This window comes from Candidatus Hydrogenedentota bacterium, from assembly GCA_012730045.1.
In the GTDB taxonomy this organism is placed as follows: Bacteria; Hydrogenedentota; Hydrogenedentia; order Hydrogenedentales; family CAITNO01; genus JAAYBR01.
This window is the reverse complement of the sequence record JAAYBR010000002.1, coordinates 57,672-112,089: the sequence shown is the minus strand read 5'-3', so window position 1 is coordinate 112,089 and position 54,418 is coordinate 57,672. Positions and strand designations below refer to the sequence as shown.

Here is a 54,418-nt window from a genome sequence, read left to right as displayed (position 1 = left end):
TTGAATCGGTTTCGGGAATCCCTTGGTGGCGATGGGGCGGGCGGCGGCGTGGATGGGACGGGGCTGCGTTCGGGCTTCGCCTTCTTTGTGCCCTTTGTGCCTTCGTGGTGAAAACTCCGGAAAGATTTTTACCACGAAGGCACAAAGGACACAAAGAAGAAAGGCGCATTGCAGACGGGGTACCTGCCGGGGCTGGCGGCGTTTGACGGGGCGGACCCGTCCACGGCCACCTGGCGCTTCGCGCTGGAGGACCACCTGGGCAGCCCGCGGGCGTATCTGGCGCAGTCGAAGGCGGCCGTGGCGCGGCAGGACTTTTCCCCCTACGGCGAGCTGATGCGCTCCGTCGGCCTGCCCCTGACCATCGGCTACACCGGCCATATGTGGGACCGCGCCCTCGGCCAGTACTTCGCCCCCTTCCGCTATTACAACCCCGCCACCGCCCGATGGAACATGCGCGACCCCCTCGGATTCGTGGACGGACCCAATGTCTACGCCTATGTCGTGGGGAATCCGGTGATGAATATTGATCCTACTGGCGGATCTCTGGGCAATTTCATGTGGTGCATGCTCGGTTTAGATCCAGACGAATTGGGTGAATATGATTGGCGCAAAGTCCCTTGGGAACCTCTTGCTCCGTTTGCGCCATGGATTACAGCGAACCATTTGGTGAAGAACAGCGATTGGGTGACAAGACAGGCAAAGCGAGTCCGACCGCTGGCGAGAAAGATATCCAAGAAGATCGCATTCAAGGCAATTAGAAAAGGTGTAATAACCTTTGTGCCTGTTATCGGACAGACTATAACAGTGGCTTGGTTGGCATACGATGCATATAAGTGCAGAAAGCATATATAGAAAAATGAATAACTGCAATTCAAAGCCTCAGTTTACGTTGTTTAGGCTTCTCCTGTCTATGGTACTAATCTTCTATTCAGGAAAAGCAACCATATGGGCATATATGCTTCTCTTTCATCCAGTGTTGGAACCGGCCAGAGGTGGTGTTAGTGGTTACTCTCTGATAGATACATGCTTCTATTCTGTTTCTATGGTGTTCATTGCGGCATGGGTTCGTGATTTTATCCGAAGATACAAGAACGGGAAGGCCAAGATAGAGGACGCTGTCTATGTCTCATTTGCTTTCGCCATGTTCATGAGTGCTTTGGCAAAGTTCAATCTGATACACCCAGTACTAGTTCTGATCTTCTCGCCTATGATTATTGTGGTATTATCGGGGACGATCGCGATTGAAGCAAATCACGCAAAGAGAATTAGTTAAGAAAAGAAGATAGCGCAGATGACCGTTCGGATTCTAGGAAGGCGGGCCGTGGTAGGTATTCCAACACTGGGTTGGGCCATTGCAGGCGCCTTTGTGGTAAGTGACGTAATTCATTGCAAATCAAGCATAAATAGATAGACAGGAGAGAATATGGCATCTTTTCAACTCACACTTCTCAAAGCACTAACGGCAATGACATATTTCGGCTTTTTTGCAAACATCGCTCCCCGTATCGCCATATTGCCTCGAATAGAGATGTATGATGACGATCCTTTTGCCAGCGTCAGCCCGAGCCTTGGGTATATTCTTGAAACAGCGTCTATGTTTGTTTTCTGCTTGTATGTGTACTATGAGGGTAAAAGAGAGGTTCGACGTGTAGCCATCTATTCTATTTCATTTGCGTTGCTAGAGGTGGTAGGGGATTTTATGCGGGCTCCCCTTCTGGTGATGGTCTATTCGCATCTTATTCTGTGCCTTCTCTTTACGCTGCTTGTATTGCAAACATGGGCGCGCCTTCGGAAAATGACAGATGACGATTATGCCATGCAAGAATCCAGTTCTGATTCGTGATTCGGGTTGATGCGGAATCCTGCATGTCGCGCCCACAGCCTCCGCCACCGCCAAGCGCCCGACCACGCAGCAGACGGAAACCAGCCACGCTGGAGCGTGGCGGTCCCAGGGGGCAGGCATGCGCTTCCTCTCTCCGCGAAGACGCGCCTTGACGGTTGGCTGGGACTCTGTTTGATTCTTCTCAGTGTCCGCCGTGCCTCCGTGGTAAAGCTCCTTGACGGCCTGCCGGGGCTCTGGTAGACTGGTCGGCGGAACGGGAAAGTTGAATCGGTTTCGGGAATCCCCTGGTGGGGATGGGGAGGGCTGATGCCTGCCTTGCCTTTTCTTTGCGCCTTTGCGTTAAAACCTCTTTAACGCCAAGACGCAAGGCCGCCAAGGCGCGGGAAGAGGGCGCAGCAAGCGGCGCCCCTACGGGCGTTTGCGTTGGAGATTCTGCACGACCGGGGCGCAAGGCCGCCAAGGCGCAAGAAGATGGCCGATCGGCGTTCCCAGGCTGGGCCGTCGTCCTCCTGCCTCTCTTTGCGTCCTCCGCGTCTCTGCGTTGATCTTCTCTTCCCGCTTGGAGCGTTCAGCCCCGTGCGGGCGCGTGGGGCGCAGTCTGGGGCATTTCATCCCGAAGCCTGTCTAACGTGTTAAGGAGGCGTCTTATGCCGGAAGATTCCAGAGGCGGCCGTCTGGAGGGCGCGCTCGCGGAGGAGCGCACGGATCTGGCCGAGGAGCGGACGGTGCTCGCCGTGGAGCGCACCCTGCTGGCCTATGTGCGCACGGCTCTGGCAGGGGTGGCGGTCGGCGGGTCGGGCATGACCTTTCTGGAGGGCTCGGCCGCGTTTTACGGCGGGGCGGCCTTTGTGGGGGTTTCGGCGTTGCTGCTGGCGGTTGGCGTCGTGCGCGCGGTGGTGGTGATGCGGCGGATGCGGCGGAGCCGCCGGGCTGCGGGGGACGATTCGGGGGAGTGAGGGCCGCTACAGGTAGAGGATGGCGGCGCAGGCGGCCCCCCAGAGCGCCACGGTGACCACCATCGGCCAGTCGCTGAGCAGGATGTTCGCCGGGTCCCCCCCGCTTTCCTTTTCCTGGACGAGCCACAGGTAGCGCGCGAGGCCGTAGACCACGAAGGGGAGCGTCAGGTACATCTTGTCGGTGCCGATGCGGTCCACCACCTCGGGGGAGCAGGTGTAGATGGTGTAGGTGATGAGCGCGCCCGCGGCCACGAACATGAGCAGGTGGTCAATGTAGTCCACGGTGTAGTGCGCGAGCACCGCCCGGTGGTTCTCCGCCTCGCCCTGGAGCAGGGAGATTTCCCGCCGCCGCTTGCCGAGCACCAGGAAGAGCGCGAGGAAGAAGGTGCAGACCACCAGCCAGTTCGAGAAGGCCACGCGAATCGCCACCGCGCCCGCCGTTGCCCGGATGACAAACCCCATGGAAACCACCAGCACGTCCACCAGGAAGACATGCTTCAGCAGGAAGGTGTAGGAGAGGGAAAGGAGGATGTAGCCCCCCAGCGACAGCAGGAAGGGCGTCCCCGTGGGAAACCCCGCCGCGAAGGCGCCGGCCAGCAGCACCGCCGCCAGCAGCGCCGCCGCCGCCGGGGACACGCGCCCCGAGGCCAGGGGCCGGGATTTCTTGTCCGGGTGCCGCCGGTCCTGGTCCAAATCGTGGAGGTCGTTGACGAGGTAGGTGGCGCTGGAGGCGAGGCAGAAGGCGGCGAAGGCCGCCAGGGCCAGGAGGTCCGCCCGCGCGTTGTCCATCTCCTGCGCGAAGACCAGGGGCAGCAGCACGAGGAGGTTCTTCGGCCACTGGTACACCCGGAGCAGGCGCGGGATGAGCAGCATGCGGTCGGTCACCGGTTCCCCCCTAGAGATTGGTCTTCTTGAAGATGAATTCCGGCAGGTGCCGGATCACCAGCAGGATGAGCCGCCAGTATTCCGGGACATAGGCGGTGCCGCGCCCCCTGAGAATGGCCCGGACGCAGAGCCGCCCGGCCTTCTCCGCCGAAGTCAGCAGGGGGCCCGGCACCTTCATGCCGAAGGTCATGCGCGTGTCCACAAAGCCCGGCTTGAGGGTGGTCACCCGCACGCCCGACGCGTGCAGCCGGTGGCGCAGCCCCTCCAGATAGGTGGTCAGCGCCGCCTTGGCCGCGCCGTAGTGGTAGTTGCTCTTGCGCCCCCGGTCGCCCGCCACGGAGGACACCGCCGCCAGAAAGCCCCACCGCCGCGCCTCCATTTCCCCGGCGAAACGCTCCAGGACCGACATGGCGCCCGTGTGGTTGACATCCAGACACTTCTTCGCCAGGGCGAAGTCGCGCTGGGCCGCCGCCTGGTCCGGCAGGAACCCGAAGCACACCACCACGCCGTCCGGCAGGGCGCCGAAGGCGGCGGTGCAGGCGTCCACCAGGCCCGTATGGGACTCAATATCCTCCGCGTCAAAGGGCAGGACGTGGCAGGGCCGCTGGTGGCGGATGCGCAGGTCGCCCGCGATCACCTCCAGCTCCCCCGTGTTCCGCCCGGCGAGGGCGAGGGCGTAGCCCTTCCGCGCGAACTCGTCGGCCATGGCCCGCGCGATTTCCGACGCCGCCCCGAAAATCACCACCGAGGGCATGGACGGGTGCTGTTCAGTCATGGGCCGCCTCCCCGTTGCCGGCCAGCGCGAGCCGCCGGGAAAGGTTCGAGGACATCAGACCGTCCGGGTCCGCCCGGCGGCACACGGCGCGGAACGCGTCCAGGCGGGGATACATGGCCGCGATGGCGCCGGGCGTGGCCACGGCGTCCTTGGCCAGATAGAGCCGCCCGCCCGCGTCCAGCAGCACGGCGTCCAGTTCCCGCAGAAAGTCCTCCAGCCCGGGGGCGTTCGGAATGTCCAGGGTGATCGTGTGGCCGGGCATGGGGTGCGACAGGAGCCCGCGGCCCTCCCCGCCGAAGCGCTTGAGCACCGCGAGGAACGACGCGCGCTTCGCGCGGCTGCACAGCTCCAGCAGGCGGCGGAGGCCGTCGCCGCGCTCCAGCGGGAACGTGGCCTGGTACTGCACAAAGCCCCTGCGCCCGTACATGCGGTTCCAGTGCAGGATGCGGTCCAGGGGGAAGAAGTACTTCTCGTAGTCCACCAGGTGCCCCTTCATCGGCTTGTGCAGGGCGTAGACGAGGTCGTTGAAGGCCCGGATGCTGTAGGGGTTCAGCAGGAACTGCGGGAAGTCCACCGGGACCGAGAGCGCCGGCCGCCGGGGGATGTCGAAGGGCTTGAGCGCGCGCGCCGGGGGGAGCATGGCCGCAGGCGCGGGGTTGCCGCGCATGAGCACCGAGCGCCCCAGGCTGTCCTCGCCGGAGAGGCAGTCCACCCACGCCACGCTGTACTGGTAGTCCTTGTCGGACTCGCTGAAGGCGTCGAGGGCCTCCTGGAGGTTCGCGCACCGGACATAGTCCACGGAGACCCAGGCCGAGGCGATGCGGCGCAGCCGCAGGCGCGCCGACAGGATGAAGCCCGTGAGGCCGACACCGCCGACGGTGGCCCAAAAAAGCTCCGGGTCGCGCTCCGGCGAGCATTCCACCACGCCCAGCGCCGGGGTCCACAGGGTGAGCGACGCCACATGGTCGCCGAAGGAGCCGTCGAGGTGGTGGTTCTTGCCGTGGACGTCGTTGGCGATCGCGCCGCCGACGGTGACGAAGCGCGTGCCCGGGAGCACGGCGGGCATCCATCCGCGCGGCACGAACACCTCCAGAATCTCCGAGAGGGAGACCCCCGCCTCGCAGTCCAGCACGCCCGTTTCTTCGTCAAAGGCCGTCATGCGGTTCAGGCGCGTCATGTCCACCACCGCGCCGTCGGCGTTCACCGACGTGTCGCCGTAGCTGCGGCCGAGGCCGCGCGCGATCCGCCCGCCGAGGCCGGCGTCCGCCAGCAGGCCGGCGAGTTCCGGCTGCGTGACGGGGCGGAACACCCGGCACATCGCCGGGCGGTACCGCCCCCAGCCCGCGAGGGCCGCCGTTTTTTCCGCACAGTCCGCCATGGGGATCCTTTCCCAAACGCGTTCCCGGAAGAGTATAGAGTGTTCCCTGCGCGCCGCACAACCGCGCGCCGTGATTGCCGAATCGCCGGATACGTAGACGCGGCATCCTGCCGCGTTCTTGGGGTTTTCGTTGGCCCAAAGAACGCGCCAAGATGGCGCGTCTACATTGCGGGCGTTCTCGCCGACTTACTTCATTAGCAGCGAAGCGCGGCAATCTCGTTTCCGCCACGGATTCGGTTCTCGCGATGTCCAATCCGGCGATCAGGATGATTGCCTTTCCTGTTTCAATCGGCTACAATCCCCCCATGTCCGTGACGATTGTGATACCCGTGTACAACGAGGCGCAGTCCCTTCCCCCGCTGGTGGAGGGGATCGAGCGCCACGCCGCCGACGTGCCCCACCGCATCCTGTTCGTGGACGACGGCAGCACCGACGGGTCGTGGGCGTGCATGCTCACCCTGCGGGAGAGCCGCCAGAACCTGGACGCCATCCGCCTGCGGCGCAACTTCGGGAAGACCGTGGCGCTTCGGGTGGGCTTCGACCGCGCGCGCGGCGACCGGGTCATCACGATGGACGGCGACCTCCAGGACGACCCGGCGGAAATCCCGCGCATGCTGGCGAAGCTGGAGGAGGGCTACGACCTCGTGAGCGGATGGAAGCAGCAGCGGCACGACCCCTGGCACAAGACGATCCCCTCCCGCGTGTACAACGGCTGGGTGTGCCGCCTTTTCGGCATGGGCCTCCACGACGTCAACTCGGGGTTCAAGGCCATGCGCATGGAGGTGGCGCGCGCCGTGCCGCTCTTCGGCGACATGCACCGCCTGATCCCCGTGTTCGCCCACGCCCTCGGCTACCGCGTCACGGAGATTCCCGTCACCCACCACGCGCGGCGTTTCGGGCGGTCCAAGTACGGGCTCGAGCGCTTCGCCAAGGGCGCCTTCGACCTGGTCGCCGCCCGCCTGATGATCTTCTACAGCGACTCCCCCGTGCGCTACTACGCGCGCGTCGCGGCCGTCTTCGTGCTGGCCGTGGTGACGGCCGCCGTCGTTGGGGGGGCCGTCCTCGCCGCGCTCGGCGCGCCGTGGACAGCCTGGGCGGTCTACGCCGCCCTGTGCGCCGTCGTGTCCGGCCTGGCGGCGGGCATGGTCACGCTGCTGGGCATGGGGCTCTTCGGGGAGTGGGTGCTCCACCGCGCGCCCAAGCAGGACACCCGGGTCTACATCGCCGAGGCCCACACGGACTAGGGCCGGGGCGGGCCTCTCCGACAAGTCATACCCGTCGGACGGGTCAGACCGGTCGGACACGTCTTCCGGAGCGCCTTTCCCTCACCCGAAGTCGTCGAAGGCGATCATGTCATCCTCCACGCCGAGGCTGTGGAGCATGTTCGTGCAGGCGGAGAGCATCATGGGCGGGCCGCAGAGGTAGTACTCGATGTCCTCCGGGGCGGGGTGCTTGCTGAGGTACTCGTCGTGGAGCACCTGGTGGATGAATCCCGTGAGGCCGGTCCAGTTGTCCTCGGCCTGCGGCTCGGACAGCGCCGTGTGCCAGGTGAAGTTGGGGTTCTCCGCGGCGATGGCGTTGAAGTCGTCCTCGTAGAACATCTCGCGCAGGCTGCGCGCGCCGTACCAGAAGGTGGCCTTGCGGCCGGTCTTGATCCTGCGGAACTGGTCGAAGATGTGGGAGCGCATGGGGGCCATGCCGGCGCCGCCGCCGATGAAGCACATCTCGCGCTGCGTCTCCTGGGCGAAGAACTCGCCGAAGGGCCCGGAGATCGTCACCTCGTCCCCCGGCTTGAGGGAGAAGATGAAGGAGGACATGAGGCCCGGCGGGATGCCCTGGGTGCGCGGGGGCGGCGTGGCGATGCGCACGTTGAGCATGATGATGCCGAACTCCTCGGGGTAGTTGGCCATGGAGTAGGCGCGCGTGACGGGCTCGTCGGCGACGGAGCGCAGGTCCCACAGCTTGAAGGCGTCCCACGCGTCGCGGTATTCGGGCTCCACGTCGAAGTCCTTGAACTCGACGGTCCCGGCGGGCCGCTCGATCTGGATGTAGCCGCCGGCGCGGAAGGGGACGGACTCGCCCGCGGGCAGCTCGAGCACCAGCTCCTTGATGAAGGTGGCGACGTTGTGGTTGGAGCGGACCTTGCAGCGCCATTTTCGGACGTCGAAGATTTCCGGCGGAATCTCGATCTTGAGGTCGTTCTTGACCTTCACCTGGCAGGAGAGGCGGACGCCCTCGCGGGCCTCCTTGCGGTTGATGTGGCCGGTCTCCGTGGGCAGGAGCGACCCGCCGCCCTCGTGCACCTTCACCTTGCACACGCCGCAGGAGCCCTTGCCGCCGCAGGCGGAGGGCACGAAGATCTTGTTCGCCGCGAGCGTGGCCAGCAGGGTGCCGCCCGCCGGGGTCACGAGCGCCTTCGACTCGTCGTCGTTGATCAGGATTCTGACGTCGCCGGAGGCCACCAGCTTGGCCTTTGCCACCAGCAGGACCGCCACCAGCGCGAGGATGACCACGCAGAAGGCGATGACGCCGCTAACCACCGTTACCGTTGCCGCACCCATTTCAACTCCTTGCTCCCGGCGGGCCGACCCGCCGTTGATTGGTGACGCGTCACAGCTGAATGCCGCCGAAGGACATGAACCCGACGGCCATCAGGCCGGCCAGCACGAAGGCGATGCCGAGGCCGCGCAGGGGCTTCGGCACGTTGCTGTAGCGCATGCGCTCGCGGATGCCCGCCATCAGCGCGATGGCCAGGGCCCATCCGGCACCGGAGCCGACGCCGTAGACCACGCTCTCGGGGAAGGTGTAGCTGCGCTCGACCATGAAGAGCGAGCCGCCCAGGATCGCGCAGTTCACCGCGATCAGCGGCAGGAAGATGCCCAGGGTCACGTACAGTTTCGGGACGTAGCGCTCCAGGGTCATCTCGACGATCTGGGTCATCGTGGCGATCGTGCCGATGAAGGTCAGGAAGTAGAGGAACGAGATGTCAATGCTTTCCAGCGACGGGTGGATCCAGGCCATCGCCCCGGGCGCCATGAACCACGTGTAGATCGCGTTGTTCAGGGGCACCGTGATCACCTGCACGAAGGTCACGGCGATGCCCAGCCCGATGGCGGTCTCCACCTTCTTCGAGCAGGCGAGGAAGGAGCACATGCCCAGGAAGAAGGCCAGCGCCATGTTCTCGATGAAAACGGACTTCACTAGCAGCCCAAGGTAATGCTCCATCTCACTCGGCCTCCTGCTGGTCGGGCTTGACGCTCCGCACGATGAAGATGATCCCCGCGATGAGGAAGAAGGCGCTGGGCGCCAGCAGCATCAGCCCGTTGGGCGTGTACCACCCGCCGTCGCTGGCCAGCGGCAGGATGACCTGGCCGAAGAGCCGCCCGGAACCCGTCAGCTCCCGAATGAAACCCACCAGCATCAGGATCGCGCTGTAGCCCAGCCCGTTGCCGATCCCGTCCACGAAGCTCAGCCAGGGCGGGTTCTGCATGGCGTAGCCCTCGGCCCGGCCCATCACGATGCAGTTCGTGATGATCAGGCCAATGTAGACCGAGAGCTGCTTGCTGATGTCAAAGAGGAAGGCCCGCAGAACCTGGTCCACGATGATCACCATGGTGGCGATGATCGAGAGCTGCACCAGGATGCGGATGCTCGGCGGCGTGCTGTTGCGCACCAGGCTCACGCCCAGCGAGCTGAAGGCGGTCACCAGCGTGACCGACACGCTCATCACCAGGGCGGTGGAGAGCTGCGTGGTCACCGCCAGGGCCGAGCAGATGCCCAGCACCTGGAGGGTGATCGGGTTGTTGTTCACCACCGGGTCGAGGAGCGCCTCGCGCTCTTTCTTTCCCATGATCATGAAGTGGTTCTCCCAGGGCGGCCCGTGTCAGGCGCCCTGCTTGTGCGCCTCGCGGAAGTTGTTGAGGAAGGGTCCGAACCCCTGGTCGGCCATCCAGTATCCCAGCATGTTGGTCACGCCGCGGCCCGTGATGGTCGCTCCGCTGAGCCCGTCCACCTCGTGCGGGGCCTGCTCCGGCGGGCCCGCGGGGCCCTTGCGGACCTTCAGGGCGACCTTGCCCTGTTCGTCGTAGACCTTCCGTCCGGGCCAGAGCTTCTTCCAGCGGGGGTTGCCCACCTCGCCGCCGAGGCCCGGCGTCTCCGCCTGCTCGTAGTAGGTCAGGCCCTTGACCGTGTTCAGGTCGGCGTCCAGCGCGAGGAAGCCCTTCATGGTGGACCACAGGCCCTTGCCGTAGATCGGCAGGATGAGCATGCTCATCTTGCCGCCGTCCGTCACCTCGTAGACCTTTGCCCGCTTCGGCACGGCGACGATGCCCGCATTGTTCGCCGGTGCGGGCACCATCGGCTCGTCGTCCTCCTCAAAGGTGGCGGGGTCCACGCCCTCGGCGTCCAGCCCCGTCTCCAAATCCACCACGTGGGCGCGGATGTTCTGGAAGAGGGCGTCGGCCTCGGCGGGGGTCTTTTTCTCGCCCGGCTGCACCAGCCACGCCGCCTGGAGCACGCTCATCTTCCTGTCCAGGACCTTGTTCACCTCCTGCCGCGCGGCGAGGCTCACGTTGGCGATGGACAGCAGGATGGAGCAGACGAAGCAGACGGCCGCGGCGAATCCGAAGATGTATTTCATGCTATATTGCACTGCGCAGGGCCCTCCGCTTGATGTTGCGCGCCGCCACGAAGTGGTCTATCAGCGGCGCGACCATGTTCATGAAGAGAATGGCAAGCATCATGCCCTCCGGGTACGCGGGGTTCACCACGCGGATCAGCACCACCAGCACCCCGGTCAGGAACCCGTAGATGTACTTGCCCGTCTCGGAGTGCGCCGCCGTCACCGGCTCCGTCACCATGAAGACCAGCCCGAAGGCGTAGCCGCCGAGGACGAAGTGCCACCAGAAGGGGAGGTTCATCATCTCGTTGGTCTGCGAGCCCATCAGGTTGAGTCCGAGCGCGGTCACCACGGTCCCGAGGACCATGGAGGCCATGATGCGCAGGGAGCCGACCTGGAAGAGGACAAGCCCGGCCGCGCCGATGAGGCAGGCCAGCGCCGACGTCTCGCCCATGGACCCGGGGATCCAGCCGATGAAGCAGTCCCACCAGGTGGCCGGGTGGCCGTTGACCACCATGCCCGCCACGGCGTCCACATGGGCGCTTGCGCCCTCCAGCGGCAGCGTCTCCTTGATCCGCGCCAGCGCCGTCGCCCCGCTGAAGCCGTCCACCGCCGGGTTCACGGCGATCCACACCTTGTCGCCGGAGCTTTCGGCGGGGTAGGCGAAGTAGAGGAAGGCGCGCGTGACCAGCGCCGGGTTGAAGATGTTCATGCCCGTGCCGCCGAAGGCCTCCTTGGCCACGAGCACGCCGAAGGCCGTCGCGAGGGCCACCTGCCACAGCGGGATGGTCGGCGGCAGGATCAGCGGGATCAGGAACCCCGTGACGAAGAATCCCTCGTTCACCTCGTGCTTGCGGATGGACGCCACGGCCACCTCGATGTTGCCCCCCACGAAGAACGCCACGATGAGCACCGGGAAGAACCACAGCGCCCCGTGGAGCATGCACGCCAGCGGGTTCGACGGGTCGTACCCCACGCCCAGCGCGTTCAGCGCCGCGCCGCGCCAGCCCTCCTGGGACTGGCCGGCGGCGTGGAGCAGCGCGTTCGCCTGGTAGCCCGTGTTCCACAGGGCGAACAGGATCACCGGGACCAGGCAGATGACCACGGAGAACATGACGCGCTTGAGGTCCGCCGAGTCGCGGACGTGCGACGCGCCCGCCGTCACCCGCCCCGGGGTGAAGAGGAACGTGTCCGTCGCCTCATAGAGCGCGTGGAGCTTCTCCAGTTTGCCGCCCTTCTCGAAGAGGGGCCTGGGCATGTCCATCAGGGTGCGCAGGAATTTCATGGGCGTTCGCTCAGCCTTCCTTTTGTATGACTTCCAGAACCTCGCGCAGCACGGGGCCGAAATCCTCCTTGCCCGGCGACACGAAGGTGCACAGGGCCAGGTCCTCCTCGTCCAGTTCCAGGCAGCCCAGGGCCTCCGCCTTCTCCACGTCCCCCACCCACAGCGACCGCAGGAGGAAGGTGGGCAGGATGTCCAGCGGCATCACCCGCTCGTACAGCCCGATGGGCACCATCGCCCGCCGGTCGCCGTTTGTGCTGGTGGTCATGGGGAACAGCGCCCCCGGCCGCAGATTGGACAGGAACATGCGCAGGGCCGAGAACTTGTCCGCCCCCGGCGCCAGCCAGCCCATGAACTCCCGCGTGCGCCCCTCCGCCAGCACTGTCACCTGGTTGTGGAAACGGCCCAGCAGCCCGTCGGCCGCCCCGAGGACCTGGCGGCCCGACAGCGCGGACCCCGAGATCACCCGGTTCTCGCCGTCCGCCAGCTCGCCCGCCGTCAGTTCGGCCAGCGACGCGCCGAGGCGCGTTCGGATGAGGCGGGGCTTCTTCACCTGCGGCCCCGCGAGGGAGACCACGCGCGCCGTGTCCAGGCGGCCCGTCCGCGCGAGCGTCCCCATGGACAGCAGGTCCTGCAGGCCCACGGTCCACACGGTGCGGGTCTTGCCCGCAGGGTCCAGCAGGCCGATGTGCGTGCCCGCCAGCCCGCTCGGGTGCGGACCGGAGAACTCCTCCACGCGCACCCGGGCATCCGCGCCCTTCGGCGCGGTCCGCGACCCCGCCTTTTTGCAGAAGAAGACCGGGCCCTCCGTCAGCTTCCCCACCAGCGCCAGCCCGGCGTCCAAGTCCTCCTGCCGCCCCTCCGCCGCCTTGTCCAGGTCGGGGGCCAGGGGGTTCGAGTCCATCGCCGTCACAAAAATCGAGCGGGGCGTGTCGGAGAGGGAGGGGGTCTTGCTGAAGGGTCGCGTGCGCAGCGCGGGCCACAGGCCCGACTCGCGCAGCAGCTCCACGGCCTGCGCGCGGTCGAGGGCCTCCGGCTTCGCGCCCGTGAAGGCCGCGAAGGGATGGAATTCGCCGGCGTCCGGATTGCCGGACAGCTCGCCGTCGGAAAGGGTGATGGTCACCGAGATCAGCGCGCGGCGGTCTCCCCGGTTCACCCCGGCCACCACGCCCGCCCCCGGCGCCGTGTGCAGCACCCCCGGGTTGCGCTTGTCCTCAAACAGCGGCTGGCCGCGCTTCACCGCGTCGCCCGCCTGCACGAAGAAAGTCGTGCGCAGGCCCGGATAGTCCGCGGCGGCCACGCCCACGGTGCGGACGCGCTTCTCCTCCAGGACACCCTGGTCAGGCACTCCGGCCAGCGGAATGTCCAAGCCCTTCTTGATCACATGTGTTCCCATAACGCCTTTCCGCCCGCGGCGCGCGTTGAAACCGGCCGCCGCGTTCTCACCTGCATTCAGGGGAGATTATACTGAGCAAATGTTCTCGACTTCACGCTTTCCGCCACACCCGACCGGCCACTGTCCGGCGGCAACGCACCCGCACCCGTTCCATCGTCCGGACCGGTCGTGCTTTTAGCATAATCCGCTGATCGGACGCATTTCAAGTAATGCCCAAGCCTTTACCGTACGGTCGGTAAAACGGCGGATTGCTGGCTGAACGACACGTTGTTCTCTGGGAAAATGCCCGAAACACTTCGTTGCGACGGTATGCCGGACTCAGCCGCCGGTGATCAGGTTGGCCGAGATGCGGCCGGACTCGTAGATCGTGGGCAGGCCGCTGCCGGGGTGGGTGCCGCCGCCGACGAGGTAGCAGTGGTCCAGCTCCTCGAACTTGTTGTGCGGGCGGAAGTAGATCATCTGGCCCCAGTTGTGGGCGAGGTTGAAGGTCGCGCCCTCGTAAACGTTGTACTGGGATTCCCAGTCCGCCGGGGTGATGCAGATTTCCGCCTGGATATGGCCGCGCAGGCCGGGCAGCCCGCCGCGCTTTTCCAGCGCGTCCAGCACCGTCTCGCGGAAGGGGGCGCGCTCTTTGGACCAGTCAATCCCGGAGCGGTTGTTGGGCACCGGCACGAGCACGTAGAGGGCGGAGCATCCGGGCGGGGCCAGCGCCGGGTCGTTGATGTCGGCGTTGCGCACGTAGAACGAGATGTCGGGGCTGAGCGTCTTTCCGTGGAAGACGGACTCGACGTTTTTCCGGTACTCGTCGGCGAAGACGATGGTGTGGTGGGGGAGGTCGTAGCGCGTGTCCACGCCGAGGTACAGCATGAAGGTCGAGCAGGAGAGCTTCTTCTTCGCCAGGTTTGCCGCCGTGTACTTCCGCAGGACGCCCGGCTCGAAGAGGCGCGTGGCCGCGTAGCCGAAGTCGGCGTTGAGCACCACGTCGTCCGCCTCGATTTTTTCGCCGTTCTCCAGGAGCACCCCGCGCGCCGCGCCGCCGGACACGAGGACCTGTTTCACGGGGGTGTTCAGGTGGATCTCCGCGCCGTTCCCGCGCGCGACCTCCGCCATCTTCTCCGAGATCATGCTCAGGCCGCCCATGACGTGGTAGACGCCCAGCCCGTGCTCGATGTAGGGGATCATGGCGTAGAGCCCGGGGCACTCCCAGGGTGACATGCCGAGGTATTTCGACTGGAAGGTGAACACGAGGGCGAGCTGCTCGTCGCCGAAGTAGCCGTACATCACGTCGAAGAGGCTCTTTCCCGCGGCGATGTGCGGCGCCGCCCGCAGCAGGTCCGGGTGGAGGAGCGTCGAGAGCTTGTGGTAGGGCTTCTGGAGGCAGGGGAAGAGCTTTTCGAAGCGCTCCTTCTCCCGCTTGTGGAAGACGTCGTAGGCGTCCTCGCGGCCGGGGAAGCAGCGCCGGATCTCCGCCTTCATCTTCTCCCGGTCGCCGCTTGGCTCGATGTGCTTGTCTTTGAACTGGAGGCGGTACATGGGGTCGAGGGGCCGCATGTCCAGCACGCTGTCGCTGGGCGTGCCCGCGGCCTCGAAGACCTCGTCGAGCACCTGCTTGAGCATGAGGAAGGTGGGGCCCGTGTCGAAGGTGTAGGGGCCGGCCTGGAGCGTCGCGTTGCGGCCGCCCACCCGGTCCCTCGCCTCGAACACCGTGACGCGCACCCCGCGCCGCGCCAGGATCATGGCGGCCGTCAGCCCGCCGGGCCCCGCCCCCACGACCACCACGTGTTTTTGCGCCGTTGCCATGCTCTTTTCTCCTCGTTCGCGCCGCCGCGTGCCGTATTCTACCCCAAACCTCCCCGGCCGCCTAACCTCTGTGTGGCAGAAGGTGGCCCGTTCTTGGTCCCCCCTTGAGGGGGGTGGCCGCGTCTTCGCGGCCGGGGGATGTTCTTGTCTTCGCCCGTCGGCCCGGAATCCGGAACATCCCCCGGTTCGCTCCCGCGAACCACCCCCCTCAAGGGGGGACCAAGACGACGCACGAACATCAAGCCCGCACTCATCGCCAGGCAAAGCCTTCGAGAGGATGTGTCGAAAGGTCCATAAGGGTGGTGACCAACATCTTCCACTTCCGCCTAGCCCCCCGCGAGCAGGCGGAAGGCCCGCCGCATGGTTTCCACGCCCCACCGGACGGGCGGGTAGCGCAGCGCCGGGTCGGGGAACACCCCGCGCCGCATGACCGTCCGGTGATGCGTGAAACAGTCGAACCCGGTTTTCCCGTGGTAGGCGCCCATGCCGCTCTCGCCCACGCCGCCGAAGGGCATGTCGCGCCCCACGATGTGCGACAGCGTGTCGTTCACGCAGACCCCACCGGACACCGTCTCCCGCAGCACGCGCTCCCGCACGGCCGCGTCATTGGTGAAGAGGTAGAGGGCCAGCGGCTTGGGCATTCCCCGCAGGCGCGCCAGCGCCGCGTCCAGCGTTTCAAACCCCAGCACGGGCAGCACGGGGCCGAAAATCTCCTCCCGCATCACCGGCGCGTCCGGCGCGGGGTCGGCGAGGATAGTCGGCTCGATATAGAGCGTCTCCGCGTCGTGGCGGCCGCCGTGGACGATGCGCCCCTGGCCGAGATAGGCCGTGAGACGGTCGAAATGGCGGCGGTTCACGATGCGCCCATAGTCGGGGCTGGCGGCGGGGTCGTCACCGAAGAAGCGCCGGAGCGTGCGGCCCAGGGCGTCCAGCAGGGCGTCCTTGATCCGCTCGTCCGCCAGCACGAAATCCGGCGCGACGCAGGTCTGCCCGGCGTTCAGGGTCTTTCCCCAGAGGATGCGGCGCGCGGCCAGTTCGGGGTCGGCGTCGGCGCACACGATGCAGGGGCTCTTGCCGCCCAGCTCCAGCGTGACGGGGGTCAGGTGGCGCGCCGCCGCCGCCATCACGGCCCGGCCCGCCTCGCCGCCGCCGGTGAAGAACACATGGTCGAAGCGCTCGCGGAGCAGGGCCTCCGCCGTCTCGCGGCCCCCCTCGGCCGCGGACAGATACTCCGGCGGGAAATGCGCGCGGACCAGTTCCGCAACCGCCGCCGAGGTGCGCGGCGCGAGCTCGGAAGGTTTCAGCACGGCGCAGTTGCCCGCCGCCAGCGCGCCCACGAGGGGCGAGAACAGCAACTGGAAGGGGTAGTTCCACGGCCCCAGCACCAGCGCCACGCCCAGGGGTTCCGGGCGCACCTCGGCCCGGGCGGGCCACGCTATCCAGGGCGCCCGCGCCCGGCGCGGCCGCGCCCAGCGGCGCAGATGCCGGAGGGCGTGGGCGATGTCCGCCTGCACGAAGGCGATTTCGGAGACATACGCCTCAGGGACCGGCTTGCCCAGGTCGGCGCGCAGCGCCGCCAGCAGGGCCTTCTCCTGCGTGTCCACCGCCCGCGCCAGCGCGCGGAGCTGTTTCTCCCGGTATTCCAGGGCGCGGGTCGCGCCGGTCTCAAAGAAGGCGCGCGCGGCGGACACCTGTCCCGCGAAGGGGTTCTCCTGCGTGTCGTCGGGGGATGCCAACCGTTGGTTTTCCTTGCGTTCAGATCCCTGAAAACGTATATTGATAACGGTTTCCATTGTAGGGAACCGGACCGGGGCAGTCAACATCGCGGGGGTATGCGGCCATGGCGGAACGGGGCAAAACGGTGGCGGTTGTCGGGTCGGGGCTCGGGGGGCTTTCGGCGGCCATTTCGCTGGCCCAGGAGGGCTACGCCGTCGAGGTGTTCGAGAAGAACGCCCAGATCGGCGGCAAACTGAACGTGCTGTCGGACGCGGGGTACAGTTTCGACCTCGGCCCCTCGATCCTGACGCTGCCGCACATTTTCGAGCGGCTCTTTGAGCGCTCGGGAAAGCGAATGGCCGACTACTTCACCATCCGGCCCCTGCGCCCCCACTGGCGCAATTTCTACGAGGACGGCACGGTCTTCGACTTTGTCCCGGAAAAGGACCTCATGGCCGCCGAGGCGGACAAGGTGGGCGAGTCCCCGGCGAACGTGGAGCGGTTCCTCGAGTACTGCGAGAACCTGTACGACCTGGTGAACGAGGGCTACTTCGAGCGCGGGCTGGACACGGTGCGCGATTTCCGGCGCCACTATGGCCTCGCGAAGTTCCTCCGCTTCGACTTCTTCCGCACCATGCACCAGGCCGTGGGCGCCCAGCTCACCACGCCGCACATGCGCCAGGCCTTCGACTTCTTCATCAAGTATGTCGGATCCTCGGCGGAGGACGCCCCGGCCTTCATGAACTGCCTGCCCACCATCCAGTTCCGCTACGACCTCTGGTATGTGGACGGCGGCATGTACAACATCGCCAAGGGCCTCGGGCGGCTCATGGACGAGCTGGGGATCCGCGTCCACCTGGACTGCGAGGTGTCGGAGATCCGCAAGGGCGGCGCGCGGGTCGAGGGTGTGGTCGCCGGGGGCGTGTTCCACCCGGCGGACATCGTCGTGAGCAACATGGAGGTGATTCCCGCGTACAGGGAGCTGCTCGGCGAGGACGCCGCCTTCCTGCGGACGCTGGAGAAGTTCGAGCCCGCGTGCTCGGGGCTCGTTCTCGACCTCGGCCTGGACATCCAGTACCCGCAGCTCGCCCACCACAATTTCTTCTTCTCCGCCGACCAGCACGACCACTTCACCAGCGTCTTCCGCAAGAAGGTGCTGCCCAATGACCCGACGATCTACCTCGTCGCCGCGTCGAAGACGGACCCCACCGTGGCCCCGGCGGGCTGCGACTGCCTGAAGATTCTGCCGCACATCCCGCACATCAACGAGGAGAACCCCGTTTCCCACGAGGAGTACCTCGCCTTCAAGGAGCGGGTGCTGGACAAGCTAGAGCGCATGGGCCTGACGGACCTGCGCAAGCATGTCGTCTTCGAGCACATGTGGACCCCCCAGGACATCCTGCGCATGTACCGGTCCAACAGGGGCTCGATCTACGGCGTCGTCTGCGACCGCTGGAAGAACTTCGCCTTCAAGGCCCCCAAGCAGAGCACGCGCTACGACAACCTCTTCTTCACCGGCGGCTCCGTCAACCCCGGCGGCGGCATGCCCATGGTCGTCCTGTGCGGGCAGAACGTCGCCCGGAAGATCGCGGCGTGGGACCGGAAATAGCCGTTGTCGCCGTGCTGGCGGCGCTCTGGGCCGCCGGGGGACTCTTTCTCCGGGCGTCGCCGCCCCGGGATGTGTCACCCTCCGCCGGCGGGTTTCCCGCCGTGTCGGTCATCATCCCCGCGCGCAATGAGGAGGACAATCTGCCCCGGCTGCTGGACTCCCTCGCCGGGCAGGGCGATTCCGGCGTGGAGGTCATCGTGGTGGACGACGCGTCCACGGACGGCACGGCGGCCGCGGCGCGGGCGCGCGGCGCGCGGGTGGTGACGGGGAAGCCCCTGCCGCCGGGGTGGCTGGGCAAACCCTGGGCCTGCTACCAGGGCGCGTTGGCCGCGCGCGGGGAATGGCTGCTCTTCCTGGACGCCGACACCTTTTTCGAGGAGGGCGGCCTGCGCCGCCTGCTGGAGACCTATCAGCGGACCGGCGGCGTGCTGTCCGTGTGCCCGCACCACGCCGTGGTGCGCCCCCACGAGCAGCTTTCCGCCTTCTTTAACCTGATGATGGCGGCGGGCACGGGGGCCTTCACCGGGCCGCGGGCGCGGCCGACGGGGCTCTTCGGCCAGTGCATGCTGTTGGACCGCGCCGCCTACTTCGGCGCGGGCGGCCATGTCACGGTCAAGGGGCGCGTGCTGGAGAACTTCCATCTGGCCGACGCCTTCCGCGCGCGCGGCGTGCCGCTCGCCTGCCGCCTGGGCCGCGGATGCCTGTCCATGCGCATGTATCCCGGCGGGCTGTCCGACCTCGTGCGCGGCTGGGGCAAGGGCTTCGCCTCCGGCGCGGCCAAGACCCCCGCGCCCCTCATGGCGCTCATCGTCGCGTGGATGATCGGCGCGGTGTCGGCCTTCCTCGCGCCTGCCGCGCTGCCGTGGGGCGGCCCCGTGCTTATCATTCCCTACGCGCTCTACGTCCTCCAGCTCCTTGTGCTGCTGCGGCGCATCGGCGCCTTTTCCCCGTGGGCGGCGCTGCTCTATCCCGTGCCGCTGGTCTTCTACCTGGCCGTGTTCACCCGGTCCGTGCGCGCCGCGAAGGGCGGCGGCGTGGTGTGGAAGGGCCGCACCGTCGGCGGCGCGGCGGGGGGGGACGGCCATGCTCGTTGAACTTTCCCCCCTGATGCTCGTGGTCACCGACTTCGCGGCGTGGTTCGTCATCCACATGGCCGTCGCCTGGGCCGGCACCCAGCTCCCCGACCGCCTCTTCCGCCCGGACGGCTTCGTCTGCCGCATCCGGCCCTGGGAGGACGGCGGCCGCGTCTACGAGCGGCTCTTCCGCGTCTCCGCGTGGAAGGACCGCCTGCCCGATGGCGCCGCACTTTTTAAAAGGGGGTTTCCCAAGAAGAGCCTCCTCTCCCGCGACCCCGAATACCTCGCCCGGTTTGTCCGCGAGACCTGCCGCGGCGAATGGGTCCACTGGGCGGCCTTCTGGTGCGCCGGACTCTTCTTCCTCTGGAACCCCTGGCACCTCGGCGTCGGCATGTTCCTCTACGCCGCCCTCGCCAACGCCCCCCCCATCATCACCCAGCGCCACAACCGCGCCCGCATGGAAAGGCTCCTGGCACGCATGACCGCCAAACGCTGAGGCCCGCCGGGAGACGGTCAATTTATGAATCAAGAGGGCGCGGCAAGCAGCGCCCCTACATGCCAGCACTCTGGGCATGCGCGATAAACGCCGGGTCATCCTCCCGTAGGGGCGCTGCTTGCCGCGCCCTCTTTTTTCGCGGCAGGACCGTCTTGTCCGCCGGGGTGAAAACCGCGCTTTTCAAAACCGCCGCGTCCCTGCTACAATGGGCGGAGTGGCCGCCCGGGCGCGCCGTGGGAAGTTCAACCTGCCGGAGGACGCGAGATGAAGACCCTGCTGTTCAAACTGCTGAGCTTTGTGGTGGTCGTGGCCGGGGCGGGCGTCATTGTGGTGGCCGCCGACCCGGGCGACTGGGTCATGCGGTCGGTGGAACTGCTGAACCGGATCACGGACACGGGCGCGGTGGCCGGGGTGCCCGTGGCCGCGTGGGTGGGGGCCATCGGCGGGGTGCTGGTGCTGCTGGGTCTGATAGGGCTGCTGCCGGAGCGCCGAGCGGGCGCGGCGATCACTTTCCGCACCGAGCGGGGCAATGTCTCCATCGAGCTGCGCCCCATCCAGCAGACCCTGGCCAAGGTCATCGGCGCGCTGCCGGAGGTCCGCCGCATCAAGGTGCGCGTCGCGCCGGACCGGACGGCCCGCAAGATTAATGTGCACGCCGCGGTGGTGCTCCAGAACTGCGCCGACGCCGGCCTGCGCCGCACGTCGGCCGTGGTGTCCGACTGCATCGCCCACACCGTGAGCACGGCCTTCGGCCTGGAGGACATGGTCGAGGTGAAGCTGAACGTGGTGGGCGTGCATGTGGACGCCAACAGCACGGCCCAGAAGATCCGCGACGAGGTGGAGTCCGACAAGGGCTCCCTGACCAACCGCATGGCCGTGGCGCTGGCGCGCCCCCCGCTGTCCGCCCTCACGCTGGACGACACCGTGGTGGTGGAGCGGCCCGCCCCGGCGGCCGAGGAGAAGAAGGGACCCGAGATGGAGGTGTTGGATTCCTCCGATCCGGCGGGGTTGGAGGAGGTTTCCGGCCTGGCCCCGGAGGACCGGGACTGATTATCATCATTCTGCCGCCCGGCGTGTTCACGTCCGGGCGGTTTCCTTTTTTAGGCCGGCGCGGGAGCGAGATGGCGTCGCTTCGCTCGCCATGACGGAAATCTCCGCGTTGTTGCGAGACGGCTGCCCTGGCCTGCGCGAGAACGAGATGGCGTCGCTTTGCTCGCCATGACGGAAATCTCCGCGTCGTTGCGAGCCGGTCGCCCCGGCCGGCGCGGCAATCTCTTGTCGGAAGGACTCCGGCCGGGCGCATTTTCTTGGTAACGGACCCGCCCCACAGGTTGCGTTTGGGGTGCGGTTCGGCGCACAATATGATGTGTTCCGGTCAAGACGCGTTCAATATGTCGTATGCCGCCGCCGGTATTTGGGGTGGCTCCGGCATAAACCGCCTGAGAGGGATAATGGCCGCATGAGCCAGGAAATCATGATTGAGGCTGAGGGCCTGACCAAGTATTACGGCGCGATTCCCGCCGTGGAGGACGTCTCCTTCCAGGTGGGCAAGGGGGAGATCGTGGGGTTTCTCGGGCCCAACGGCGCGGGGAAAAGCACCTCCATGCGCATCCTGACGGGGTTCACCCCGGCGACGCGGGGGCGCGCGCGGGTGGCGGGGTTCGAGGTGCACGACCAGCCGCTGGAGGTGAAGCGGCGGGTGGGCTACCTGCCGGAGAGCGTGCCGCTGTACGAGGAGATGGTGGTGGAGTCGTTCCTGCGCCATGTGGCGGTGGTGAAGGGGGTGCCGCGTTCGGCGCGGCGGGCGGAGGCGGACCGGGTGATGGAGCGCTGCGGCCTGACGCACATGGCGAAGCGGCTGACGGGGAACCTGTCGAAGGGCTACCGTCAGCGCGTGGGGCTGGCGCAGGCGCTGGTGGGGAGCCCGCCGGTGCTCGTTTTCGACGAGCCGACGGTGGGGCTGGACCCGGGCCAGATCGTCGAGATACGCAACATGATCAAGGAACTGGGGCGCGAGCACACGATCCTCCTCAGCACGCACATCCTCCCCGAGGTGACCATGACCTGCTCCCGGGTGATCATCATCCACCGGGGGCGCGTGGTGGTGCAGGACAGCCTGGCCAACCTGACCGGTGAGGGGAAGCGGCCCCTGGAGGAGGTCTTCATGCGGGTGATCGCGTCGGAGGAGCGCGGCGCGTCCGGGGGGGGCGCGGCATGAGAAACACCTGGGCCGTCTGCCGCCGCGAGTTTTCCGCCTTTTTCCTGACGCCCGTCGGGTACATCGTGACGGGGGTGTTCGCCCTCATTTCCGGGCTGGCCTTCGCGCTGTCCCTGTTCACCTACGCCAAGATGTCCGTGGACCCGACCTCCTACGGCTACTCCACCGTGCCGGACTTCGCGGAGACCTTCCTGAGCCCCTATCTGGTGTTCACGGGAATCTGGATCATGTTCCTGTCGCCGCTGATCACCATGCGGCTGCTGGCCGAGGAGCGGCACCGGGGCACCATGGAGCTGCTGCTGACCTGGCCCCTGCGCGACCGGGAGATCATCTTCGGAAAATACCTCGCGTCGCTGGGCATCCTGCTCGTGCTCATGCTCATTGTCTCGGTGCACCTGCTGGTCGTGTCCCGGTTTGTCGCGCTGGAGCCCGCGGTGATCATCTTCGGCGTGTGCACCGTGTGGCTCATGGGCATGGCCTTCCTCGCCATCGGCCTGTTCGTGTCCGCCCTGGCGCGCAGCCAGATCACGGCGGGCATTGTCACCTTCGGCGGGTTCCTCCTGCTGTACATCCTGGGCAACGTGGGCGAGAAGCTGCCCGCGGCCAACCCGGCGCCCGCGGCGTGGCCCGAGACGGTGCGCACGGCTTTCGGCGGCGGCTACGCCCTGTTCCGCGGGCTGGTGATGGAGCTTGCGCTGGACAACCACGCGCGGGACATGGCCCTGGGCGTCGTGTCGCCCCCGGACATCGCGTACTATCTGCTGGTTTCGGCGTTCTTCCTTTTCCTGACTTTCCGCGCGCTGGAAAGCCGCCACTGGAGGGGCAAATGATGCGGCGGGCGCGGCAGCTGGCGGGCGTGTTCTCCATCCTGTGCGCGGTGGCGGCGCTCAACGCGGTCTTCTGGGTGTCCGACCCGTTCTCCCTCCCCGTGACAGCCCCGCTGGGGCTGTCCGCGGCGCTCGGGCTGGCGTGGGCCGGGCTCACCCTGTTCTCCTACTTTGTGCGCGGGGCGGCGGAGGAGCGCTCGCTCGGCGGCCTCAACGCCGCCGTGTCCACGGCTGCCTTTCTGGGCATCTGCGTGGTGGCCTACCTCTTTGTGCAGTCCTGGGACGCGAAATGGGACCTGACGAAGGAGGGGCGGCGCGACCTGTCGCCGCTCACCGCGCAGGTGCTGCGCAACATCACGCAGCCCGTCGAGGTCATCTGTTTCTTCCTCGACGTGGACGACGAGCTGGTGGTCATCGCGCGCGACAAGACGCTGCGCTTTCTGGAACAGTGCCGGAAACTCACCGACCAGATCCAGGTGGAGGTGCTCGACCCGACGGTGGAGCGCGGGCGGGTGGAGGAGCTGAAGATCACCCACGCGTCCACGCAGGGCACCGTGGTCGTGCGCGCGGGCGACCGCCAGCGGGTGATCACCCTCTCGGGCGGCAGCCCGCGCCTCGAGGAGCGCGAATTCACCAACGCCCTCATCAACGTCCTGCGCGACACGGAGCCGAAGGTCTCCTTCCTTGGGGGGCACGAGGAGCGCGACCCGGCGGGGCAGGACGAGCGCGGCCTGTCGGGGCTGGTGCAGCTTCTTACGGGGGAGTCCTTCGCCCTGGACCGCCTGAACATCAAGCTCGCCCAGCCGGAGATTCCCAAGGACGTGGACGTGCTGGTGATTGCCAATCCGCAGACGGACCTGCACCCCCTGGAGATCGAGGCGTTGGACGCCTTTGTGGACGCCGGCGGCCGCCTGCTGGTGCTGATGGACCCGTGGCGCGCCGCCCCGCAGGGCGCGGTGTCCGGGGAGCAGCTGCGGCCCTGGCTGGCGCGCCGCTTCGGGATCACCGTCGGCGGCGACCTGGTCATCACCGACGCCTCCTCGAACAAGTGGCAGGCCGAGCTCTCCTATGACGGGAAGCCGTTCGAGGGCGTGGACGCCGGGTTCATGGAATACCAGGGCTGCTACCACAAGGACCATCCCGTCACCCGGGGCTTCGACCAGACCATGCTCCTGCAGGCGCTGCGCAGCGTGCGGCTGGCGGAAAAGCCCCCCGCGGGCGTGTCGGGCGTGGAGCTGCTGCGGACCACGCCGGATTTCTGGGCCGAGACCGACACGGCGAAACTGCTGGAGACGGGCCAGGCCAAGCGGGACGAGGCGGACGCGAAGGGTCCGATCCCCGTGGCCGCGGCCGTCCAGGTGCGGGTGGACCAGGAGAAGAGCCCGAAGGGCAGGGGGGACGCCCGCGTGGTCGTGGTGGGCGACGCGGACTTCGCCACGAACGGGCAGGTCACCGTGCCCGGCCACCTGAACTTCCTCATGAACACCTTTGCGTGGATGAACGAGAGCGAGGAGCTGATCGCCATCCGCCCGACGGGGGCCGAGGCCGCCCCCCTGATCCTCACGGACACGCAGCGCCGGGCCGCGGCCTGGGTCGCCGTCATGTGCCTCGTGCAGGCCGTGGCCGCGGCGGGCCTGCTGGCGCGCGCCCTGCGCGGGAGGCACCAATGAAGTTCCGCTCCACGCTCCTGCTCCTGCTCGCGCTGGCCCTGCTCAGCGGCGTCTACTGGGGCATGCGCCAACGCGGCCGCCGCACGGCGGAGCGGGCGGCCGAGGCCGCGCGGCTCTTCGACTTTCAGGGGAAGGATGTGCGCCGCCTGACCCTGGCCCAGGTCGGCCAGCCCGCCGTGACCGGCGAGCGCGGCGCGGACGGCGCGTGGCGCATCACCGCGCCCAACGACACCATCCCCCCGCTGCAGATGCTGTGGGACCGCGTGGCGGACAACCTCTCCACCCTGCGCAGCCAGCGCACCGTGGCGGAGACGCCGGCGGACCCCGCGGAGTACGGCCTTGACGTGCCCGCCCTCACGGTCACGGTGGAGGCCGGGGACGCGGCGCCCGCCACCGTGGTCTTCGGCGATGTGGAACCCACCCAGCGCCACCGGTACGCGCGCCTTAACGGCGGGCCGCTCCTCCTCGCGGACACGCGCGAGTTCTTCGAGGTCAACCGATCCCTGGAGGAGCTGCGCCACCGCTTCCTGGTCGAGGACCGCGAGGCGGACATTCTGGAATTCCGGTTCGCCTGGATCTGGACCGGCACCGACGCGGCCCCCCCGGAGGACCAGCCCGCCGTCGGCGAGGAGTCCACCGAGGTCGTCGTGCGGCGCGCCGCCGCCGGCGAGCCCTGGCGCCTCGAAGCGCCGCTGGACGCCATGGCCGACCAGGAGAAGGTTGACGAGGTGGTCAAAGAGGTGCAGTTCGCCGTCGGGCGCGAGTTTGTGGACGCGCCGGAGAACCTGTCGGACTACGGCCTCAGCCCGGCGGCCGCGCGGATCACGGTGGTGGACGGCAAAAGCGGCCGCGCGCAGAACATTCTTCTCGGCGCCGTGGACGGCGAGAAGGGGGGCGTGTGGGCCCAGGTGGCGGGCCAGCGCGCCGTCTTCCAGATGGACGCACAGATCATGATGCTCCTGCCGCGCAAGCCCGATGCCTGGCGCGAGACGCGCCTGATCACCCGCCGCCTGAGCGAGCTCAAAAAGGTCGAGTACCGGCGGGGGGAGGAGACGCTTGTGCTCGAACGCGGCGCGGACGGGGCCTGGAGCCTCACGGCGCCGGCCCTGCCGGAGGTCAACCAGTTCGCCGTGTCCGGGTTCCTCGCCGTGCTCAAGGAGAGCCGGGGCGAGCCGCTCGACGTTGCCCCAGAGACCCTGCCCGGCGGCGTCGCCCCGCAGGTCTCCATCACCCTGTCCCACGACGACGGCGCAACCGCGTCGCTCTCCCTCTGGCCCAGCCCGGACAACGCGTCTCTGTGGTACGCCACCCAGGACAGCGGCGGCGTGGTCGCGCTGCGCGGCGTGGCCGTGGACGCGCTGCTGCTGACAGCGGACAAATTCCGCTCCATGGAGCTGCTGCGCTTCAACCGGCCGGATGCGGAGGTGCTGGAGTTCCAGTTCGAGAACCTGGGCGCGGTTCTGGAGAGGCGCCACGGCCAGTGGGTCGTGACGCGGCCCGAGACCCTCCGACTGAAGAACCAGTCGGACGCCGAGGCCCTGCTCGCGGCGGTCAGCCCCCTGCGCATCACGGGGCTCGCGGCCCCGGAGGCGCCGCGCGACCTGTCCGTCTACGGGCTGGACAAGCCCGTCTTCACCCTCTATGTCCGCATGGCCCCCGTGGCGCCGCCCGCGGCGGGCGAGCGCATCGGTCCCCTGCGCATCGGCGGCGTCTCGCCGGAAAATTCCCGGGAGCGGTTTGCGACCCTGGAGGGCAAGGCGGGGGTGTTTCGGGTGAGTCAGGACGCGGTGGACGCCCTGCGGGACGCCCTTGAGGGGTTGGAGGAAGTGCCCTCATCGTAGGCGGTTACGGCGAGGGCGCGCGAAGTTTTGCGCGGCGGACAGGAATTACTTTACACTGAAATGCGAAATCTGCCGATATGCTCCGTGGCATTCGGCAACCTAAATTCAAGCATCATTTGGAATTGCAGGCAACTTCTCTATTGACACTTTGGCCCGGCTGTGATATAAAAACGGAGTGGACAACGGGAAAAATGTGCCATGACAGGTCGGTCGGCAGACGAAAGGATGCCAGCGGACGTGTCCGGGATTTGTGTTCCGGGCGCGTGCGCGCCGCCGTGCAGCCGGGTTTTTCGGCGGCGGCGGGTGCCGGCAGGGTGTTACGAAGCATTGGCGGCCCCCGGCGCGCACCGCAGGTGCGGCGGCGCGCGGGAACGCCTTTCTGGGAGAGTGGCGTGGTGAACACACGACTTCGCGCGACAATCAGAGTGGCCCTGTGGGGTCTTGTGCTTGTGGGACTGGCGGGGTTCCTGGTGGCACGCGCACCGGGCGTTCTATCCCAGGACGCCCGGCGGGCGGAACCCATGCGGGTCGCCTTTGCGGGGAGCGACGCGGCTCTGGCGGGCCTGGTCTCGGCCAGCCTCGCGCCCGGCCAGATTGACTGCCTCCTCCCGCCCTACCAGGTGAGCGTTGAGCTGAGCGTGTCGCCGAACCCCGTGACACCCGGCGGCAGTTTTCAGCTGCTCGCCCGGGCGTTCTCACTGCCCAGCCGCATCCCCGTCCGCATTGAGCGCGCGCGCTACTGGTATGTCAAGGAGGACGTGGACCTCTACCGCGCCTGGTTTGCCGACCGGACCGAGCCCAAGCCCAACCCCAACGCCAACGCCGTGAACCAGACCCCCGCAGGCACCGTCGCCGACCTGCCCACCGTGACGGGGAGCATCGCCAACGGCGGCGACTACGATGTGATCGTTGAGGCGGTCATCATCATGCCCGACAGCACGACCCAGATATGCCGCGTGGACCTCGTGGAGGCCATCACCGTCGCGGAGGTCGCCACGGCGGACTTCACCGCGGAGGAGTACATCACCGACGCCGCCGGCCTGGTTCCGCTGAACGACTGGGTGCCCCTTTTCGGATTCACCCTCAAGTGGAGCAACGAGAATGAGCCCGCGCCCCGCGCCCTGACACGCCTGAGTTTCCGCCTGAAGAGAGACCCGGTCTCCATGACAGACCGCGGCTACATCAACAACATCTCCCCCCAGGAGAGCGACTATCTGATTTTCTCCGTCCATCAGGTCTTCAACCTGGACGGCGACGGCCTGCCTTCCGGGGACAACGTGCAGGTGGGTTTGCCGGACATTCCCGAGGTGGTGGCCTATTCCGAACCCCTGTATGAATGGGACAGCCACGGCTGGCCGTACGACATGCCGGCCTTTAGCGGAAACACCGTCGCCCCCAACGGGCTCAAGTACAACATCAACGACAACGTCTACAACCTCAGCTTCATTTACGACAGCACGGACCCGGACTTCCCGGTGGCCGTCAACAATCCGGGCAGCGAAATTTTCGGGTCCACGGCGCCCGGCCCCTTCCGCCCCGAGGGCGAGTGGATCACGACCTCGCCGACGGGCAACAACTATGTCGTGGCCGTGCGGCTGTCGTCCGCCTGGCAGACCGGCACCTCCCTCAGCATGGAGTTGACCAACGTTTGCATGCAGCCGTATTACGTTGACCTCACCACGGGCGAGGTGCGGATGCAGACGATGCCCCTGGACGATGAAGGGGTTCCGATGGACACCTTCTCCCCGGACTTCTTCAAGGGGGAAACCCTGGCGCCCGAGGAGGCGTACTCGTCGAGTTTCGGCGTGTTCGACGTGCGCGGCGGCGTCCTTCCCATGCGCTACAACAGCTGGAACGACCAGCCTTCGCTCTACACCCCCCTGGAGCAGTTTGTGCGCCCGCGCTGGGACCTGGCCACGGCCTCCCTGCAGGCCCTCATCGGCGAGGCGGTGGACATGCGCCAGCTCTTCTCCGTGGAGTCCTGGGTGCCCCTGCTGGGCATAGACGCCCACGGCCTGCCGGGCGTCGGCGGAATCCCCCAGCCCACGTCGCTGCACATGGCCATCACGGACGTGGGCGGCGACCCCTTCGGCCCCCCCGGCAACGGCGGCCTCGGCGACCCGAGCGAGAGGCTGGAAAAATTCACGACCGTGGGCAGGGTGGACGCGGAGAACGCCACCGGCGAGGACTTCGCGTACAACGGCCTCTGGCTGTGGCACGACACCAACGGCAACGGCCAGTTTGACCCCCCGGCGCCCCGCGGCACGCTCGGCATCCAGTTCACCGACTACCCCATGTATCCGTATCTTCCGGGCACGTTTGGCGAGACCCAGCCCATACTTCCCGGCATGCAGCAGTGGGGCTACGAGCCCTTCCCGCCGGGCGGCGGCGACCCGTGGTGGACCATCGGGCTCGGATTCTCCGGCGGCCGCCGGCGCAACCCCGGCGACACGCCCACGGGCGCCATGGAGGGGACGCCGGACGCCATTGCGAACTACAACCTCCTCATGAACTATCCGCCCAAAATGGATTACTTCGTGGTGATGCGCGCCGACAGCGGTTTCCGCGACGTGTCGGGCGTGGAGGGCGACGGCGTCGGGATGAAACTGGGCGCCGACACCCGCTGTTTCGTGCAGCCACGCCGGTGGAACCCCAAGGGCACCGAGGGGGGCTCCTGGGACGGCGGCATTCTCTTCAACATCCAGTACAAGGTGATGGCCGAATACCTGGCCGGCATCACGATTAACGGCACGCCAATTAATCCGTGGCCGGACAAGGCCCGGGAGAAGCTCACGGTCGGCGAGACGTTTGGCGTGTTGTGGCAGAACGCCGCCGCGAACGACCTCGTCTGCGATCCCTCCGACTTCCCGTGCTCCTACGTGATCAAGCGCGAGTACGGGTGGTGGACCGAGCGCAGCCACAACCGGGACACGGTCAAGGCGGTGCGCTGCGGCGCCGAGGTGCACGATCTCGTGCTGACCTACGCCACGGACAACCGCTGGGCCAAGGTGACCCCCGCCATGGCGGGCCAGTCCCTGGACGCGTTCGACTTTTTCGGTTATATTGACCCGGTCACCGGGTTAGCGCGTCAAATTTTTTTGGATGCCGAATGGAACGGCCGCACCGCCATCTCCCTGTGGACCGATCCGGCGTTCTTTAACACCGACGACATTGACGTCCCCGGTTATGAATACTATCCGTCGGGCCCCCCCCGGTACATCTGGGACGCTTTCCAGGCGAAGGACCTCGTCGATTTCTACGGAATGGGCGAGCTGCGTTTCTTCCACCGGCACAACCCGTTCATGTTCCCCGACTATTTCGACTCCTTCCGGGGCGCGGGCGAGTGGCTCATGACCCACTACGCCTTTGAGACGGTGCCCTTCAAGCTGGAGGGGGACGGTCTGGATGAGGAGCTGGCCGAGCCGCGGTCCACCTTCTGGCCCGATCCGCCGTCCCAGCCCACGCTTCCGCGCTACTCCACCTGGGCCGGGTACCAGGGCGGCCAGACGATCATTAATTGGGGCGACACCAGCCTCTGTTACCTGGCCAGCGAGGGCGCCCAGGCCAACGTGCCGTACAACCTCACCGGCGCCAGCGGGGCGGAGGCCACCTACGCCGACGACGTCTATGTGTTCGTCGTGAACGGCCCGCACCTCGGCCCCCTCGCGGGGGACCTCGCGGGAAAATGGCTGGTGGACAACTACGGCGGCCGGTACTACATCCTCAGCAACAGCGGAAACTCGCTCACCCTGCGCGAGGGCCACGGCGCTTATCTTGACCGCTCGCAGGCCCCCGTCGATCTGAGTGTTCCGGACTACCCCTACGGTGTCGGCGTGGGCATCGGCAACGCCGTTTCACGCGGTCGCTGGATGATCGTGGAGGACACCCTTCCCCGGAGCGTGTATCCGCGGCTGGAGGACTGGCGGCCCGAGCGGCTGCTGAACGCCTCCAACGCGTGGGCGGCCCGCCTGCTCAAGCAGTACATCGGCGTGGACACCCTGCCCACGGCCATGCTCGGGTTCAACCTGGCCGGCACCGACGACCCCGCAGTCAACGCCTACAGCCCCATCAGCCTCAGCAACGCCACGGTCGCGTTCTGGGGCCCCGACTTCACGCCCGGCCAGCTCTCCGGCCTGGACGTGGACGGCGCCCTCTTCACCTCCGGCGTCCTGCTCTACGAGGACAGCAACAACAACGGTGTCTTCGACGGCCCCTTCCTCACGAGCGGGGTGACCTCCCCGTCGTTCACCGACCGGATCGTGCCGCTGGCGGAGGGCAGCCTGTCGTGGGCGCAGGCCCCGGAGGTCATAGACCTCGACGACGACTACCTGCCGGACGACCTCAGCGGCGACGGTGTCGTGTTTGACGGCGATCCGCTGGTGCCCGCCGACGTCGCGCGGCTCAGCGCGGCGGAGCTTGCGGCGTGGGACGGCCTGTCCGACCGCGCCTGGGTGCTCACGCTGATCCCGCGCACAAAGTGGGATGTCCCCTACAAGGACACCGAGACCGGAGTGAGCCTCTACAAGTCCGCCGGGGACCGCGCCAAGGATGCTGCGGACTGGCCGGACTACTGGCTTGACGCCCCCTCCTTCGTGGACTTGGCGTTGAAGGCCGCCGACGAGAAGGCCCTCAATATCGCCGCGGGCAGCCCGGGCGCCGACCTGTTCGTGGTCGTGCGGACCAGCCAGCAGGCCAAGGCCTTCATGGAGTTCCGCGCCGTGGTGCCGGCCAACCTGCCCACGCGCACGCCCGACGCCCGCAAGCTCGCGGGGCTGCAGATGATGCCGCGCGCCTACGACGTGGTGGACACCATGACCAAGCACAACATCGAGGAAAGCCCGCTGCAGGACTATTACGGGCACGACATGCTGCCCGTCAACGTGCGCACGCTGGTCTTTGACACGTCCACGGGCTCCATCCAGCCCGGCGGCGCGGAGTCGGCCGTGCTCGGCCTGGACTGCTCGGTGAACCGGCCGGAGAACATCGTGGCGCGCGGCCAGGGTACGGGCGCGCAGACCACCGCCTCCAGCTTCATCCCGACGGAGGCCGACATCACCGGCGCCAACGCGTCCTATTACGCCTCCGGGGCCTGGACCGCCAACGCGGTCGGGCTGTACCTTATCGGCCTTTCGCAGGGGAGCCACCCGCGCGTCGAGGCCTATGAGATCACCGCGGTCGGCGGGCGCACCCTCACGCTGCGCGCCGGCGCCCCGCGCACCGACGGGGCCTGGTACGTTGTCAAGGACCCGAGCTTCCTCGAGCAGCTTGTGGTCGAGTTCTACGACGTCGCGCGCACCGGCGCCTTCAACCTGGTGAGCGACCTCGTGCCCCTGGACCATGAGGACCCGATCAACGGGCTCTTCAGCGGCGTTTCGGTTTACCGCGACAACGACTTCCACCCCGGCAACCGCAACGGCGTGTATGACCCGCCGGTCCGCGACGCCCAGGGGAATGTCACGGAGTACATTGACCTTCCGGTCCGCCTCGACAACCCGCCCGTGCTGATCGGCGCGGTCGGCGGCGAGCCCGAGTACCAGGTCAAGATGACCTTCGCCTCCCCCGGCACGGACAGCTTCATCGGCCGCGACGCGACCCCCTACGTCTCGCAGCCGCGCAACCGCCAGTGGGTGCCCATGACCCCCGGCGCCGCGCCCACAGACGCGGACTTCGGCCCCGACTTCTTCGTCGTGGTGCGCGCCGCCACGGCCATGAACCAGGGCGACCAGTTCCAGGCCGCCATCGTGTCCTGGGGCCCGAACACCCCCACCGAGCCCGACCCGGACAACTTCACGGTCAGCCTGGCCTCGCCGCCCCTTCCCGGGCAGAACGCCGATGAGTTTGACCTCTTCTCCGAGTTCCCCTGGGGAAGCCGCGCCGTCGGGTACATCACCCTCTTCCAGCGGCCGCGGCCCGTGCGCTACTGGGGCTTCGACAAGGACAAGATGAGCGTGATTCCGCGGACCGATGTGGACCGCAGCCAGGACGGCCCCGACTTCGCCGCCCTGCGCAACTGGATCCGCACCAACACCCCGGTGGCCAACCTCACCCAGACGGTCACGGCGACCACGCCGGCAACCCTGGACTTCACCGGCACCCCGCGCCGGCAGATCGTCAACGGCAGCGTGGCCTTCACGCTGATCGGGGCAAACCAGGCCGCCAGCGTGGCGTGGAGCTTCGGCGACGGGCAGGCCTCGAACGAGATCAACCCCGTCCACATCTACACCGCGACGGGCTTCTACACCGTGTCGGTCGCGGTGACCAACCAGTACGGCGTGACGACCACGGTCACCAAGACCGAGTACATCGAGATACTGGCCACGCCGTATGTGGACTTCTCGGCGACGCCGACGCGCGGCAACATCACGCCCGCGAACCCCGTGCCCGCCCTGGCGGTGACCTTCACGGACCTCTCCGTGGGCGACAGCTGTTTCGCGCCCGTGGGCTGGTACTGGAACTTCGGCGACGGCCAGTCGTCCACCGAGCGCAACCCCGTGCACCGCTACACCGCGCCCGGCATCTACGACGTGGTTCTGACGGTGACTTACCGTGACAACTGCAACGGCGGCGCGCTGGTCACCCGCCAGTTCACCCGGGAGAACTACATCGAGGTGCTCGAGTGCATCGGGTGCGGCACTGAGGGCGAGGGTGAAGGGGAAGGCGAGGGGGAGGGCGAGGGCGAGGGTGAGGGCCAGACGGACGAGCCGACGGCCGACATCTCCTTCTCCACCCTGGTCGCGGACCGGGAGTCCGTGCTGCCCCTCTCCGACTGGGTGCCCCTCTTCCGGTTCACCATGAGCTACGGGGAAAGCGAGGAGGAGAACGACAACTTCGCGCCGCGCAAGCTGAAGTCCCTGACGTACTGGGTTCGCCCGGACAGCCGGAACAACGACGACCTGAATTACCTCAACATGGGCGCGCCCTATTTCACGGACCTGCTCGAGTTCGGCCTGTTCATCGAGAACAAGGCCGGTGAGGAGGCCGAGGAGGTGCTTGGTCCGCTCAACGGCATCCTTGACTCCCAATACGACGAGCTGATGTTCACCTGGGACAATCTGGGCGCCCCCGTGGGCGAAATCACCGGGCTCCAGCAGTACTCCGGCATCGTCTACGAGCTCGACTTTATCGGCAACGGAACGGCGGCGCGTCCGCAGTTTGACGTGCCTGCAGGCGAGGTAAACGAGGACTTCCGGCCGGACGGCAACTCGTACATCGTGGCCGTGCGCTCCTCCGCCACCTGGCGCAGCCAGCTCACCATGGGCGTCGAGGTGCTGGACGCGGTGATGGTTGACCCGCGCACGGGAACCTACCCGGTGGACGAGGAGGGGCTGCCCACCGACAGTTACTCCCCGAACTTCTGGGATGGCGAGATTCTGGAGGACAAGCAGTTTTACAGCTCTTCCTTCACGGTCTACGACTATGTGGGTTCCCCCTCCGGGCGGCAGGCCCCCATTTTCCATGACGCCTGGAGTCACCCGAATTTCCTGTACACCCCCATGGCGGAGTATTCCCGTCCGCGTTGGAACAAGCCGGACCAGCTTCTTGACGTGGTGGCGGGCGAGTTTCTCCAGATGCGCAAGCTCCTGGGCGTGGACTCCTGGTCGTCCGTCCTCGGGATCAACGCTCACTCCACCAACTCGGTGCATTTCGCCGACACGGAGATTACACGCGACATTTCCGAGAAAAACGCGGCGCAGCTCCGCGAGGTCAACGTCATCCTGACCGACATCGGCGGCGACCCCTACGGTGCGCCCGGCAACGGCGGCTTCGACCCGCGGACGGGTCTGGAGGACATCACCGAACAGCTTTGGGGGCTTCCGCTCTACAACGAGGAGGTGTTCGGCCGCGAGCTGACCTACAACGGCACCTGGGTGTGGCACGACACCAACAACAACGGTGTCTTTGACGCGCCCACGCCGAATGCCATCGGCGGGCTCACGTTCGCCGGCGATTACCCGATGCTCGCGAACGCCTCCTCCAGCGTGGAGCTCATGCCGACTTGGGAGTACATCCCGCTGCCGCCGGGAGGCGGAGACCCGTGGTGGAAGATTTCCCTGCGCCTGTGGGGCGGCACCCGCAAGCTCGGCAACTACGGCGCCTATGACAAGGGATTTACAGAGGGATTTCTCGAGAAGACCCCGGACAACTACGCCGAAGGCCCCATGGGCAATTTCGGCGCCGAGGCGTCCCCGGACTACTTTGTGGTGGTGCGTACCGACAGCGGCTTCCGCGACATTTCCCTCGCCCCGGGGGACGGCCAGGGCATCACCTACGGCGCGGATTTCCGGGCCTTCATCGAGCCGCGGCGCTTCAACCCCGAGTCCGGCAACTGGGAGGGCGGTGTGTTTGTGGACAGCATGATCCCCGCGCAGGGGGTCAAGCTCGGCGCGACGGCGCTCTACCCGTGGCAGAATGACCCGCGCTGGGGCGAATATGAGCCCTGGTGGCCGCAGCGCACCTTCAACCAGGCAACGGCCAAGCCTATCCGCGTGGGCGTGGACGTGCATGACCTGGTCATCACCTACGAGTCCGACTCGCCCTACCGCAACCAGACGGACCTCTTCTACATCCCGAGCGTGGACGTGTACAACCCGGGCAACGTGGACCTGGACAACGTGACCCTGGGCGGCTACACGGACATCGGTGTGGGCATGCTCAGCGGCTTCGACCAGTGGCTCGACCCCTTCGGTCTGGAGCAGATCAAGTTCGAGAACGGCCACACGGTGGACGTGCGCGACTGGCGTCTCTTTGGCGCGCGCGTGGTGGACTTCGGCCTCTTCCAGGTCAACTTCCTCTACGATGACACCGGACGCTGGGGGCAGTTCGCCTACGAGACGGTGCCGTTCTTCAGTCCGCTGTCCACCCTTGGTGACGCGCCGCCTGTCGGGCCGCGTTCCTCGGCATACCCCGTGCCGCCGCAGCAGCCCGCGCTGCCCCGCTACAGCACCTGGAGCGCCGAGCTGCTCCCCGGCGAGTATCCGCGGGCCAGCCAGTGGCGGTCCGCCAACGCGGGCGCGCGTCTGCTCGCCCAGAAAGTGGACGGCAACAGCGCGCATATGCCCATGCTGGGTATGAACCTGGTCGCATCCTCCGACCCGATTGTCACCTCGACCGGCGAGCCGGTGGCCGTCAGCCAGATCACGGTTGCCTTCTGGGGACCGGACTTTACCCCGGCGATGCTCCGGACGCTTGACCCGGACACCAACGACAACCAGAGCTTGGATTCCGGCGTGCTGTTGTGGGAGGACGCCGACCAGAACGGCATCTTCCTCAACACGCAGGACTTGAACAACTACGCCGGCAGCGGCGCCGCGCTTCCCCTGCTTGACAGGATTGTCCCCGTGACCAACGTCAAGTGGGCGTCCCAGCCCGAACTGGTGGACCTCGACGGGGACGGCCGTGCGGACGACATGGACGGCAACGGCATCGTGGACGACGCCGACCGGGCCTGGGTGCTCACGCTGTATCCCAGGAGCAACTGGACGGTGCCGCGCCTGGACGGGTACGAGTTCGACTTCGAGATTCCCAACGACAACAAGGCGGCGGGGGCGGGCCCCGTCTCCACCGCGCTCCAGGTGAACGGGGTGCAGCAGGCGGCCCCCGGCGCGAAGGCCCTCGATCCCGAGGTGCTCCAGCCCGGCGACGACCTGTTCATCTCGATCAGCACCTCGGACAGCGTGGCGCGCTTCTCGAAGATTCGCGCCGTCATCCCCGCCAACCTGCCCACGCGGCCCGACAACCAGCGCCGCGGCGGCATCCAGTTCTTCCCCTCGGTCAACACCAGCGGCACGGCCTTCGTCAAGTCGAGCCCCGACGAGGACCCGGTCCAGGACTTCTACGGGCATGACATGCTGGAAGTCAACGTCCCGGTCCGCATGGTGGACCTTACCAACCGCAACGCCAAGCTGAACATCGGCGGCGAGGCCGTTCCCGTGCTCGGGCTCGACCTGGCCACGAACCGCCCTGGCGACATCCTTGCTGCGGGCAACGGCGGCATCGGTCTCGTGTCCGGGTACCGCGTGCCCTCGGCGGCGTGGGTGCCGGGCGCCCTTGCCGGCGACTGGCTGGTGGACTCGGGGTACGAGACCTACGAGATTCTCGGAAACTCCGCGAACGAGCTGACGCTGCGCGCGGGGACGCCGCGCAACGGCGCCTGGCGCGTCGTGCGCGATCCGTCGTTCCTCGAGGAGCTGACCGTCGAGCTGTACCAGAACGGCGCCAACGCCATCTTCAACCCGCTGACCGACCTGCTTCCCCTGAGCAGGGACCAGCGGATCAGCGGCGTGGCCCTCTACCGGGACAACGACAACCATCCCGAGAACCGCAACGGGTACTTCGACCCCGGCATTGACATCCCGATCCAGCTCGACGGGCCGCCGCGTTTCACCGGGCAGACCGCCGACGACATCCAGGTCCGGTTCGTCTTCTCGACCCCGGGCACGGATGACCAGCCGCTGCCGCGCGAGCAGCAGTCGCGGAACCGCCAGTGGATTCAGCCGACCTTCGGCGTCTCCATCAACGACCTGGACTACGGCCCTGATTTCTTCGTCGTGGTCCGCGCGGCCCAGGGCATGCAGGAGGGCGACAGCTTCCGCGCCGGCATCGTCTCGTGGGGTCCGAACACCCCGACAGAGCCCGATCCCGACACGTGGGCCAACCTCCCCGGCGAGGACCGCAACGACTTCCGCAAGTTCCGCGAGTTCCAGTGGGCGCAGCGCGGCCTCGGGTTCGTGACCTTCTTCCGCACGCCGCCCGCCTATTACTGGATGGACGGCGCCAAGGCGGGGGTCCGCCCGGACAGCAGCGGCTTCAACTGGATCCGGTCCCACACGATGAAGAAGCAGCTTTCCGGCGTGCTCGAGGCGCGGGCGCGCGTGGTGGGCCCGACCACCATCGCCATTGACTCGGTGTCGCAGGCCGAGCTGCCCTCGCAGACGCTGCCCGGCGAGCCGTTCCGCTTCGTGATCTACGGCCAGAACTTCGGCACGCGGCCCGTGGTGGTCATGAGCGGCTACGACGTCGTCGTGACCGGCGCCACGAACACCACCATCAGCCTGTCCGTCAGCTCGCGGTCCGACGATCCGCCCGTGGAGCCCATCGTGCTCCTCGTCCGGAACACGGCCACTGGGCAGGAGGTCAGCCGTTCGGACCTCTTCTCGCTGTCGCCCGGAACGCCCGAGCGCAGCCCGAAGGTGCTGCGCGTTGACCCGAAGCGCGCCTCGCGCAAGAAGTTCCCCGTCACCCTGTACGGCGAGGACCTTGGCGATGTGCAGTCGGCGCAGGTCTACTTCGGGAAGACGCTCATGCCCGTCATCGGCGGATCGCCCGACGGCACCCGCCTCGTGGTCGGGTTCCCCGTCGGCGGCATGGCCCAGACCGGAAAAATGGATGTCAAGGTGGGCAACGCCGCCAAGAACAAGGAGGACATCCTTGTGGACGGCTTTGAGTACGTCAACGACGACAACAGAAACAAGTTCCTCGGCTATATCGGATGCGCCCCCGGAACGGCTTCGGGGACGTCCTGGGCCGATGCGGCGGTGATGCTGGCCGCGGCCGGTCTGCTCGCACTGGCGGGCCGGCGGCGCCGGGCCGCGGGCCGCGGGTGACGCGCCGGGGACGTCTTGCGAGAGGTTGTGGCTTCCGGCGCGGCGCGCCGCCCGGAAAATGGAAAGGAACAGGTACGGTGAGCAAAGGCAGACAGATAGCCCTCCTGGCGGGGTGTTGCGCGCTGGCCGCGCTGGCGGTCGCGCCAAACGCGGCGGCCTTCTTTCCGGTCGGCGGGTTTAACCAGTTCGGGCAGGTCCGGTATGCCGTGTGGCCCGCCCAGGACTTCGACACGAACAACAACGGCGTGATCGAGCCGGGCGAGGGCCTGGAGATCCGCTACGAGGGAGGCCCCCGGGGCTTCACCGCCGACGAGGTCGAACGGATGAAGGCGGGGTTCCAGGTGTGGGCCGACGTGCCCAGCAGCTATGCCTCCTTCCGTTTCGTCGGCCCCATTGAGGACCCGATCGTCCCCGGATACACCACCCCCGACTATCTGCCCACGGTGTTCATGCAGGTGACCAGCGTTCCCGACGGGTCCAGCAACATTGAGCCGGACGATGTCGGTTTTATCCTCCCGGAGGTGGAGGCCCTGGCCGGACTGGTGCTCACGCTCTACGCCATCACCGACGTGCCCATCACCAGCGGCGGGTCCGTTGTCACTGTGCCCGCCGGGAACATCCTGGACTCGGACATCATCGTGAACGCGTCCGTGCACCGGTCGGCGAGCGCGCTGTCCAGCATTGGCGCCCTTGATCTGACCGCCTCCATCGTCACCGCCTCCGGCCTCATGCTCGGCCTGGGTCTGACCCCCCTTAACAACGTGGGCCCCGTTGATGCGGACGCCCTGGGAATCCCCACTGAGTCGCCCGTGCTTCAGTTCACCGGTCCCGACGGCGTTGCCCGCATGGTCGGCGCGACGCCCAGCATGTTCTCCATGCTTTTCCTGACCGAGGATCTGTCGGGCACGCAGACCTTCGGATCCAAGGACCTCGCCCCGGACGACATCTCCGGCGTTTCCTGGCTCTACCCGCGGGAGGATGGACAGGAGAACTTCTTCCTGGTGTCGCAGGAGGCGCGGACCCACACGCGCCGGGGCACGGGCATCCCGTCCTCCCCCGTTTCCGGGGCGCACATCGTGGCCTGGGCCGATGTCAGCAACGGCGGCAACGGGCAGCGGATTCCGCTGTTCAGCACCATGAGCGGCCTCTACACGCTCTACACCAACACCAACCTCGTCGGGAAGTTTTACCTGCCGGGCATGTGGAAGCAGCTGGAGATCCCCTCCGGCGCCGGCGCCATGTTCGAGCCGACCTATGTGATGACCATGAATCCCCTGACCGGTGGCGGGGTCGAGCGGCAGGCCCCCGCGGGCATGACCGCCGGCTCCTGTGACACCCTTCAGGGAAGTCTTCCCGTCAGTTTCACGACCAACGTCCGCGCTGAGACGGAGTTCGCCAGCAACTACCCCTCGGAGGTCTTCAACGAGGACGGCAACATCTACGGCATTGAGAACAACGCCGCGGGCACGCCCCTCGTGTGGGACTTCAGGAAGAACAAGGTGGTGAGCCAGATATCCGGGAAGACGCTTCCCTCCATGCTGCCGCTCAACCGGCCCATGTTCGGCGATCCGAACGATGTCTGCCCCATGAACGTTCTGGACGGCATCGGCGGCACCGGCGGCATTGACACGGGCAACATTGACGTGACCACCGTGCTGTCCTCCAAGCGCCTGCGCGCCTTCCGCGACGGGTTCCTGATGAAGTCGGCCGCGGGCACCGCGCTCGTGGACCTGTATTACACGGCGGCGCCGGCCGTGGCGCGGATGCTCGTCCGCAACCCGTCGGCACTGGAGGCCTTCCGCCGGACCGCGGCGGCAACGGAGTGGGTTATGGCGCACTGGATGCTCCTGGCGGGGCTGGCTCTTGCGGGGGCTGCGTGGTCCCGCGTCCGTCTGCTGAAGGCCCGGAAAGCGGCCGCGCTGGCGCTTGCGGGTGCCGTGCTCCTGTTCGGTTTCGGCGCGGGGGCGCAGATGCTTCCCATCTCCGCCGCCGACTTCACGGCGAACGTCTCGGACATCTTCGTCGGCAAGGTTCTCTCCACCCAGGCCCGCTGGTACCCCCCCACCAGCGCCCCGCCCAGCACGCGCATCTTCACCGATGTTGTCGTGGAGGTGAGCCGGGTGGAGAAGGGCGACATCAATGTGGGTTCCCAGGTCTCCTTCTCCGTCATTGGCGGCCAGATGGACGGGTTCGTCATGTCCGCCAGCGGGATCCCCAAGTTCACCGCCGGTGAGGAGGCCGTCTTCTACATGGTCCGCCGCGACCGGGGCCTGGTCCTTTACGGCGGCGACCGGGGAAAGCAGGTGATCACCCCCGCGCCGGCGCCGGCGGAGGAGGAAGAGGAAGAGGCGGCGGAAGAGAAATCCGAGAAGAAGTCGGCGGACGCGAAGGTTGTCCAGGTGACGGACCCGTTCCTGAAAGCCGCGCTGGACATCTCTGCCCCGGCGAAGGCCGCCGACGCGGACGCGGCGCCCGACGCCGGTCTGGTGCCCACCGCAGTGCCCCTGGAGCAGTACCTGACGGCTGTCCGAAAGCTGGTCAGGGAAGGGCAGCGCGCCTCCGCCGGCAAGTGAGCCCCGTCCCAACATCGCATGACAAGCCAGGCCCCTTCGGTGACCGCCGGAGGGGCCTGCGTTTCAAGGGATGTCCCTGAATCCGGAGTTGCCCCCCATGAACCACCGAGAGCGCGCCCTGGCGGTGCTGAATTATCAGCCCCATGACCGTATGCCCGTCGTCCATTTCGGCTTCTGGGGGGAAACCCTCCAGAAATGGGTGGACGAGGGCCGCCTCACCGCGGCGGACGCGGAGGGCCATGCCGACGGGAACGCCGCGGACCGGCGGCTCTGCGGCATTCTAGGGTTCGACTTCAACTGGGCCTCCCACTTTTCCCCCAATGCCAACCTGATGCCGGAATTCGAGCCGCGCATTCTGGAGGAGTTCCCGGACGGGTCGCGCAAAGCCCTCAATCCGCAGGGGGTGGTCATCCTGGAGAAGCCGGGAACCCGCTCCATCCCGATGGAATTCGACCACACCCTGAAGACCCGCGCCGACTGGGAGGAACACTACCGCCACCGGTTCCAGTGGCACCCGGACCGCGTGCTGAAGTCCTGGGTCACCACGGACGCGGGGGAGCGTGTCCGCTTCGACGCGGGCGGGCTCGACTGGCTGCGCCGGCCCGGGCGTGAATACGCCTACGGCCTTTTCTGCGGCAGCCTCTACGGATACGTGCGCGACATCATCGGCGCGCAGAGCACCCTTTTCGCCGAGGACATGGACCTCTTCGTGGAGATCATAGACACCATCGCCGAGCTGTCCTACCAGAACACCAGGTTTGCGCTGGAGCAGGGGGCGCTCTTCGACTTCGGGCATTTCTGGGAGGACATCTGCTTCAAGAACGGCCCCCTCATCATTCCGTCCCTGTTCGAGGACCTGGTCGGGCCGCACTACCGGCGGGTCACGGGGCTGCTGCGGGACCACGGCGTCTCCGTCATCTCCCTCGACTGCGACGGGTGCATAGACGCCCTCGTGCCGACGTGGATCAACAACGGGGTCAACACCATGTTCCCCGTCGAGGTGGGTACCTGGAACGCCAGCATCGCCCCGTGGCGCAAACAGTACGGAAGCGAACTGCGCGGGGTAGGCGGCATGAACAAGGTGGTCTTCAGCCACGACCGCGCCGCCGTGGACGCCGAGATCGAACGCCTGCGCCCCCTGGTGGACCTGGGCGGCTACATCCCCTGTCCGGACCACCGCATCGCCCCCGACGCGGAATACGACAACGTGCGGTACTACTGCGACCGCATGCGCCAGGTGTTCGGCTGACGCGCGTCCGGCGCGCTCAGCGGTCGCGCCCCAGCACGAACAGGGCGAGCTCCCGCAGGGCGGCGGCCCCCGGCCCGAACCCGTCCAGCGCCGCCACGGCCCCCGCCACGGCCTCCTCCGCCAGACGCCGTGAGGCCTCCAGTCCCGCCAGCGCCGGGTAGGTGGCCTTCGTGTGCGCCGCGTCCGCCCCGGTGCGCTTCCCCAGCGCCGCCGCGTCCCCCGTCACGTCCAGGATGTCGTCCGTGATCTGAAACGCGAGCCCCAGCCGCGCCCCATACTCCGCCAGCGCCGCCGTCCCCGCCGCGTCCGCCCCCCCGCAGAGCGCCCCGCAGCGCGCGGCGGCCCGGATCAGCGCGCCCGTTTTCAGCGCGTGGACCCGGCGCAGCTCGTCCAGCGTCAGGGCCTCCCCCTCGGCGTCCATGTCCAGCTGCTGGCCCCCCGCCATGCCGCAGATGCCGGCGGCCCGGGCCAGTTCCCGGACCACCTCCACGCTTTCCGTTTCCGAGGCCGTGTCAAAGGCCATGGTCAGCAGGGCGTCCCCCGCGAGGATGGCCGTGGCCTCCCCGTACACCTTGTGGCAGGTGGGCCGCCCGCGCCGCAGGTCGTCGTCGTCCATGGCGGGCAGGTCGTCGTGGATCAGGCTGTAGGTGTGGATCATCTCCAGGGCGCACGCGGCGGGCAGGGCGGGGACGTCCGCGCCGCACACCAGCTCGCACGCGCCCAGGGCCAGCGCCGGGCGCAGTCGTTTCCCGCCGGCGAAGAGACTGTGGCTCACGGCCTCCACCAGGCGCGGCGGCGCGCCCCGCCATCCGGCGACCACCCCCCGCAGCGCCTCATCGGTCCGCAGCGACTTCGCCCGCAGAAAATCCTCCGCCGCACTCAAAACAGGAGCTCCTTCTCCTCGTCGTCGCCGTCCCCCCCTTCTTCATCCCAGGGGGCGTCATCCTCCCCGGACGCGGTGTCCGCGGGCGGGGGCGCGTCGTCCCCGGCGAAGGGGACGGTCTCCAGTTCCCCCTCGCGGTTCTTAAGGAGGAGTTCAATCCGTTTTTCGGCGGACTTCAGCACCTCATCGCACTTCCGCGCGAGCCGGACCCCCTCCTCGAACTGCCGGAGCGACTCCTCCAGGGGCACACCCCCCTCCTCCAGCGCGGCCACGATGGACTCAAGCCGCTCCAGGTCCTTTTCAAACGAGTCTTCCGCACGCTTTCCCTTCGCCATGACACCAGTCTCCTTTAGTCTTGCCCCGGGCCGGAGGGCCCGGAGTGTTCCGTTCCTTTCGGGGCGGGGCGGACTTCTTCCACCGACACCTCCGCGGTGCCCGTTCCAAAACGCAGCTCCAAACGGTCCGAAACGGAAAGCGCCGCGGCCTCGCGCACGAGTTCGCGTTCCGGCAGCCGCCAGGCGAGGGCGTAGCCCCGCTCCAGAATGCCCAGCGGGCTCAGCGCGTTCAGGCGGCCCGCCGCCGCGCCCAGATCCCGGCGGGGCGCGGCTGTCAGCGCCTCGCCTCTTCGGAAAAGCAGGGCCGCCGCGGCCGTTCCGCGTTCCCGCATCCGGGCCAGCCGCTGCGCCGGCGACTGCAGCGCGAGGCCGTGGGCCGCCCGTTCGCGGCGCTGCGCGAGCAGCGCCACCCGCCCCGCCATTGCCCCCTCGAGCCGTTCCCGGAGGCTGTCGGCCTCCTGCCGCGCCTGGCGCAGCAGCTCATCGGGCCGCTGGAGAAGATAATGGCGCGCCGCGCGGTCCAGCCGCATCCGTGCCCCGTCCGCCCCCCGCCGGACGGCGCGCAGGGCGCGCTGGCGCGCCCCGGTCACCCGCTCCAGCAGCGCCGCCTGCTCCCGCACCACCAGCTCGGCCGCCGCGGAGGGCGTCGGCGCGCGCAGGTCCGCCGCGAAGTCGCACAGGGTGAAATCCGTCTCATGGCCCACGGCGGAGATGACCGGCGTGCGCGCCCCGTGCACCGCCCGCACCACCGCCTCCTCGTTGAACGGCCACAGATCCTCCAGCGAGCCGCCGCCGCGGCCCACGATCATCACGTCCACGCCGAAGGCGTCCAGCCGCCGGATGCCCTCGGCGATCTCCGCCGCCGCGCCGTCCCCCTGCACCCGCGCGGGGGCCAGCACGATGCGCACGCTGGCGAAACGGCGCCCGATCACGTTGAGCATGTCGCGGATCGCCGCGCCCGTGGGCGATGTCACAATGCCGATGGTGCGCGGCAGGAGGGGCAGGGGCTTCTTGAGGGCGGGGTCGAAAATGCCCTCGGCCTGCAGTCTCGCTTTCAGGCGCTCAAACTGGAGCTGGAGCGCCCCCAGTCCCCGCGGCTGCATGTCGGACACCACCAGCTGGTGGCGGCCCTGCCGCTCGTACACCGTGACCTGGCCCTGCGCCAGCACTTCCAGCCCGTTCTCCGGCTCGAACCGCGCCCGCGACAGCGTCCCCTTCCACATCACGGCGTCTATCTGCGCCTGCGCGTCCTTGAGGGTGAAATAGGCGTGGCCCGACGCGGCCACCCGCCAGTTGGAGATTTCCCCCGCCACCCACACCGCCCCGACCTCCCGCTCCAGGAGCAGCTTGATCCTGCGGGTCAGTTCGGTCACGGAAAGCGGTTTGTCGTCACGGGGGGCCATGGCGCGCATTTTACCCGAACGGCCCCGCGCGCGGCGAACCCGTTTGACTTGCGCGCCGCCGGTCTGTTCCAATGACGGGGCCCGCCCGGGGGCCAAGGAGTCCGCCTGCATTGGACACACACCCGCAATCGCCCGACTGGTGGCGCGCGCCCGCGCTGGCCGCGTGGATCCCCCTGTTCGCCGCCGGCCTTGCGCCGGACGCGGCCTTCGACCTTCTGCGGGAGGCGGGCCGGGTCTCCACCATCAATGCCCTCATCAACAATGCCTGGCTGGTCACCCTCGCCCTGTCCGCCTTCTTGGGAGTCTTCGTGGCCTTCCGATGCAGGGAGGGGGGGGACTCCGGGCCGGAGGCGGGGGACAAGGGGGTGCAGGCGGGGCTGCTCGGGCTCATCGCATTCATGCCCTTCCCCCTGGAGGAGCAGCGGGATCTGGTGCTGATCGCCTCGCCCGTGCTCCGCTGGTTAATTATGGGCACACTGGCGTCCAAGGGCATTCTCTGGCTCTATCTGGCCTTCCTGCTTCTCCGCTACTATCTCGGCGGCAACGCGGAGGTGTTTCGGCGGATGCCCACGTTTCTCTCCGGGGGACGGCGCGGCGCGCCCGCTGGGGACGCGAAATCCGAAACCAACGAGGCGATGATTTCCAGAAAAGGGGGGGATTCTTCCGCCGATGAAGGGCACTAGCCGGCCTTCGTGCCGGGATTCATTTGTGTAATCCAGATTACAAATAAGGCGCACGGGCATCCGTAGAAGGTGTCATGCCCGCCCGGAGACAATGGGTCGTTTTTCGCCTCTGCATCCATGCATCCACTTGTAGAGAAAAGACTTATGGCGTCTCTAGTCCATCGGTTAACCCGGCCTCAATCCATTGCGTTCCCAAGGCATATGCGATACACTAGGGACGTGGCCCCGAAACAGCGGGGCAGCCGAGGTGTGGGTGAGTCAGTGGTTTTCGGGTTTGTCCTGATTATCGCTGTGGCATCCGGAGGGTGGGCAGGCAGTGTCCAGCCGGGTGCGGTTACAGTTGAAGAGTGGGAATGTCAGGTACCCCTTCTTCTTTCCGGAAGTGAGAACCAGGTGGCGGCCTTGGATTTCCATCTTGTCTTCGATCCGGCCGTGTTTGAGCCGGTCGCCGCAGAACCGGGACCGGCCGCCCTGCAGGCGGGCAAGGTGGTCACCGCCAACGCCGCAGAGCCGGGCAGGTTCATTGTGGTGGTCCTCGGCCTCAACCAGACAGCGTTGGAAGATGGTCTGGTTGCCGTGGTGCTGTTGCGGCGAATTGGAGGACAGGACGGGGGGGTGACCACGGTCGCGGTGCAGCAGCCCACACTGGCCTCGTGGGACGGCAAGGCGCTCCCCTCTGAGGGGGGGGCGGTTGCAGTGTCCCTGCCAGAACGGGAAGACACCGAAGAAGGGGAGGACACTCCGGAGGGTGAAACGCCCGAGGAGCCGCCCGTTCCCGCCGACCCGGAAGACAAACCGTCCAACGGAGTCCAACCGGGGCGGCTGACCACCCTGGCCGGGGAAGGCGTGGCGGCAGTGCCGGTTGCGCCCTCAGAAGGGCGGGAGGTCCCCGAGAAGGCCGCCGACGGCCCGGACGCCGGACCCGTTCCCACATCAGGCGCAGAAATGCGGGACGCCGTTGCCGCTCTAAGAGAGCAGGCGGGCGAAAGCCGCCTCGCGGGCGAAGGCGTTCCCGAAACCGGTCCGACGGTTGCCGCGGGAGACACTGCGGCGCGGGAAGACTTGGATATGGGGCGCGTGGAAGACGCGCCGCGCTCTTTGACAATTGAACGACGTGCTAACGGAGACACGGTCACACATACATTCTCCGGAGAAGCCGGGACACCGGCCACGGGCCGCGGGACACCCTCCCGCGGGATGCGCGGCGGCCTGATAGCAGGCGTGCTGGTGGCGGGTGCGGCGCTTCTTCTGGTGTTGCGTTTTCGCCTCTTTAGGTGAGAGAAAGAGTTTTGCCCCCAAGACAGAGGACGCAAGTCCTCTACCCGCCCTGACGCCAGTCAGGGCACGCACCTCACCCCGAGATGCCGGCCGCCCCCTGCCGGCATCTCCCGAATTCATTCACATGTATCTCCGCGTGTTCCCCTGCCGATTGGCGGGGATGGGTGCCGCGCGGAAGGCCGGAGCCCGGTTCCGGCTTGGACGGTTTATCCGTTCTCCTCTGTGATGCTCCGCCTCCCCGGCGGAGCAACGCACCTCACCGGGGATGCCGGCCGCCCCCTGCCGGCATCTCCACTGGTCTTATCCGTTCTCCTCTGTGACGCCCCGCCTCCCCGGCGGGGCAACGCACCTCACCGGGGATGTCGGCCGCCCCCTGCCGACATCTCCACTGGTCTTATCCGTTCTCCTCTGTGACGCTCCGCCTCCCCGGCGGAGCAACGCACCTCACCGGGGATGTCGGCCGCCCCCTGTCGGCATTCCCACTGGTCTTATCCGTTCTCCTCTGTGACGCCCCGCCTCCCCGGCGGGGCAACGCACCTCACCGGGGATGCCGGCCGCCCCCTGCCGGCATTCCCACTGGTCTTATCCGTTCTCCTCTGTGACGCCCCGCCTCCCCGGCGGGGCAACGCACCTCACCGGGGATGCCGGCCGCCCCCTGCCGGCATCTCCACTGGTCTTATCCGTTCTCCTCTGTGACGCCCCGCCTCCCCGGCGGGGCAACGCACCTTACCGGAGATGCCGGCCGCCCCCTGCCGGCATCTCACTAAAAACCTTCCAGCCCTTCGGCGACACCGCCGGAGGGCTTTTTTTTGTTCCGATTCGGTGAAGGGGGTGGGGAGGTCAGGGGAAGGCGGGGAGGGGGGACTCGTGCCAGGCATCGTCCCGGCGGGTGCAGCGGCTCACCTCGAACCCGGCAGGGGAGCAGCGGAGGACAGAGAACGCGCCCGCGTGCGCCGCGCTGCGCATGAAAAGCGGTTGCGTCGTGAGATGGAAGAGGACGGGGTGCTCCGGATCCCTGACCAGCGAGAACCGGTGCACATGTCCCGCGGCGCACAGGAGGGTCCGTCCCGTGGCGGCCAGGGCCGCCCGGAGTTCCCGGGCGCGGGGCAGCCGGTGGGACCATGCCTCCCGGTAGGCCTCCGTCTGCGGGAGCAGGGGATAGTGCCCCACCAGCAGCACGGGGCGGCCGGCGGGCGCGTCCGCGACCAGCGCCGCCGTCCGCTCGATGACCGCACGGTCCATGCGGCCGCGCGACGTGATGACGTTGGGCCCTGTTCCCGGATAGAAGACCACCGGCGCTCCCCGGGGCAGGAGGACCCGCGCGGGCAGCTCCGGTGCGGGCAGGTAGTCTCCCAGGAAACGCTCAAAGAGGCGGCGTCGGGCCGAGGAGAAGGTGTACACGTCATGGTTTCCGGGAATGACGAGGATTCGCGGTCCCAGGGAGGCCAGCCTGTCCAGAAACGCCCGCGCCGCGGCGAACTCCGCCTCCAGCGAGGTCGTTGTGAGGTCACCGCTGATGATGACCGTCCCGGCGCCCGTTGCCGCGATCTCCCGCGCGAAGATCTCCGCCAGGTCCGTCCGGAGGTGCCGGCGCCGCCGCAGGACCAGATTGGCCATGCCCAGGGCGCGCTTCCCCGCGAGCCGGGCGGGGTTCAGGGTCACGCGCCAGAAATGCGGATCCGTGGCGTGGACCACCCGGTCGCCGGACGCGTCCTCCGGGGTCATTATCTCAGCCATTTCGCCAGGGTGCCGGCTCCGGTGTCCCCGGCCGTCTCCGCGCCCAGCCAGGTCAGGGCGGGCGCCTCCGCCGTGTTGACGCCGGCCAGCAGGCACGGGCGCGGCGCGACCAGGGCCAGGGCCGTGCGGACATCGCCCACGCTGCGGATGCACGGGATGTAGTGGCGCGCCGCCCAGGCGTCGTCATCGTCCAGGGCGAACCCGTTCAGGTCGGCGAACACGCGCCCGACTGCGGGGTCCATCGCGGCCGCCAGCAGGCACCACAGGCCCGCGTCCTCCAGGCCGGCCGCGGCGGCCACATCGAGCCCCGCGGGCCCCCGCAGGAAGGCCGCGGCGGTCAGAATGTCCTGCACCCGCTCCGCCGTGTCCGTCGGCTTGAAGGTGTCCGGGAACTTGCCGGACTCCCCGCGCTCCTTCGGCGCGCCGTCGCCCTGCAGGAAAAGGTCGGCGCACAGCACCGCGGCCCCGCGCTTGAGGAGCGCGGCGGCCAGTTCTCCCGGCCCGCCGGTCTTGGGGTCAAGCAGGGCGGCCTTGCCGCTTCCGTGCGCCAGCAGCACCGCCTCGGCGGTCCCCGCGTTCTGCGGGAGGAAGAGCACCGCGCTCACCGCGTCGCCCTTTCCCGCGCGGCCCAGCACCCACCGCTCGGCGGTGAAGCCGCCGAGGGTTTCCGTGGCCGTCTTCTCACAGCGCAGGCCTTCAGGCGCGGGCGCTTCGGCGCCCGTCACGCCGGGAAGCACGAAGCCGTAGTCCCGCCGGAAGGCGTCCACGCCCGCCGTGTCCTTCGGGAGTACCGCCGCCCACTTCTCCTTCTGCATGGCGACGAGGTCTTCAATGATTTCCGCCCGCTGCTTCGCGTCCGGCAGCGGTCCCTCGCCCGGGAACACGCGCAGCGCCTCGTCGGGTTCCTTCTGATACGGGGGTTCGGTGAAATCCGACCAGTCGCGCCCGCCGATGAGGTGCTTCCCTAAGAACCGGTACACCGCCTCGCGGCTTGGCCGGTTGTAGTTGTGTTCGAAGTCGAGATGGACGTTCTCCACCTTGTCCTCCGCGCCGTACAGGGCGTAGACACTTCGGATGGCGGGGAACTCCACCTGCGGCGTGTTCTTGGTCCAGTCGCCGGTGGCGGAGACCATCATGAGGGGCCGGGGCGCGGCCAGCGCGCCGACCTCCATGTTCGAGTTTTCCAGGCGGATGAGCGGGGCGTTCTCGCAGAGGCATCCGCCCTGCATGATGGACGAGATCATATTGACCGGGGCCGCCGCCTTCACGCGCGGGTCAACGGCCGTCAGCGCGAAGGTCTGCGTGCCGCCGCCCGAGGCGCCCGTGCAGCCGATGCGGCCGGGGTCCACCTCCGGCAGGGACAGCACGAAGTCCACCGCGCGCAGGCTCGTGAGCAGCTGGAGGGCGAAGGGGTGGACGCCCCAGAGTTTCTCCTGGTCGCGGCCCCAGTTGTGGACGAACTGCCGGCTGTCCACATAGCCGATCATGTCGTAGGCGAACGCCACCGCGCCCATGCGCGCCAGGGTGATGCAGCGCGCGGGCACGGAACCCCGCTCAGAATCCTCCAGGCGCCCCTTTTCCCAGTGGCCGTGGGGGTTGACCACGGCGGGGAAGGGGCCGCCCCCCTTCGGGCGGTAGAGGTTTCCCGTGGCAAAGAAGCCGGGCCGCACCTCGAAGCACACCTTCTCCACGGTGTATTCGTCCCGCTCCACCCGGCCGGTGATCTTCGCGTTCAGCGGGGTCTCCGGCGGCATGGGCACCAGGCCCGAGGACAGCAGGATGCGCTTCCGCAGGCGGTCCGCAAAGGCCTCCCAGGCCGCCCTGTCCGCAAATTCCGTCATCTCAAACACCGTGTCCGTGTGCCGCGCCTCCGCGGCGCGCGCGTCCTCCGGGGCCCCCGGCGCCGAAAGGGCGCAGAAAATCGAAAGGCAGGTCGTCACCAGCACGGTCCGTCTCCTTGGTTGGGCCGCGAACCGGGTCAGTCTTCCGCGTCCGGGCACTGCAGGTCGTTTTCCACGAAGGCCTCGAGCGCCTGCTGGTCCTCCGGGGCGATGTGCGTGAAGAGGATCGCCACCTGGAAGCGGTCGTCCCCCATCTCGTCCTGCTCGCAGCGCACCACCACGCCCTCGGCGTCAATCCGGCGCGCGCACGGCTTCGGCATCTCCAGCGCCATGCCGATTTTCATCATCAGCGGCACCGGCTTCACCGTGTGGCAGAGCACCCCCGATGCGCTGATGTTGTCCACATGGTTGAGCACGCCGGGCCCCTCGTCGTCGTGGATGAGCGAGACGCTCCTGCGGCTTCGCGGATACCGCCGTCTTTCCATGGGGTCGCTGTGCATGACACCTCCTGCGCCGCGCGCGTTGTCCCCGCCTCCGCGGGCCGCCCCCATCATATCGCGGACCCCGCCGAAATGCAACGGATTCGCCCGCCGCATGCCGGGCTGCCTAGTCGGGCATGTCCGGAAGCTCCAGAAGAAAATGCCACGCGGGAACCACCCGGATTCGTCCCGCCCCGCCCCGGATGCCTTCCTCCTCACTGCGGGTCACAATGGTGCCCTCCTCGAGGCCCAGCTCGGACATCGCCTCCTCCAGAGCCGTCACCTCCCGTTTTCGTGTCTCCTCCTCCGCCAGTGATTCGCACACCTGAACCAGTGCCCGTGCGCCGCCACGTCCCGGAACGACAAAATCAACCTCCCGGCCTGTCTTGGTCTTGTAATAGTGGAGCGTCGGATGCAGGCGCCGCAGGGCGACGAAGACCAGATTCTCCAAGAGGTGCCCGGCATTCACCAGGATGCCCGATGAGACCGAGGACACCAGCGCGTGGTCCACGCAGTACACGCGTTTTGGGTTGGTCTCCCGGCGCGCAGACGACGCGTCGAACACGCGGACAGTGAAAAGGAAATAGGCGTCCTCAAACCACGCCAGGTAGTCCGAGACGGAGGATTTCGGCACCTTGTGTCCCAGCGACTTCAGATAAGCGGTAAGGCGGTTGATCGTGTATAGGGAGGCCGGGTTGTCCACCAGCCGGTGCGCGAGATCACGCACCGCCCGGGGATGCTGGACGTCGTGCCGGTCCACAAGATCCCTGAAGAGGATCGTTTGGAAGTACTCCTGATGGATTTTCACCCGCAGATGGCCGGGCAGGCCGGCGACTTCCGGAAATCCCCCCGTTTCCCAGTATTCGGAAAAAGCTTTCTTGACCAGCAGCCGTTTTCGTGTTGAAAGGGGCGTCGCCGCGTCAATTTTCTTGAAGTCAAGGAACTCCCGGAAGGAAAAGGGGAACATCTCCCAGGAAAGCGCCCGTCCGCGCATCTGTGTGGCCACTTCCTTGGAAAGCATGCCCGCCGAGGAGCCCGTCAGGTGGACAACGCACTTCTCTGTCCGTATCAGCCGGTCCACAAAGGACTCCCATCCCCGCACCGCCTGGATTTCATCGAAGAAACAATGGATTGTCTCACGGCCCTTCTTCTCGGGATACAGGGAGTAATAGGCCTCCATAACGAGGCCGATATTGTCCTGCCGGAGACCATGAAGACGGTCATCGAAGAAGTTCAGATAAAGGATGTTCTCCCGGGGAACTCCCCCGCCGACGAGGCGTTCTATGGACTGGAAGAGAAAGGTGGACTTTCCACTCCGCCGCACGCCAATGCACACGGCGGCCTTGTTCCGGACCGTCTCCATCTGCAGACGGCGGGGCACGCCGGTGTCCAGGCGCATTTCCTGAAAATCGAGCAGGAGTGATTTGACGGTCTCCAGCATGGATCACTCATCCGGTAAGAAATTGTTCCAGTTAGGCCACTAACTGGAAAGAATTATAGCCGGTTATCTCCGTGTTGTCAACGCCCGCCGCCCATTACCGCAGCCCCGGGTCCGCACAGCGCGCAGCGCCTTGGAGTGCGGTAGCTTGCTGCCGCCTTTCTTCGCGTGGGCTTGCCCGCGCGGGGGCACACAAAAGACGACCCGTTACCGCGCGTTTCCCCCAAGGCCGGCACGGCACTCCCCGCCGCAATTTCGGCTGCCCCGTTGGGGCATGATTCTTTCTGTCCGGGCAACCCAGGGCAGGCCTGGCCCTTCGGGCGGCGGCCTGGCCTGGGCTATATTCGGCAACGCTTTCAGCGTTGAAAAGAACACGGAGCAGGGGGCGAAAGAACTCTTTGTCAGAAAGGGTGGCCAGATTTTAGTGCGATTGCCCTGCGGGATGCCCCGGCGCGGGCCGCTGTGGCACAATAGGCGGCGTCAAACCGCAACCCCACCCAGGAGACGCACGCCATGGCCGACCAGGACCTCAAGAAAATGTACCGCACCCGGACCGAGGGGGACTTCCCGGAGACGATAGACGTGATCGGGCGCGCCTATGTGAAGGTGGAGGACCTGCGCTACGGCACGAACCCGCACCAGCCGGCGGCGTATTACCGTCCGGCGGACGGCGAGGGGCTCGTGCTCGGCGCCTACAGGATGCTCAAGACCGGCAAGGCCGGCCTGTCGCAGACCAACCTCGAGGACATGCAGCACGCCCTCGGCATCCTTAAGTTCATGCCGCGCCCGGCTTGCGCCGTCATGAAGCACTGCAACCCCTCCGGCGTGGCGCTGCAGAACGGCGGCCAGCCGCTTGTGGAGGTGTACCAGCGCGCGCGCGACGCGGACGCGCAGGCGGCCTTCGGCAGCGTGTGCGCGTTCAACCGCGAGGTGGACGGCGACACGGCGGCGGAGATCATGCAGACCATCGTGGAGTGCGTGGTGGCGCCGGCCTTCGCACCCGGGGCCCTGGAGGCGTTCCAGGACGCCGACCGCTTCAAGAGGAACCGCGACATCCGCATCATCCAGACGCCCGGATTCGACGCGCTGCCGAAATACGTGGACGACACGCCGCGCGCGTGGGAGATGAAGGTGTTCGACGACGGCAGCATCGTGCTGGCGAAGCCCTACCTGTCGCGCGTGCGCTCCACGGCCGACCTCGTGCCCGCCTACAACGACCACCCGAAGAAGGGCCGCATGGACATCGCCCGCGTGGCGACGCCGCAGGAGCTCGACGACCTGCTCTTCGCGTGGTATGTGAACATCCACGTGCGGTCGAACGGCGTGGTCATCGCGCGCAACGGCCAGACCCTCGCCGTCGGCACGGGCGAGCAGGACCGCGTGGGCGCGGTGCAGCAGGCCATCGCCAAGGCCAAGGCGAAGTACAAGGGGGCCGAGTCCCTGGAGGGCGCCGTCATGGCGTCCGACGGCTTCTTCCCATTCCGCGACGCGGTGGATGCCGCCACGGGCGCGGGGATCACGGCCATCGTGCAGCCCGGCGGCAGCATGAACGACTACGAGGCCATCGAGGCCTGCAACGAGGCCGGCGCGGCCATGCTCTTCACCCTGGAGCGCTGTTTCTCCCACCACTGAGCGGACGGATTAGAAAGAACGCCGGGCGCGGCCCCTGCAGCCGCGCCCGGCGCTGTTTTTTCAAAGCACCACAGACCGGTTCCCCACGCGAAGCCGCCCTTGAGGTGGCACGGGCTTCCAGCCCGTGGTCGGGGCGCTTGCGCACGCTCAAGAACATGGTCAAGATGCCCATGCCACCTCAGGAGGCCCCGCCGACGTCAGGCCCCGCAGGGGATCAGGCGAGTTTCGGGACCTCGAAGCCCTTCGCGTACTCGCGCGTGAGCATCGCGTTCGCCTCGGACGGCGCGCCGGTGAAGGTCTCGGTCTTCGGGTCGAACTTCAGCGAGGTGCCCAGGCGGTAGGAGATGCCCGCCAGGTGCGCCATGCCGGAGGAGACGTGCGCCGCCTTCATGTCGCCGTACACCTTCGTCTTGTCGTTCGCCTTCACCGCCTCCAGGAAGTTCTGCCAGCAGCCTTTCGACTCCGGGAACGGGTATTTCGCGTTGTCCACCGGGATCGGCTCGTTCTTTTTGTCGAAGAAGCCCTGGTCCTCCACATAGTAGCCGCCGTCGCCGTAGAATAGGTTGCCCACGCCGACGCCGCCCGCGAACTTGTCGCCGAGCATGCGGCCGCCCTCGTCGTTGGTCCAGCGGTTGCGCACCTCGAAGACCAGCATGGTGCCGTCCTCGTAGATGAACGTGGCCACGTTCGTGTTCGGCGTCTCGCCCGCGTCCTCGTAGGTGTAACGGCCGCCCACGCTGTCCACCCGCACCGGCAGGCCCCGGTTCATGCCCCACGCCGCGATGTCCAGCTGGTGGATGCCCTGGTTGCCGATCTCGCCGTTGCCCCAGTGCCAGAACCAGTGCCAGTTGTAGGGGTGGTACATCTTGTTGAACGGCTTGCGCGACGCCGGCCCCTG

Annotated in this window: 37 protein-coding genes (1 of these 37 running past the window's edge); 18 read left to right on the top strand and 19 right to left on the bottom strand. The window is 67.4% G+C overall.

The annotated features are described in order from the left end of the window. Window positions 1-168: 168 nt before the first annotated feature. From GXY15_00680 to GXY15_00670, 3 genes are all read left to right on the top strand, one after another. Window positions 169-852, top strand: coding sequence for an RHS repeat-associated core domain-containing protein (locus tag GXY15_00680; protein NLV39733.1), 684 nt, complete (start codon window positions 169-171; stop codon window positions 850-852). A gap of 571 nt (window positions 853-1,423) precedes the next feature. Continuing rightward, window positions 1,424-1,843 carry a hypothetical protein gene (locus GXY15_00675; GenBank protein NLV39732.1) on the top strand — a complete coding sequence of 140 codons (420 nt, stop codon included), beginning with the start codon at window positions 1,424-1,426 and terminating at the stop codon, window positions 1,841-1,843. Window positions 1,844-2,490: 647 nt separating this feature from the next. Further along, entirely contained in the window at window positions 2,491-2,799 is a 309-nt protein-coding gene (locus GXY15_00670) for a DUF202 domain-containing protein (protein NLV39731.1), read from the top strand. Window positions 2,800-2,805: 6 nt separating this feature from the next. Here GXY15_00670 and GXY15_00665 read toward each other — a convergent pair whose 3' ends face one another. From GXY15_00665 to GXY15_00655, 3 genes are read right to left on the bottom strand one after another with little or no spacing between them, the layout of a single operon-like run. Further along, on the bottom strand, window positions 2,806-3,684 hold the full coding sequence (locus tag GXY15_00665) for a decaprenyl-phosphate phosphoribosyltransferase (protein NLV39730.1): 879 nt from the start codon (window positions 3,682-3,684) through the stop codon (window positions 2,806-2,808). A gap of 10 nt (window positions 3,685-3,694) precedes the next feature. Further along, entirely contained in the window at window positions 3,695-4,438 is a 744-nt protein-coding gene (locus GXY15_00660; protein NLV39729.1) for an SDR family oxidoreductase, read from the bottom strand. A 13-nt stretch (window positions 4,439-4,451) separates the two neighbouring features. After that, the gene (locus GXY15_00655) at window positions 4,452-5,837 is read right to left on the bottom strand and encodes an FAD-binding oxidoreductase (protein ID NLV39728.1); all 1,386 of its coding nucleotides are present in this window, start codon (window positions 5,835-5,837) and stop codon (window positions 4,452-4,454) included. Between the two features lie 305 nt (window positions 5,838-6,142). On the opposite strand from GXY15_00655, the gene GXY15_00650 reads away from it, so the two are divergent. Then, window positions 6,143-7,081, top strand: a complete 939-nt coding sequence (locus tag GXY15_00650) for a glycosyltransferase family 2 protein (GenBank protein NLV39727.1) — start codon at window positions 6,143-6,145, stop codon at window positions 7,079-7,081. An 81-nt stretch (window positions 7,082-7,162) separates the two neighbouring features. Here the strand turns inward: GXY15_00650 and GXY15_00645 are convergent, their stop codons facing one another. From GXY15_00645 to GXY15_00610, 8 genes are all read right to left on the bottom strand, one after another. After that, window positions 7,163-8,398 carry an NADH:ubiquinone reductase (Na(+)-transporting) subunit F gene (locus tag GXY15_00645; GenBank protein NLV39726.1) on the bottom strand — a complete coding sequence of 412 codons (1,236 nt, stop codon included), beginning with the start codon at window positions 8,396-8,398 and terminating at the stop codon, window positions 7,163-7,165. 49 nt (window positions 8,399-8,447) lie between these two features. Beyond that, window positions 8,448-9,062 carry an NADH:ubiquinone reductase (Na(+)-transporting) subunit E gene (gene nqrE / locus GXY15_00640; GenBank protein NLV39725.1) on the bottom strand — a complete coding sequence of 205 codons (615 nt, stop codon included), beginning with the start codon at window positions 9,060-9,062 and terminating at the stop codon, window positions 8,448-8,450. 1 nt (window position 9,063) lies between these two features. Next, window positions 9,064-9,693, bottom strand: a complete 630-nt coding sequence (locus GXY15_00635) for an NADH:ubiquinone reductase (Na(+)-transporting) subunit D (GenBank protein NLV39724.1) — start codon at window positions 9,691-9,693, stop codon at window positions 9,064-9,066. 27 nt (window positions 9,694-9,720) lie between these two features. Continuing rightward, complete coding sequence (locus tag GXY15_00630) at window positions 9,721-10,488, bottom strand: Na(+)-translocating NADH-quinone reductase subunit C (protein ID NLV39723.1); 768 nt, start codon at window positions 10,486-10,488, stop codon at window positions 9,721-9,723. Beyond that, a complete protein-coding gene (locus tag GXY15_00625) occupies window positions 10,478-11,740 on the bottom strand; it encodes an NADH:ubiquinone reductase (Na(+)-transporting) subunit B (GenBank protein ID NLV39722.1) in 1,263 nt (420 codons plus the stop codon). The genes GXY15_00630 and GXY15_00625 overlap by 11 nt, the downstream gene beginning before the upstream one ends. A gap of 10 nt (window positions 11,741-11,750) precedes the next feature. Beyond that, window positions 11,751-13,133, bottom strand: a complete 1,383-nt coding sequence (locus tag GXY15_00620) for a Na(+)-translocating NADH-quinone reductase subunit A (GenBank protein ID NLV39721.1) — start codon at window positions 13,131-13,133, stop codon at window positions 11,751-11,753. A 318-nt stretch (window positions 13,134-13,451) separates the two neighbouring features. Then, window positions 13,452-14,933 carry a phytoene desaturase gene (gene crtI / locus GXY15_00615; protein ID NLV39720.1) on the bottom strand — a complete coding sequence of 494 codons (1,482 nt, stop codon included), beginning with the start codon at window positions 14,931-14,933 and terminating at the stop codon, window positions 13,452-13,454. 326 nt (window positions 14,934-15,259) lie between these two features. Further along, entirely contained in the window at window positions 15,260-16,726 is a 1,467-nt protein-coding gene (locus tag GXY15_00610) for an aldehyde dehydrogenase family protein (protein ID NLV39719.1), read from the bottom strand. A 47-nt stretch (window positions 16,727-16,773) separates the two neighbouring features. Here GXY15_00610 and crtI (GXY15_00605) point away from each other — a divergent pair, with 47 nt between their 5' ends. The 11 genes from crtI (GXY15_00605) to GXY15_00555 all read left to right on the top strand — a co-directional run bounded on the left by crtI (GXY15_00605) (window position 16,774) and on the right by GXY15_00555 (window position 41,811). Next, complete coding sequence (gene crtI / locus GXY15_00605; protein NLV39718.1) at window positions 16,774-18,258, top strand: phytoene desaturase; 1,485 nt, start codon at window positions 16,774-16,776, stop codon at window positions 18,256-18,258. Continuing rightward, window positions 18,243-19,352 carry a glycosyltransferase gene (locus tag GXY15_00600; protein NLV39717.1) on the top strand — a complete coding sequence of 370 codons (1,110 nt, stop codon included), beginning with the start codon at window positions 18,243-18,245 and terminating at the stop codon, window positions 19,350-19,352. Before crtI (GXY15_00605) ends, GXY15_00600 begins: the two co-directional genes overlap by 16 nt. After that, complete coding sequence (locus tag GXY15_00595; GenBank protein ID NLV39716.1) at window positions 19,342-19,830, top strand: glycosyl-4,4'-diaponeurosporenoate acyltransferase; 489 nt, start codon at window positions 19,342-19,344, stop codon at window positions 19,828-19,830. The genes GXY15_00600 and GXY15_00595 overlap by 11 nt, the downstream gene beginning before the upstream one ends. Before the next feature lie 264 nt (window positions 19,831-20,094). Continuing rightward, window positions 20,095-20,880, top strand: a complete 786-nt coding sequence (locus GXY15_00590) for a hypothetical protein (protein NLV39715.1) — start codon at window positions 20,095-20,097, stop codon at window positions 20,878-20,880. A 424-nt stretch (window positions 20,881-21,304) separates the two neighbouring features. After that, window positions 21,305-22,048: an ATP-binding cassette domain-containing protein gene (locus GXY15_00585; protein NLV39714.1), complete on the top strand. Its 744-nt coding sequence runs from the start codon at window positions 21,305-21,307 to the stop codon at window positions 22,046-22,048. Further along, a complete protein-coding gene (locus GXY15_00580; protein NLV39713.1) occupies window positions 22,045-22,878 on the top strand; it encodes an ABC transporter permease subunit in 834 nt (277 codons plus the stop codon). The genes GXY15_00585 and GXY15_00580 overlap by 4 nt, the downstream gene beginning before the upstream one ends. Continuing rightward, complete coding sequence (locus GXY15_00575) at window positions 22,875-24,545, top strand: GldG family protein (protein ID NLV39712.1); 1,671 nt, start codon at window positions 22,875-22,877, stop codon at window positions 24,543-24,545. The genes GXY15_00580 and GXY15_00575 overlap by 4 nt, the downstream gene beginning before the upstream one ends. Next, a complete protein-coding gene (locus GXY15_00570; GenBank protein ID NLV39711.1) occupies window positions 24,542-26,386 on the top strand; it encodes a DUF4340 domain-containing protein in 1,845 nt (614 codons plus the stop codon). Before GXY15_00575 ends, GXY15_00570 begins: the two co-directional genes overlap by 4 nt. Before the next feature lie 521 nt (window positions 26,387-26,907). Then, a complete protein-coding gene (locus tag GXY15_00565) occupies window positions 26,908-37,989 on the top strand; it encodes a PKD domain-containing protein (protein NLV39710.1) in 11,082 nt (3,693 codons plus the stop codon). Between the two features lie 77 nt (window positions 37,990-38,066). Then, window positions 38,067-40,562: a hypothetical protein gene (locus GXY15_00560; GenBank protein ID NLV39709.1), complete on the top strand. Its 2,496-nt coding sequence runs from the start codon at window positions 38,067-38,069 to the stop codon at window positions 40,560-40,562. 97 nt (window positions 40,563-40,659) lie between these two features. Beyond that, complete coding sequence (locus GXY15_00555) at window positions 40,660-41,811, top strand: hypothetical protein (GenBank protein NLV39708.1); 1,152 nt, start codon at window positions 40,660-40,662, stop codon at window positions 41,809-41,811. A 16-nt stretch (window positions 41,812-41,827) separates the two neighbouring features. Here GXY15_00555 and GXY15_00550 read toward each other — a convergent pair whose 3' ends face one another. Genes GXY15_00550 through GXY15_00540 form a run of 3 tightly spaced genes read right to left on the bottom strand, consistent with a single transcriptional unit; the run spans window position 41,828 to window position 44,432 of the window. Then, on the bottom strand, window positions 41,828-42,694 hold the full coding sequence (locus tag GXY15_00550) for a polyprenyl synthetase family protein (GenBank protein NLV39707.1): 867 nt from the start codon (window positions 42,692-42,694) through the stop codon (window positions 41,828-41,830). Further along, window positions 42,691-43,029 (bottom strand): exodeoxyribonuclease VII small subunit, encoded by a 339-nt coding sequence (locus tag GXY15_00545; GenBank protein ID NLV39706.1) that lies wholly within the window; start codon window positions 43,027-43,029, stop codon window positions 42,691-42,693. Before GXY15_00545 ends, GXY15_00550 begins: the two co-directional genes overlap by 4 nt. 14 nt (window positions 43,030-43,043) lie before the next feature. Next, window positions 43,044-44,432, bottom strand: a complete 1,389-nt coding sequence (locus tag GXY15_00540) for an exodeoxyribonuclease VII large subunit (GenBank protein ID NLV39705.1) — start codon at window positions 44,430-44,432, stop codon at window positions 43,044-43,046. Window positions 44,433-44,542: 110 nt separating this feature from the next. Here GXY15_00540 and GXY15_00535 point away from each other — a divergent pair, with 110 nt between their 5' ends. Together GXY15_00535 and GXY15_00530 are read left to right on the top strand one after the other, a co-directional pair. Continuing rightward, a complete protein-coding gene (locus GXY15_00535; protein NLV39704.1) occupies window positions 44,543-45,115 on the top strand; it encodes a hypothetical protein in 573 nt (190 codons plus the stop codon). 393 nt (window positions 45,116-45,508) lie between these two features. Then, entirely contained in the window at window positions 45,509-46,393 is an 885-nt protein-coding gene (locus tag GXY15_00530) for a hypothetical protein (protein ID NLV39703.1), read from the top strand. Window positions 46,394-47,233: 840 nt separating this feature from the next. Here the strand turns inward: GXY15_00530 and GXY15_00525 are convergent. From GXY15_00525 to GXY15_00510, 4 genes are all read right to left on the bottom strand, one after another. Continuing rightward, window positions 47,234-48,130, bottom strand: a complete 897-nt coding sequence (locus GXY15_00525) for a metallophosphoesterase (protein NLV39702.1) — start codon at window positions 48,128-48,130, stop codon at window positions 47,234-47,236. Then, window positions 48,118-50,076, bottom strand: a complete 1,959-nt coding sequence (locus GXY15_00520) for a hypothetical protein (protein NLV39701.1) — start codon at window positions 50,074-50,076, stop codon at window positions 48,118-48,120. The genes GXY15_00525 and GXY15_00520 overlap by 13 nt, the downstream gene beginning before the upstream one ends. 32 nt (window positions 50,077-50,108) lie before the next feature. Then, complete coding sequence (locus tag GXY15_00515) at window positions 50,109-50,471, bottom strand: hypothetical protein (GenBank protein ID NLV39700.1); 363 nt, start codon at window positions 50,469-50,471, stop codon at window positions 50,109-50,111. 106 nt (window positions 50,472-50,577) lie between these two features. Then, the gene (locus GXY15_00510) at window positions 50,578-51,891 is read right to left on the bottom strand and encodes an ATP-binding protein (protein ID NLV39699.1); all 1,314 of its coding nucleotides are present in this window, start codon (window positions 51,889-51,891) and stop codon (window positions 50,578-50,580) included. Between the two features lie 510 nt (window positions 51,892-52,401). Here GXY15_00510 and GXY15_00505 point away from each other — a divergent pair. Then, a complete protein-coding gene (locus GXY15_00505; GenBank protein NLV39698.1) occupies window positions 52,402-53,520 on the top strand; it encodes an IMP cyclohydrolase in 1,119 nt (372 codons plus the stop codon). A gap of 214 nt (window positions 53,521-53,734) precedes the next feature. Here the strand turns inward: GXY15_00505 and GXY15_00500 are convergent, their stop codons facing one another. Continuing rightward, window positions 53,735-54,418 carry the 3' portion of a Gfo/Idh/MocA family oxidoreductase gene (locus tag GXY15_00500; protein NLV39697.1) on the bottom strand. 642 nt of this gene lie beyond the right edge of the window, so 684 of the gene's 1,326 nt are visible here — the last part of the coding sequence; its start codon lies off the right edge, out of view; it ends in the stop codon at window positions 53,735-53,737.

Excerpts from the sequence above, each read along its gene's own strand:
- GXY15_00675 (NLV39732.1), top strand. The coding sequence starts at position 1,424 with ATGGCATCTTTTCAACTCACACTTCTCAAAGCACTAACGGCAATGACA.
- GXY15_00670 (NLV39731.1), top strand. The coding sequence starts at position 2,491 with ATGCCGGAAGATTCCAGAGGCGGCCGTCTGGAGGGCGCGCTCGCGGAG.
- GXY15_00660 (NLV39729.1), bottom strand. The coding sequence starts at position 4,438 with ATGCCCTCGGTGGTGATTTTCGGGGCGGCGTCGGAAATCGCGCGGGCC.
- GXY15_00655 (NLV39728.1), bottom strand. The coding sequence starts at position 5,837 with ATGGCGGACTGTGCGGAAAAAACGGCGGCCCTCGCGGGCTGGGGGCGG.
- GXY15_00650 (NLV39727.1), top strand. The coding sequence starts at position 6,143 with ATGTCCGTGACGATTGTGATACCCGTGTACAACGAGGCGCAGTCCCTT.
- GXY15_00645 (NLV39726.1), bottom strand. The coding sequence starts at position 8,398 with ATGGGTGCGGCAACGGTAACGGTGGTTAGCGGCGTCATCGCCTTCTGC.
- nqrE (NLV39725.1), bottom strand. The coding sequence starts at position 9,062 with ATGGAGCATTACCTTGGGCTGCTAGTGAAGTCCGTTTTCATCGAGAAC.
- GXY15_00635 (NLV39724.1), bottom strand. The coding sequence starts at position 9,693 with ATGATCATGGGAAAGAAAGAGCGCGAGGCGCTCCTCGACCCGGTGGTG.
- GXY15_00625 (NLV39722.1), bottom strand. The coding sequence starts at position 11,740 with ATGAAATTCCTGCGCACCCTGATGGACATGCCCAGGCCCCTCTTCGAG.
- GXY15_00620 (NLV39721.1), bottom strand. The coding sequence starts at position 13,133 with ATGGGAACACATGTGATCAAGAAGGGCTTGGACATTCCGCTGGCCGGA.
- crtI (NLV39720.1), bottom strand. The coding sequence starts at position 14,933 with ATGGCAACGGCGCAAAAACACGTGGTGGTCGTGGGGGCGGGGCCCGGC.
- GXY15_00610 (NLV39719.1), bottom strand. The coding sequence starts at position 16,726 with ATGGAAACCGTTATCAATATACGTTTTCAGGGATCTGAACGCAAGGAA.
- crtI (NLV39718.1), top strand. The coding sequence starts at position 16,774 with ATGGCGGAACGGGGCAAAACGGTGGCGGTTGTCGGGTCGGGGCTCGGG.
- GXY15_00595 (NLV39716.1), top strand. The coding sequence starts at position 19,342 with ATGCTCGTTGAACTTTCCCCCCTGATGCTCGTGGTCACCGACTTCGCG.
- GXY15_00590 (NLV39715.1), top strand. The coding sequence starts at position 20,095 with ATGAAGACCCTGCTGTTCAAACTGCTGAGCTTTGTGGTGGTCGTGGCC.
- GXY15_00585 (NLV39714.1), top strand. The coding sequence starts at position 21,305 with ATGATTGAGGCTGAGGGCCTGACCAAGTATTACGGCGCGATTCCCGCC.
- GXY15_00580 (NLV39713.1), top strand. The coding sequence starts at position 22,045 with ATGAGAAACACCTGGGCCGTCTGCCGCCGCGAGTTTTCCGCCTTTTTC.
- GXY15_00575 (NLV39712.1), top strand. The coding sequence starts at position 22,875 with ATGATGCGGCGGGCGCGGCAGCTGGCGGGCGTGTTCTCCATCCTGTGC.
- GXY15_00570 (NLV39711.1), top strand. The coding sequence starts at position 24,542 with ATGAAGTTCCGCTCCACGCTCCTGCTCCTGCTCGCGCTGGCCCTGCTC.
- GXY15_00565 (NLV39710.1), top strand. The coding sequence starts at position 26,908 with ATGCGGGTCGCCTTTGCGGGGAGCGACGCGGCTCTGGCGGGCCTGGTC.
- GXY15_00555 (NLV39708.1), top strand. The coding sequence starts at position 40,660 with ATGAACCACCGAGAGCGCGCCCTGGCGGTGCTGAATTATCAGCCCCAT.
- GXY15_00545 (NLV39706.1), bottom strand. The coding sequence starts at position 43,029 with ATGGCGAAGGGAAAGCGTGCGGAAGACTCGTTTGAAAAGGACCTGGAG.
- GXY15_00540 (NLV39705.1), bottom strand. The coding sequence starts at position 44,432 with ATGGCCCCCCGTGACGACAAACCGCTTTCCGTGACCGAACTGACCCGC.
- GXY15_00525 (NLV39702.1), bottom strand. The coding sequence starts at position 48,130 with ATGGCTGAGATAATGACCCCGGAGGACGCGTCCGGCGACCGGGTGGTC.
- GXY15_00515 (NLV39700.1), bottom strand. The coding sequence starts at position 50,471 with ATGCACAGCGACCCCATGGAAAGACGGCGGTATCCGCGAAGCCGCAGG.
- GXY15_00510 (NLV39699.1), bottom strand. The coding sequence starts at position 51,891 with ATGCTGGAGACCGTCAAATCACTCCTGCTCGATTTTCAGGAAATGCGC.
- GXY15_00505 (NLV39698.1), top strand. The coding sequence starts at position 52,402 with ATGGCCGACCAGGACCTCAAGAAAATGTACCGCACCCGGACCGAGGGG.